The sequence below is a fragment of the Sphingomonas sp. Leaf242 genome (assembly GCF_001422045.1).
In the GTDB taxonomy this organism is placed as follows: domain Bacteria; phylum Pseudomonadota; class Alphaproteobacteria; order Sphingomonadales; family Sphingomonadaceae; genus Sphingomonas.
Genome location: NZ_LMLW01000007.1, coordinates 518,484 through 575,013 on the forward strand (window position 1 = coordinate 518,484; position 56,530 = coordinate 575,013).

A 56,530-nucleotide genomic window follows, 5' to 3' on the forward strand; every position below is an offset into this window, starting at 1 on the left:
CAACCGCTTGGTATCGCCGCGCTGCCCGCGCGTGTTCGAGCGGCACAGCGGCTGGCGGACGATCGCCGAATGGCGTGCACTCGGGATCTCGCCGCAGGGCCGCAGCCTGCCCGCCGACAGCGTGATGGCGACGCTGCTCGAGCCGGACGGGCAGGGGGCGACCGCGTATCTGCTCACCAGCAACTACCGCGTGATCCTCGATTACAACTGCTCGAATTTCTACGCGTTGTCGGTCGGGCTGCTCGCCGACGCGGTCGAACGCTAGGAATTTGCGCGCAACGGATACGTGACGCGGTCGCCGGGCGCGGCTATGACCTGCATCACATCCTGCCCACGGACCGCCCTTTTGCTCACGGAATACCCCATGAAGAAGCTGATCGTCGCACCGCTCGTTGCCCTTGCGCTCGCGCACCCGTCCATCGCCGCTGCGCCGCAGTTCCAGACCGCAGCGCCGATTGCGTATATGGAGGATCTGTCGTCGGGCGCCGTGCTGTTCGAGCGTGACGCCAATCGCCGCATGCCGCCGGCGTCGCTCGCCAAGATGATGACCGTCTATGTCGCGTTCGACATGGTCAAGAAGGGCGAACTGAAGCTCGACCAGATGATGCCCGTCCGCCCTGAGACGTGGGCAAAATGGCATGGTCCCTCCGCAGGTTCGACGATGTTCCTGTCGTCGGGTGAGAACGTCAGCGTCGCCAATCTGCTGTACGGCATCGTCACGCTGTCGGGCAACGACGCGTGCATCGTGCTCGCCGAGGGTATCTCCGGGTCGGAGCAGGCGTTCACCGAGCGGATGAACCGCAAGGCCGCCGAACTAGGGCTCAAGGACAGCCATTTCGGCACCGCCAACGGCTGGCCCGACAACGGCGTCACCTATGTCACCGCGCACGATCTCGCCAAGCTCGCTGCGGCCACGATCACCAACTATCCCGATCTCTACAAGCAATTCTATTCGAAGCGCGATTTCACCTGGGGCAAGACGATGGGCGGCAGCGCCATCACCCAGGCGAACCGCGACCCGATCCTCGGTCGCGTCGCTGGCGCCGACGGGCTGAAGACCGGCCACACCGAGGAGGCCGGTTACGGCTTCACCGGGTCCGCGATCCAGAACGGCCGCCGCCTGGTGATGGTCGTCGCCGGCCTGACCAGCGCCGGCCAGCGCGCGGAAGAGTCCGTCCGCTTCATGGAATGGGGCTTCCGTGCATGGCAGTCGAAGCCAATCGTCGCGAAGGGCAAGAAGATCGAGACCGCCGCGGTCCAGCTCGGCGACGCGTCGTCGGTCGGGCTCGTCGCCCCCAAGGCGCTGACCGTAACGCTGCCAGCCGGCACCTCGCCGACGATGACCGCCAAAGTGGTCTATGAGGGTCCGATCAAGGCGCCGATCAAGGCCGGCCAGCATATCGCCGATCTCGTCGTGACGACGTCCGACGGTCTCCAGCAGACGATGCCGCTGGTCGCCGAGAAGGACGTCGCGGTCGCTGGCTTCTTCGGTCGCGCATGGGCAGGGCTGACCGGCTTCTTTGGCTGATGACTCCGGCGCCGACGGCGTTGCCGGCATGACGCCGATCATCGGCAATACCGCCGCGCAGGCTGCCTTCATGGCGGCGATGCGCGGCGGTTCGCTGCATCACGCGTGGCTGATCGCCGGACCGCAGGGCGTCGGCAAGGCGAGTTTCGCACGCGCCGCAGCCATGCGGATGCTGGCGGACGCTGCCGAGCCCGATGGCGGCTCGACCGACCTTGCGGTTCCCGAGGGGAACAGGACGCGGTCGCTGATGGAGGCCGGGTCGCATCCCGACTTCCGCGTGCTGGCGCGCCTGCCGAAGGATCCCGAGAAGCCCGACCAGGATCTCGCCCGCAGCATCACGATCGCGCAGGTCCGCACGCTGCAACCGTTGTTTGCGACCACCCCGTCGATGAGCCCCCGCCGCGTGGTCGTGATCGATGCGATCGACGATCTCGAGCGGGGCGGGGCGAATGCGCTGCTCAAGAATCTTGAGGAACCGCCGGCGGGAACGATCTTCCTGCTGGTCAGCCATGCGCCGGGGCGGTTGCTGCCGACGATCCGCTCGCGCTGTCGTCTGCTGCGGTTCGAGGCGCTCTCGGACGGCGAGGTCGCGACCGCGATCCGGACGTTGCAGCCCGATGCGGACGAGAACGAGGTCGCGGCGCTGGTCCGTGCCAGCGACGGCGCGCCCGGACGCGCGCTGCGCTATGCAGGGCTCGACATCGCCGCGATCGACGATGCCATCGCCGCGATCGCGCAGGACGGCGACCGCGACAATGGACGCCGGCTGAAGCTGGCCAAGGCTCTGGGACTCAAGACCGCGCAACCCCGCTACGAGGCGTTCCTGGATCGCGCCCCCGCGTTCATCGCCGACGCCGCACGGACGCGGTCGGGGCCGGCGCTGCGATCCGCGCTCGACGCACACACCGCGGCGCGCGAACTGGCCGGCGCTGCGATCGGCCTGTCGCTCGATGCGCAGGCCACCGTGTTCGAGATGGCCGGGATCGTCGCGACATTGCGCCATTGATCCGCCCGCGCAGGCTTCACCTGATCGGGGTGATGCTCTAGGAGCGCGGCATGGCCGACCCTTTCTATATCACCACCGCGATCCACTATCCCAATGGCCGTCCGCATATCGGCCATGCGTACGAGATGATCGCCGCCGATGCGATCGCGCGCTTCCAGCGCCAGGCCGGGCGTGACGTCCTGTTCCAGACCGGCACCGACGAACACGGTCTGAAGATGGTCCAGGCCGCGCGTGACCGCGATATGCCCGTGCGCGAACTCGCCAACGAAATGTCGTCGTATTTCAACGAGATGGCCGACCGTCTTGGCATCTCGTATGATCGTTTCATCCGCACCGTCGACGAGGATCATTACGCCGCGAGCGCCGCGATCTGGCAGGCGATGGCGGACGCGGGCGATCTGTATCTTGACCGCTACGAGGGCTGGTATTCGGTCCGCGACGAGGCGTTCTACGACGAGTCAGAGCTGACCGGGGAGGGCGACGATCGCCGCTCACCGCAAGGTACGCCGGTCGAATGGACCGCGGAGGAAACCTGGTTCTTCCGCCTGTCGAAATATCAGCAACCCTTGCTCGATCTCTTCGCCGCCAACCCCGATTTCATCCGCCCCGAAAGCCGCCGCAACGAGGTGATGCGCTTCGTCGAGGGTGGCCTGAAGGATCTGTCCGTTTCGCGGACCAGCTTCGACTGGGGCGTGCCGGTGCCGGGCAGCCCCGGCCACGTCATGTACGTGTGGGTCGATGCGCTGACCAATTACCTGACCGGGATCGGCTATCCCGACATGACCGGCGACAAGGCGAAACACTGGCCGGCAGATATTCATCTGATCGGCAAGGACATCGTCCGCTTCCACGCGGTCTATTGGCCGGCGTTCCTGCTCTCGGCGGGCATCCCGCTGCCGAAGAGCGTGTTCGGCCACGGCTTCCTTCTCACGCGCGGCGAGAAGATGTCGAAGTCGGTCGGCAACGTCGTCGATCCGATGGCGCTCGCGGATGCGTTCGGCGTCGATGCGCTGCGCTATTTCTTCTTGCGCGACGTGAGCTTCGGCCAGGACGGCAGCTACTCGCCCGAGGCGATCGTGACCCGCGTCAACGCCGAGCTGGCGAACAGCTTCGGCAACCTTGCGCAGAGGACATTGTCGTTCATCGCCAAGAACTTGGGCGGTGAGTTTCCCACGCCTGGTACGGTCCAGGATGCCGACGGGATACTGATCGAGGAGGTCGTCGTCGCCTGTGCGGGGTTCAAGTCCGCTTTCACCGATCTCGCGCTGTCGCAGGGCATCGAGGCGTGGATGCGCGGTGTGTTCGCGTGCAACCAGTATATCGACGCGCAGGCACCCTGGGCGCTGCGCAAGACCGATCCCGAGCGGATGAACGCGGTGCTCCGTACGCTGGTCCGCGCGATCCGCATGCTCGCGATCGCGATCCTGCCGGTGGTTCCGGATTCCGCTGGGAAAGTGCTCGAGCAGATCGGCGCGACCGAGCGCGACCATGCCGCGATAGACGACGACGGCTGGTATGATCGTGTGGCTGCTTCCGATTTCCGGATCGCACCGCCGGCACCCGTGTTCCCGCGTCTCGAACTGCCTGCGGAGGCCTGATGCTCGCCGACAGCCATTGCCACCTGAACTACAAGGGCCTCGTCGAGGACCAGCAGGCGGTGCTCGCGCGGGCTAGGGCGCGCGGCGTCACGGCGATGCTCAACATCTCGACGCGCGAGAGCGAATGGGACGATATCGTCGCCACCGCCGAGCGCGAGCCTGACGTCTGGGCAACGATCGGCATCCACCCGAACGAGGCTGACGTGTATCCCGACGTGGACGCCGCCAAGCTGATCGAGCGCGCACGGCATCCACGTGTGGTAGGGCTCGGCGAAAGCGGCCTCGACTATTTCCGCGACACCTCGGACCGCGCCCGCCAGCAGGCGAGCTTCCGCGCGCACATCGCCGCGTCGCGCGAGACCGGTCTGCCGATCGTCGTCCATACGCGCGATGCCGAGGATGATACTGCCGCGATCATGGCCGAAGAGATGGGGAAGGGGGCCTATCCCGGCGTCATCCACTGCTTCACCGCGAGTGGAGCTTTCGCCGACAAGGCGCTGGATATGGGGCTTTATATCTCGATCTCGGGGATCGTGACGTTCAAGAACGCGCGGGACCTTCAGGAGACCGCCGCACGCCTGCCGATCGAACGACTGCTGATCGAGACCGACGCGCCGTTCCTCGCGCCGGTGCCGCATCGCGGAAAGACCGGCGAACCTGGGTTCGTTGCCGACACCGCTGCGTTTCTCGCCAACCTTCGCGGCGAAAATGTCGAGGAACTGTCGCGCCGTACGGCCGAGAACTTCCACACGCTGTTCGGCAAGACGCGGGTGTCAGGGGCGGCGGCATGAAGATCACGATCCTCGGCTCCGGCACATCCTCCGGCGTGCCGAGGATCGGCAACGACTGGGGCGAATGCGATCCGACCGAGCCGCGCAACCGGCGCACGCGTGCGTCCGCGATCGTCGAGCATGACGGTACGCGGATCCTGATCGATACAAGTCCGGACATGCGCGAGCAGTTGCTGGCAGCCGATGTAGACCGGGTCGATGCGGTGATCTGGACGCACGATCACGCCGATCATTGCCACGGCATCGACGATCTCCGCCAACTTTTCCACGCAGCCGGAGAGCCTGTTCGTGGCTACGCCCGGTCGTTCACGCTGGCAGCGCTCGACGCGCGCTTTACCTACGCCTTTCACGGTCGCCCCGGCTATCCGCCGACGATCGCCGCCGAAGTCCTGCCTGATCGGTTAACGATCGGTGGGATCGATATTTCGGTGACCGACCAGCCGCACGGTAGTATCCATGCCGCCGGCCTGCGGTTCGAGGCAGCCGGAGTCTCGATCGGATACGCGACCGATTTTAACCTGATGACCGACGACATGGCCAGCCTGTATCAGGATCTGGACATCTGGGTGGTCGACGCACTCCGCCGGCGACCGCATCCGACCCACATGGAACTTCCCGCCGTGCTTGCTTGGGTGGAGCGCCTGACGCCGAAGCGGACCGCGTTGATCCATATGGACAACACGATGGATTATGCGACGTTGCGTCATGAACTGCCGACCGGCGTCGAGCCTGGCTATGACGGGCTGATCCTGACCGCATGACCGACGACCGCGCAGCCCAGTTTGCGCTGTACGCAGTCATGCTGATCCTGCCGCTGTCGGCCTTGGTCGCGCGCCGATTGCCGTTGAAGCCGGTGCTGAAGATGGCGCTGGCCTGGGTCGCGATCTTCGCGGTTGGCCTGCTGATCGCGAGCCAGCGGGACCGGCTGTCTGGCTTGAAGTCCATGTTTTCCGACCAGCAGGTGAGCGGAACCGAAACCCGGATTCACATGGCGGACGACGGGCATTTCTGGGCGGATGTCGATATCGACGGTATCCGCCGCCGGATGCTGATCGATAGTGGTGCGACGACGACTGCCTTGTCGTCCGCTACGGCCAAGGCCGCCGGTCTGGATAGCGAGAAAAGCCCGTTTCCAGCGATCATCGAGACCGCCAACGGTACGGTATCGGCGCGCACCGCGACTGCAAAAAGCGTGACGATCGGCACTGTCACCGCAACAAACCTCGGCATCGTCACCTCGCCGGCGTTCGGCGAGACCGACGTGATCGGCATGAACTTCCTGTCGAGGCTGGGATCGTGGCGGGTCGAAAATGCCACGCTCGTTCTTACGCCGAACAAACAGTAAGTTTTACATAATGTATATTATCGATCTAGCATTATGCGTTAGATCGCGTGCTATCAATCGGAGTTCCTGATGATCGAACGGCTCGTTTCCATCATGGCGCGACTGCGTCATCCGGTCGAAGGTTGCGAATGGGATCGCGTTCAGACCTGGTCGACCATCGCGCCCTACACGATCGAGGAAGCCTATGAGGTCGCGGACGCGATCGCGCGCGATGACCCGGCGGACCTCAAGGACGAACTCGGCGACCTGCTGCTCCAGGTGGTGTTCCACAGCCGTATCGCCGAGGAGTCCGGCGCGTTCACCTTGGCCGATGTCGTCGCCGCTATCAGCGACAAGATGGAGCGTCGTCACCCTCACATATTCGGCGACGCAACCTCCTCGCCAGGTTGGGAAACGATCAAGGCCACCGAGCGCGCGGAGAAATCCGATCACAGCGCTCTCGCCGGCGTGGCGATCGGCCTGCCCGCCTTGGCTCGTGCGGAAAAATTGCAGAAGCGTGCCGCCCGTGTCGGATTCGACTGGCCGGATGCGGCTGGGCCTCTCGCCAAGGTTGTCGAGGAAATAGAAGAGGTTCGCGAGGCCGGCTTAGACACGGTAGAAGAGGAAATCGGCGATCTGCTGTTTGCCGTGACCAACTGGGCGCGGCATCTAGGTGTCGATCCAGAAGCCGCGCTCAGGGCCGGCAACGCCAAGTTCGAAGCACGTTTCCGGGCAATCGAGGTCGATGGCGGCGACGCGTTCGCCGCCATGACACTCGATCAGAAGGAAACGCTATGGCAGGTGGTCAAGCATCGCGGCGGCTGAATCGGTCGTAGTCGGTCTCGGACAGCCGGACATCGTACGTCGTATCGAGCTCGTCGCTGACGCTGCCCAGCACATCGCCGTGCGCATGGAGCCACGCCGCCCCCGCTCCGTCGCTAGCCTCGATCGTGATGCTGTAGCGTCGGTGGGCGCCGGTGAGCTTCGCCGCCACCTGCTCGATGAGATGCTGGACCCCTTCCCCGCTCAGCGCGGAGATCGCCACGACGTCGTCACGATGTGCTGCCTGCCCGGCGATCTCGTCATGCGTGTCGGCATCGAGAAGATCGAGCTTGTTCCACACTTCGAAGCGCGGCGTGTTTTCATCGACGCCGATCTCCGCGAGCACGGTCTCGACGTCGACCCGCTGGGCTTCGGAATCGGGGTGTGCGATGTCGCGGATATGGACGAGCAGGTCGGCCGACACCACCTCCTCCAGCGTCGCCTTGAACGCCGCGACAAGCTGCGTCGGCAGGTCGGAGACGAACCCGACCGTGTCCGAGAGGATAGCCTTGTCAATGCCGGGTAGTTGGATCTGCCGCAGCGTCGGATCCAGCGTCGCGAACAGCAGGTCCTCCGCCATCACGTCGGCGCCGGTCAGCCGATTGAACAGCGTCGACTTGCCAGCATTGGTGTACCCGACCAGAGCTATGACCGGCCAGGGCGCGCGCTGACGGCGTTCGCGATGCAGGCCACGCGTGCGACTGACCTGCTCCAGCTCGCGCTTGAGCCGGGCCATGCGGTCGCGGATCAGGCGACGATCGGCCTCGATCTGCGTTTCGCCCGGGCCACCGAGGAAGCCGAAACCGCCCCGCTGACGCTCGAGATGCGTCCAACTGCGGACCAGACGCCCTGCCTGATAGTCGAGATGCGCGAGTTCGACCTGTAACCGGCCTTCGGCGGTCGCCGCGCGCTCGCCGAAGATCTCGAGGATCAGTCCGGTCCGGTCGATGACCTTGGTTTCGAGCGCTTTTTCCAGGTTGCGCTGCTGAATCGGAGTAAGGCTCGCATCGAACACAACGAGCCCCGCCTCCTCCATGCGCACCTGCGTGGCAAGTAGTTCGACCTGCCCGCTACCGATCAGCGTCGCAGGTTTGGGCTGGCGCACACGATAGGCGATCCGCTCGACGACCTCGACGCCGATCGCCCCGGCAAGTCCCGCGGTTTCCTCCAGACGCGCATCGACGTCACGTGACGCGTTGCCCTGGTCGGGTAGTACGACGATCGCACGCGTACCGCGGGTGAACTCGTCCCGATCGCGTTCGAACCCGCTACTCAATCGTCACCGTCCGCGTCATCTTCGTCATCCGTGTCGGTCGGCTCTTCGGCGAGGTTCAGCGGGCGGGCCGGCTGGATCGTCGAGACCGCATGCTTATAGACGAGCTGCGCCATGCCCTCGCGCTGAAGCAGCATGCAGAACAGGTCGAAGCCCGCGATCTGGCCCTGCAGCATGACGCCGTTGATCAGGAACATCGTCACGCTGTCTTCGGATTTCCGCACGGCGTTGAGGAAGATATCCTGCAACAATGGGTGCTTCTTCTGGCTTTCTCCCACCGCGTCGACGATTGCCGACACGTCCATGGGGCCAGCTGGCATGATCGTCGAGATGGCATGCTTGTAGATCAGCTGCGACTGACCGTCGCGGCGGAGCAGAACGGAAAAATTATCGAACCACGTGACGATGCCCTGGAGCTTCACGCCCTTGACGAGGAACATGGTGACCGGCGTCTTGGAGCGCCGGAGTGCGTTCAGAAACAGATCCTGAAGCGAGCCTGGTTTTTCGGCCAATGGGATAACCCTTTGTTTTTGGCGGGACTTTGCCCGCGAGGCGCTGTTTCCCAGCGTCGGAGATGCACCCGGTTACCGGGCGCCTTGTGTGATCTATGATCGATGCGGCCATAGTTCCAGAGGGCGGCGAAATTACGGCGCTCTATTCGTCGCGTGTTTCGGTGATCCCGAGCAGTTTCAGTTTCCGATGCAAGGCCGATCGCTCCATGCCGATGAAGCTCGCCGTGCGCGAGATGTTGCCCGAAAACCGCCGGATCTGGACGCGCAGATATTCGCGCTCGAACGTCTCGCGCGCTTCCCGCAGCGGCGATCCCATGATCGCGGTCGATCCCGCCGACCCGATATCCCCCTGATCGCCGAGCACTTCCGCAGGCAGCAGATCGAGATCGATCCGGCCGATCCGATCGCCCGGCGCGAGGATGATTGTACGCTCAACGACGTTGCGAAGCTGGCGGACGTTGCCGGGCCAGTCGTACGACTGCAACGCGACCATCGCATCGGGCGCGATCTCCGGTGTAGGGACGCGGCGCTCCGACGCATAATGCGCGATAAAATGCTGGACGAGCGCCGGGATGTCCTCGCGGCGGTCGGACAGTGGCGGGATCGTGACGGGCACGACGTTCAGCCGGTAATAGAGGTCTTCGCGGAAGCGTCCCTCCGCGATCTCGAACACGAGGTCGCGCGCTGTGGCCGATACGACCCTGACGTCGACCTTCACCACCCGCGTGCCGCCGACCCGCGTGAAAGCCTGATCGGTGAGCGCACGCAGGATACGCGCCTGGGTCGCAATCGGCATGTCGGCGATCTCATCGAGGAACAGCGTCCCGCCATGCGCCTGTTCAAACAGCCCAGGGCGCACCAGATCGCCCGCCTCCTCGACGCCGAACAGCTCCTCGTCCATCCGCTCGGGCGTCATCCGCGCCGCGCTGACGATGATGAACGGCGCATCGGTGCGCAGACTCCAGCCATGCAGCAGCCGCGCCGCCACTTCCTTGCCAACGCCGGCCGCCCCCATGATCAGGACGCGGCTACCGGTCGATGCGACCCGCTTCAACGTCGCGCGAACCCCGTTGATCGAGCCCGAATTGCCGGTCAGATCGGTCTCGCGGCCGACCGTCGCACGCAACGACGCGACTTCACGGCGGAGGCGTTCGGTCTCGGTCGCGCGCGCGACCATGATGAGCAGGCGTTCCGCCTCGAACGGCTTTTCGATGAAGTCGGAGGCGCCGCGGCGGATGGCGGCGACAGCGGTGTCTAGATTGCCGTGGCCGGAGATCACCAGGACCGGGATCGACGGATCGCGGCGCTTGATCTCGTCGAGCAGTTCGAGCCCGTCGAGCCGCGATCCCTGCAGCCAGACGTCGAGCAGCACGAGCGACGGACGACGCGCGGCGATCGCCTCCAATGCGGAATCGCTGTCGCCAGCGTCGCGCGTCTCATAGCCTTCGTCCTCGAGGACCCCTGCCACGAGTTCGCGAATGTCACGTTCGTCGTCCACGACGAGAATATCGAGCGCCATCAAATCATATCCGGTTGCGGGTCATCGTGGCGAGCTGGCCCTCCCCTGCCAACTCGGGTGCCGATGCCCCTTGGTCGAGCGCGTCCAGCGCCTTGGCGTCGAAGGTCATGGTGACGATTGTACCGCCACCGGGCCGATCGGAAAAGCCGATCGTACCACAATGCTCCTCGATGATCTTCTTGACGATGGCAAGCCCGAGCCCCGTCCCCCGAGCCCGGGTCGTCACATAGGGTTCCATGATCCGGTCGCGATCCGGCGGCAGACCGATGCCGGTATCCGCCACCGCGATGCTGACGCTGCGGCCTGGATCCTGGCTGAGCGTCATCGTCACCGAGCCTCCGGGTTCGCCGCGCGCTTCAACGGCTTCCACCGCGTTCTTGACGATATTGGTGAGCGCCTGACCGATCTGACGGCGGTCGCAGACCAGCGCCAGGCCCGGGTCGTCGTTGACCAGGTGGAAGCCGATCGCGGGGTGCGCCACCTCATGCAGAAACAGCGCCTGCCGCGCGGCATCGACCAGCGATTCCTCGCGGAACACGGGCTTGGGCATACGCGCGAACGAGGAGAACTCGTCGACCATCCGGCGGAGATCGCCAACCTGGCGGATGATCGTGTCGGTCAGCCGCGAGAACGTGCCGTCCTGCATCTCGGCCTTGGCACCATAGCGGCGCTGGAGCCGTTCGGCGGCAAGCTGGATCGGTGTCAGCGGGTTCTTGATCTCGTGCGCGATCCGTCGCGCCACATCGGACCATGCCGCCCGACGCTGGTCTAGCAGCTGCTGCGTGATGTCGTCGAACGTCAGGATCGGGCCGGTGGTCGGTCGCGCGATCCGCACGGCAAGTGTCCGCATATCGCCTGCCGGCCCGACTTCGACGATCGCCTCGCGATCGCCGCTGTCTAGCATCGCATCGAGTTCGGGAGCGACATCGACCAGTCGACGACCGACCAGGCTATCCGTCCCGACGACCGTCGCCAGCAACCCCGTAGCGGAATCGTTCGCGATCGTGATCGTCCGATCTCGGCTCGTCGCGACGACGCCGGCGGAGACGCCCGCCATCACCGCCTCGATCAACGCGCGGCGGTTCTCCAGCTGACCGTTTGCGGTGACGAGTTCGGTATTCTGTTCTTCCAGCCGCCCCGTCATCTGGTTGAAGGCGTTGGCCAGCGTGCCGACCTCGTCGCGGCTGCGCGGGTCCGGCACGCGCGCGGTCAGGTCGCCCTCGGCGACCCGGCGCGCCGCATCGACCAGCTCGCCGACCGGCCGCACCAGACGATCCGCCACCGCCAGCGCAATCCAGACCGCAACGCCGACGATCAGCAGTGAAATCAGCAGCAGCGCGGCGTTGAACCGCAATTGCAAGCTGCGGGCCCGTGCGAGCAGCGATCGGTAACTCGTCAGCACCTCATTCGCGCGCGTGGTCTGCTCGGACAGCGATTTGGTATCCTCAACGCGGCCCGCGTAGAGGAACAGCTCGTCGGACCCCGGCAGCATCGTGATCGTCTGGATGCGATCGCCGGTGACCGCGACGACCGCGCTCTTGCCCGATCGCAGCTCGGCGATCGCCGAGGGGGTGACCCGACGCGTGAAATCGATCTCATACGGATTGACGATCGCCAGCGTTTGGATTCCGCGCTGCGGCGACAGCTTGAACAATGCAGCTTCAGACAGGCTGCGATAATAGACCTGCTGGAGGAACCAGCCGGAGAAGTCAGGGCTCTGGAGCGAGCGTTCGCGAAGATAGGCGGACATGTCGCTCGCCATCGTCACGGTCGCTTCCTGCCAGCGGTTGAGCTGGCGGGCGTAGGACGACTGGGCGAGGCCGGTCGCGTTCTCAAGCATCCCGCGTGCCTGATCGGAATACCAGAACTGTACGCCGTACTGGAACAGCAGCGACGCGAAGATCGTGACGAGCAGCATCGGCACCGCGGCGACGATCGAGAACAGCGCGACAAGCCGGACGTGGAGACGCCCGCCGCCGCCGACGGGCGACCGCGCGGCGCGGCGCATCGCGACACGGCGGCCGAGCAACATCAGGAGCGCGATACCGGGGACGAGATTCGCGACCAGCAGCAACGCGACGAGCGGCGGCGCGAGGAGACGCTGCGGCGCGTCCGTCCCGGTGATCGTGAAGTAGCTTGCGACGCCGATCGCGACCGCCACGGCCACCACCAGCCCCTCGATCGCGGGCGTCACGGCAAACCGGGTCGGAAGCCCGTCTTCATCCATAGGTAGCGCCGCGGAAGCGATCATCGATGCCCCGATACAACGTCAACCGTTGCCTTTAAACCACATAATGACTGGAAGATTGCCGTTTCGGTGCAATCAGGCGACCGATTCACCGCCGAGATCGATCCCCAGCGTGTCGAGCCGCTTGCGGAGCGTGTTGCGATTGATCCCCAGCGCGCGGGCCGCGCGCAGCTGATTCTGGCCGTGGCGCGCGAGCATCACCTCGATCAGCGGCCGTTCGACTTCGCCGATCACGCGGTCGTACAGGGTGCCATCATCGAGCGCAGCGGGATCCTGGCGCGCGATCCGCTCGATCATCGCGCGGACCGCCTGCGCGATGTCGATATCGGGCGCCTCGCTCGCATCGACCTGCGTGCCGAGCATCGTCCGGATCGCCTCGGCGTCGATCACTTCGTCGCGCGCAAGGACCGCGAGCCGGCGCATGAGGTTCTCGAGCTCGCGCACGTTGCCGGGCCAGGCATGCGCACCGAGCGCGGTGATCGCGTCGGTGGCAAGCTGACGACGCGGCAATCCCTGGATCGCGGCGTGATCGAGGAAGTGGCGCGCGAGCAAGGCGATATCCTGCCGGCGTTCGCGCAATGCAGGTAGCGCGATCGGCACGACGTTGAGGCGGTAGAACAAGTCCTCGCGGAACTGGCCGGTCGCGACCTGCGCGGACAGGTCGCGGTTGGTGGCGGCGACGATGCGGACGTCAACGCGGATCGTCCGGGCGCCACCGACGCTGGTGAACTCACCCGACTGGAGCACGCGGAGCAAACGGGTCTGCGCTTCCATCGGCATGTCGCCGATCTCGTCGAGGAACAGCGTGCCACCCGACGCCTGCTCGAACCGGCCCGCATTACGCGTCGCCGCGCCGGTGAAGGCGCCGCGTTCGTGCCCGAACAGTTCGGCCTCGATCAGTTCGCGCGGGATCGCCGCCATGTTGATCGCGACGAACGGGGCTGCGCTGCGTGGGCCCAGATCATGGATCGCGCGCGCGACGAGTTCCTTGCCGGTGCCCGATTCGCCCGAGATCAGCACGGTCAGGTCGTTCGAAACGACGCGCGCGATGATCCGGTACACGTCCTGCATCGCCGCGGAGCGACCGATCAGCGGGAGCGCGCGGTCCTCGTCGTGGAGCGCGTCCTCCGACACCATACCGCCGCGCGCGAGTGCACCCGTCACGGCGCTGGTCAGGACGTCGAGATCGAACGGCTTGGGGAGGTACTCGTACGCGCCGACCTCGGCCGCGCGGACCGCGGTGGTCAGCGTGTTCTGTGCGGAGAGGACGATGATCGGCAGCAGCGGGAAGCGCGCGGCGACGCTGCGGACGTGATCGATGCCGTCGCCATCGGGCAGGATGACGTCGGTGATGAGGACGTCGGGCAGAGACACGGCGAGTGCGCGTTCGAGTTGCGTCAGGCTGTCGGCGACGGTGACGTCATGGCCGGCGCGGCGCAGCGCCTGCGCGACGACGGTGCGGATCGCGGCGTCGTCGTCGACGACCAGGACGGTGCTCATGATGCCGCTCTCGGAAGTAACAGGCGGAGGACGGTCATTTCCGGCGTACCTTCCCGGGCGTATTGGACGATGCCGCCCATGTCTCGGGTGAGCTTGTCGACGAGCGCGAGACCAAGCCCCTGCCCTTCGCGACGGCCCGACACGAACGGATCGAACAGATGGTCGGCAATGTCGGCAGGCGCGCCTGGGCCGTTATCGAAGATGCAGATCTCGATCGGGAGCGGCACGCGGGGCTTGCCCGGCGCGGCGCTGACGGTGATGCCGTGGCGGTAGGCAGTGGTCATCACGAGCCGCGGTTCGCGTTCGTTTCTAACAGCTTCGCGCGCGTTCTTGAGTAGGTTTATGACAATCTGGAGCAGGGCGTCGCGGTTGATCTGCGCCGGCGGGAGCGAGGGATCGAAGCGTTCCTCGATCGTAATTCCGCGCGCGAACCCGGCGAGCGCAAGCCGGCGGGCGTGACCGAGCAGCGGATAGATGTTCTCGCTGGCGAGTGGCAGCGGCCGCGTGTCGCTGAAGTCCTGCATGCGGTCGATCAGCGCGGCGATGCGATCGACCTCGGTCACGATCAGCGTAGTGAGTTCGCCTGCGCCAAGTAGTTGGGCGGCACCGCGGATGCCGGACAGGGGGTTCTTGATCTCGTGGGCGAGCATCGCGGCCGCACCGACCGCCGCTCTGGCCCCGGCAGCACGATCTGCTGAATGCCCCAGTCGCCGAGACGTCGCCGCGGCGTGGAGCGTGATAGCTCGCCAGCCGGGATAGTCGGCAATCTGCGTTTCGGCGAAATCGACGCGGATCTTCACGCCGCGTGCGGTCGATATCTCGGTGTCGTAGACCGCCAGGCCGTGACCGTCGCGGTTTCGCGGATCGTCAGGCGGCGGGATGATCGCATCGAGCGGTTGGCCGATCATCAGCCGCTCGGAGAGGTTCAGCAATTGCTCGGCGAGCGCGTTGGCATGCGCGACGCGGTGGTCGGGATCGACGACGACGACCGCGACCGGGAGTGCGGCGAACAGCTCCGCAAAGCCTGGCCGCCCCCGGGATTGCGTATCAGGCAGCTGCAAGTTCGCGCCAGGGAGCGTAGAACTCGGCCAGCATCGCCTTGACCTGCTTGGGATCGGGAACCTGGTTCACCTTGTTGCGGAACTCGGCCGAACCCGGCAGCCCCTTGGTATACCAGCCGATGTGCTTCCGGGCCATGTTCACGCCGGTCTCGATCCCGTAATGTTCGAGCATCGCCTCGTAATGCCCTGCGATCGCGTCATATTGCTCGGTGATCGACGGATCTTCGATGCGACGGCCGGTGGCGAACCACTCCATCACCTGGCCGAGTACCCACGGGCGGCCGTAGCTGCCCCGACCGATCATCAGGCCATCGGCGCCGGACTGGTCCATCGCGGCTTCGGCGTCCTCGATTCCGCAGATGTCGCCGTTGACGATAACCGGGACGGTGACCGCGTCCTTGACCTTGCGGACGAAGCCCCAATCGGCGCTGCCCTTGTACATCTGGTTGCGTGTGCGGCCGTGGACGGTGATCAGCTTGATGCCGAGGTCTTCGGCGATGCGCGCGAGATCGGGCGCGTTGAGGCTGTCGTGGCACCAGCCCATCCGCATCTTCAGCGTCACGGGGACGTCAACCGCCTTGACCGTCGCCTCGATGATCGCGCTGGCGAGCTTGGTGTCGCGCATCAGCGCCGAGCCCGCGTCGCCGTTGACGACTTTGCGCACCGGGCAGCCCATGTTGATGTCGATGATCGCGGCGCCACGATCCTGGCTGAGCTTGGCGGCCTCGCCCATCTCGTACGGGGTGCAGCCGATCAGTTGCATCGACACCGGTTCTTCCAGCCGATCCCATGCCGCCTTCTGCAACGACTGGCGCGTCTCGCGGATCGCCGCCTGGCTGGCGACCATTTCGGTGACGTTGAGGCCCGAGCCATAGCGTCGCACCAATGTACGGAACGGCATGTCGGTGACGCCGGTCATCGGTGCGAGCACGACGGGGCTTTCGATCCGGACGGGACCGATCTGGATAGGGGCAAGGTTGCGCATGAATGTGCCTGAAAAAGAGGCATCCCCCTACCCTACCCCGCCAAATCAGGCAAGGCTGGCGAGCGCTCGGACGAAGCGCTAGGTGGCAGGCATGGCATCAGCACAGCGTATCGTCGCGATCATCGTCGCCGCCGGAACTGGCGCGCGCGCGGGTGGATCAGTTCCCAAGCAGTTCGCGTCGATCGCTGGTCAGCCGATGATCGCCTATTCCCACGACGCGTTCGTGACGCATCCGGCGATCGCCGAAACGATCGTCGTCGTCGCCGAGGGCCAGCAGGGCTTGGCGACCGCAGCATTGGGGGACGCGTCGATCGTGGTGGGCGGACTGACCCGGCGCGAGTCGGTTACCAACGGCCTCGCGGCGGTCGGTGATGCGACGCATGTGCTGATCCACGACGCCGCCCGCCCCTTCCCGTCGCACGCCGTCATCGATTCGCTTGTCGCTGCCTTGAAGACTCGGGACGCGGCCGTTCCGGTGCTGCCGGTGACCGATACGCTCGCGCGCGGCAACGTCCTGCTCGGCGACATCGTGCCGCGCGCGGACCTCAACCGGGTGCAGACTCCCCAGGCGTTTGCGGTGGAGGCCCTGCGCGCCGCGCATGCCGTCTGGCCCGCGGACGAAGAAGCGACCGACGACGCGCAGATGGTGCGACGACTTGGCGTCGGCGTCGCGTTGGTGCAGGGCTCGGCGATGCTCGAGAAAGTCACGCACCCAGAAGATTTCGCGGCCGCCGAAGCGCGTGTCGCGTACGAAACCCGTACCGCGATGGGCTTCGACGTCCACCGGCTTGAAACCGGCGAGGAGCTCTGGCTCGGTGGCGTCCTGATCCCGCACGACAAGGGCCTGTCGGGGCATAGCGACGCCGACGTCGCGCTCCACGCGCTGACCGACGCGTTGCTGGGCACGATCGCGGCGGGCGATATCGGCACGCATTTCCCGCCGAGCGACCCGCAGTGGAAGGGCGCAGACTCCGCGCAGTTCCTCCAGCACGCCGCCAAGCTGATTGCCGACAAGCGCGGCCGGATCGATTTCGTCGACCTGACGATCATGTGCGAGGCGCCGAAGATCGGGCCGCATCGTGCGGCTATGACCGCGCGGATCGCCGACCTGCTCGGGCTGACGCTCGACCGGGTCAGCGTCAAGGCGACGACGACCGAACGGCTCGGCTTCACCGGGCGCGGCGAAGGCATTGCCGCACAGGCGGTTGCGACCATTCGGCTGCCCGGATCGCCGCTTTGAAGATCGTCGCCGCGCTTGCCGCGATCGCGCTCCTTGCCAGCCCGGCCGTCGCGCAACAGCGCTGCATCACCGGACCCGAGGCCGAGTCGCTGACGCTCGTCGCGATGCCCGACATCCTGCGCGAGACCGGACGTGTCTGCGCGGCACAGCTTCCCGCCGCAAGCCTCATCCGGTCGCAGTCGAGTGCGCTGATCGACCGGTATCAGATCGAGTCCGACCGGGCCTGGCCGGCGGCCCGCGCGGCGATCGTCAAGCTCAGCGATCCGGCCGTGGACGCGATGCTTGATTCGGAGTTTGCGCGACCACTGCTGACGACGCTGCTGGTGCCGCAGATCGTCGGGCGGATTGCGACGCGCGATTGCGGGACGATCGACCGGATGGTCACGCTGCTCCAGCCCTTGCCACCGCGCAACACCGCGGGCATCGTCGTCGAGACGTTGCGGTACCTCAAATCCCAGAAGTCGCGCAGCGGTGATATCGCCGCGGTGGCGACGCTGCTCTGCCCGGTGGAGACTCGCTGATGGATACGATCCTTCCCGCCGAACTGGTCGACGCCGCGCGTAAAGTTGTCGAGCAGAACCGTGCGATCGGCCGCAGGGTCGCGGTTGCGGAAAGCTGCACCGGAGGACTAGTCGCTGCCGCATTGACCGAGATCCCCGGATCGTCCGACGTGTTCGAGGTAGGCTTCGTCACCTATTCCAACGCAGCCAAGCTCGGAGTGCTGAAGATCAGTTCGGACGTGCTCGAAACGTTCGGCGCGGTCTCGATCGCGGTCGCGTGGAGCATGGCGCAGGCCGCCCTCAAGCAGTCGGGCGCTGATATCGCCGTGGCCATCACCGGCGTTGCAGGCCCCGGTGGCGGTTCGCTCAAGAAGCCGGTCGGCACTGTCGTGTTCGGCCGTGCCGAAAAGGGCCGCGACCCGTCCGACGTCCACGCCGATCGCAAGGATTTCGGCGATCTCGGCCGTGGTGGTATCCGGCTTCAGGCGGCTTTGTGCGCGCTCGAACTCTTGCTTCCGGACGCTTCGGCCCCGTAAAGTTCGGCGGCGCGCGTCTCGAACGCCCCGATCATCTTCCGGAGTGCAGCGCCGAACACCTGTCCGGCGATCATCTCGAACATCCGGTTCTTGAACGCGAAGTCGACGGTGAAATCGACCGCGCAGCCCTGCGGCTCGGGACGGAAATGCCACTCGTTGCGCAGATACTTGAGCGGGCCATCGACGTAATCGACGGTGAGTTCGCTCGGCCGGACCTTCTGCACGCGCGACGTGAACGTCTCGCGCAGGCCCTTGAAGCCGACGATCATGTCGGCGAGCGTCTCCGTCTCGCTGTTCGAGCGCACGCGCATCGCGCTGACCCAGGGCAGGAATTCGGCATAGCGACCGACATCGGCGACCAGGTCGAACATCTGCTCAGGCGTGTAGGGCAAATGGCGCGTTTCCGAATGCTTCGGCATCAGATGCGCGCGACGCCCAGCTTGGCATCGCGGTTTTCGCGCAACCGCTCGAAGTCATCCCCAGCATGATAACTCGACCGCGTCAGCGGCGACGATGCGACCAGCAGGAACCCCTTCGCGCGCGCGATCGAGGCATAGGCATCGAACGCCTTGGGCGGCACGAACTCGGCAACCTTGGCATGGCGCGGCGTCGGCTGCAGATACTGGCCCATCGTCAGGAAATCGATGTCGGCGCAGCGCATGTCGTCCATCACCTGATGGATCTCGAGACGCTCCTCGCCGAGCCCGAGCATAACGCCCGACTTGGTGAAGATCGACGGATCGTGGCGCTTGACGCTCTCCAGCAATCGCAGCGACGCGTAGTAGCGCGCACCTGGGCGGATCGTCGGATACAGCCGCGGCACCGTCTCGAGATTGTGATTGTAGACGTCGGGACGCGCCTCGACGATCGACTCGATCGCAGCCTGCGCCTTGTTGCGGAAGTCGGGCGTGAGGATCTCGATCGTCGTCGTCGGGTTCGACGCGCGGATCGCCTGGATGACCTTTACGAATTGCGACGCGCCGCCATCGGGGAGGTCGTCGCGATCGACCGAGGTGATGACGATGTGGTTGAGGCCCATCTGCGCGGCCGCATCGGCCACGTTCTGCGGCTCCATCCGATCGACCGCGCGTGGCATGCCGGTCTTGACGTTGCAGAACGCGCACGCCCGCGTGCAGGTGTCGCCGAGGATCATGACCGTCGCGTGCTTCTTCGACCAGCATTCGCCGATGTTCGGGCAAGCCGCCTCTTCGCACACCGTCGTGAGGCTTTTGGAGCGCATCAACTCTCGCGTCTTTGCGAAGCCAGCGGAGGTCGGCGCCTTGACGCGGATCCAGTCGGGCTTGCGCGCACGGACCGGCGCAGCCATCGGGGTCATGTCGTTCATGCACGCCAGATAGCCCCGCCCTGCCGTTGAGACAATGGCGGCGGACGCCGTCGGCGGGTTGGAACCATCGGACGAACCGGATAAAATCATGGAACCAGTTTCAACATGACAAGTTTTTCATGTTGCATCGCAAACTGATATGGAAGGCTAACCGTGCCAACTCACTTTCCGGAAATGATCGAAGGCTATCACCGCTTCAAGGACGGCCCCTGGGAAGCGCAGCGCGAGCGCTGGAAGGAACTGCAGGAAGGCCAGAGCCCGAAGGTGATGATCATCGCGTGTTCCGACAGCCGCGTCGAACCCGCGCAGATCTTCGACACGCTCCCCGGCGAGGTGTTCGTCGTCCGCAACGTCGCCAATCTGGTCCCGCCCTACGAGACCGGTGGCGGCCATCACGGCGTGTCGGCGGCCATCGAGTTCGCCGTTACGCAGCTGAAGGTCGAAGAGATCGTCGTGATGGGCCATGAGAAGTGCGGCGGCTGCAAGGCCGCGCTGACGCAGGCCTTTGCCGACGCGGACCATGGCGCTGGCGGCTTCGTGTCTGACTGGGTGAGCTTGCTCGACGGCGCGCGCGAGAAGGTCATCGCCAAGTATGGCGACAGCGACCAGGCGGGCCGTGAGATGGAACTCGAGTCCGTTCGAACCTCGATCGCCAATCTGCGCACCTTCCCGTTCGTCAGAAGGGCCGAGGCCGCCGGCAGGCTGGCGCTCCGCGGTGCCTATTTCGGCATCGACAAGGGCCAGATGCTGCTGCTCAACGCGGACGACGAGTTCATCCAGGCCGATGCACCAGAGGCCAAATCCGCGAAAGCCTGACGCGTCAGCGAAGGCCTAACGCCTTCTCCGCCACGCGCTTGACCTTCGGGTCGAGCGGTGGCGGCACCATCGAAACCCCCGCTTCGAGGCGGTCCGCGATCAGCGTCAGCGCGGCGATTCGGGCCGCCTTCTTGTCGTTGCCGTCGATCACCGTCCAGGGCGCGGTCGCGGTGTCGGTGCGCGCGAACATCTCGGCCATCGCCTCCAGATAGTCTTCACGGCGCGACCGGTTGTGGAAATCGTCGAGCCCGGTCTTCCAGTGCTTCCACGGATCGTCGAGCCGCGCCTTCAATCGCCGGTCCTGCTCCTTCTGCGTGGTGTGGATGAACAGCTTGATGAGGGTAGTACCGCTCTCGACCTGCTGTGCCTCGAACGCGTTGATCTCGTCATAGCCGTGGCGCCATTCGGTCTCGCTGGCGAACCCCTCAACACGCTCGACCAGCACGCGGCCGTACCAGCTGCGATCGAACACCGCGATGTTGCCGTTGGCGGGCAGACGGTTCCAGAAGCGCCAGAGGAAATGGTGCGCCTTCTCGTCCGCGGTTGGCGCCGAGATCGGCCAGACCTTGTAGTTGCGCGGATCCCATTCGGCCGACAGTCGCTGGATGATGCCGCCCTTCCCCGCCGCGTCCCAGCCCTCGAACATCACGATCGCGCGCGTACCGCCGACGATGTGCGCGACCTGAATATGCTCGAGCCGCTTTTGCAGCGCGGCGAGGTCGTGCTTGTACTTGCCGTCGTATTCGTCGCCAGCTTCGTAATCGGCCAGGTGTATCGTCATGCATCACGCTCCGTCGTAAGGGTCGGGATCTGAACGTTCCAGGCGCCGCGACGACGCAGGACGAACCAATAATAGGCGATCGACAACAGGATTTGCGCGCCCGTCATGATCAGACCGGGGCGCCCCTCCTCGAGATCGAGCCAGCTCGTCCAGCATACATAGCCGAGCGCGAGTAGCGTTACGGCCGGAGCGAGTGGGTAGAGCGGCATCTGGTAGGGAGCGTGGCCCGTCTTGCCGGTTCGCCTGCCGACCATCGCCGCGACGCAGATGCCCGCGTAGATCGCGACGAGGCCAGTACCGCTGAGCACCAGCAGCAACTGGAGCGGCAGAAAGCACGCGACGATCCCGAACCCGCCGACCAGCACTGTGCCGACCCAGGGGGAGCCGAACTTCGGGTGGACCTGCGTCATCCACCGATCGAGCGGGCGCCCCCAGCTCCCGTCGCGCGCGGTGCCGTAGAAGAAGCGCGCGCAGGCGAGGATGCAGGCGATCACCGCGTTGACGATCGCGACGACGACGCCGATCGAGATCCAGTTCGCGGTCGTGGTGCCGCTGCGTAGGGCGACGAGCAGGCCGAACGGGTCGCCGGCGGTGAGAGTGGCGTGGAGATCCGGCGCGCCGGCCAGGACCGCGACGATCGGGATGCCCTCGAACAGCAGCGTCAGCGCGAGCGAGGCCATGATCGCGCGCGCGATCAGTCGGGGTGCGTCGAGCATCTCCTCGCCGAAATACACCGCCGCGCCATAGCCATTGAGCGCGAAGATCGCGATCGAGGTAGCGAGGCCGATCGAAGCGGCGGACGCGGGAACGAGATTGGCTCCTTGCGGCATTACCGGGTGGAGGAGCAGGTCGCCGATCGGGCGGACGGTATCGGCGAACCCGAGCCAGACGACCGCGAGGATGGCGAGCATCTCGACCAGCAGGAAGAGCCCGGTAAGCCAGGCATTCACCTTGATCTGGAGGATCGCGACGAGCGTCGACCCTGCGACCACGGCGATCGCGACGGGGATCTGCGGCAGGCCGGGGACCAACGTGCCGAGCACCGCGCTGACGCCCAGGCCTGCGACCGGGGGGAAGAGCAGGTTGTTGAAAACGTTGACGCCGAGCATGACGAACCCCGCCATCGGTCCGAGCGTATGCGCGACCGCGACATACTCGCCACCTGCGACCGGCCAGGCGGAGGATAGCTCGGCGTAGACAAATGCGGTGGCGACGCAGACGAGTCCGGCGAGCAGCGTTGCCCACACCGCGCCGGTGCCGGCGACCTGGAGCATGCCGGGGACGATGACGAACACCGACGATGCCGGGGTCGCGACGGAGAGGGTGAGGAACAGGACGCCCGTGACGCCGAGGCTGCGGACGAGGCTTGGCGCAGCCGCCGGTGTCATCTGATCGTCGCGCATGCCAACCCCTTATCGTGCAGGGGTATTTGCACGGTTGAGGGGGTTGAGGAAGCGTAGGTCGTCTTTCCCTCGCCCCTTCGGGGAGAGGGAGGGGCACGCCCGCGCTTGCGGGTGGGAGGGTGAGGGGAAGTTGGCGCGCACCAACCGCCCCTAACCCTCCCGTTGCCAAGCGGTTCCTCCTTCCCTCTCCCCGTAGGGGCGAGGGACAGAGAGACGTTACCCAGCGCTCGGCGCGACCACCTTTGTCGCGTCCTTCGGGCCATCGACCGTCAGGCGGATGTTGAGTTCCTTCAGCTGCTTGGCGCTGACCGGGCTCGGCGCGCCCATCATCAGGTCCTCGGCCTTCTGGTTCATCGGGAACAGCACGACCTCACGAATGTTCGGCTCGCCGGCTAGCAGCATCACCATCCGGTCGATCCCCGGTGCCGAGCCACCATGCGGCGGCGCGCCGACCTTGAACGCGTTGATCATGCCCGCGAAGTTCGTGTCGACGTCGGCCTGCGTGTAGCCGGCGATCTCGAACGCCTTGTACATGATCTCGGGCCGGTGGTTCCGGATCGCGCCCGACGACAGCTCGACGCCGTTGCAGACGATATCGTACTGATAGGCGAGGATATCGAGCGGATCCTTGTTTTCCAGCGCGTCCATCTCGCCCTGCGGCATCGAGAACGGGTTGTGGCTGAAATCGACCTTCTTCGCGTCCTCGTCATATTCGAACATCGGGAAGTCGACGATCCAGCAGAACTCGAACCGGTTCTCGTCGATCAGGCCGAGGTCGGCACCGATCCGCGCCCGGGCGGCGCCCGCGAGCTTCGAGGCGGGCAGCTCCTTGCCAGCCGCGAAGAAGATGCCGTCGTTCGGGCCGAGGCCCATCTCGGCGATCAGCTTCCGCGTCGCCTCTTCGCCGTGGTTCTTGGCGATCGGGCCACCAAGTTCGCCATTTTTCTGCGTGATGTAGCCGAGCCCGGCATGCCCCTCGGCGCGTGCCCAGTCGTTCATGTCGGTAAAGAACTTGCGGCTCTTGTCGGCGGTGTTCGGCGCGGGGATCGCGCGGACCACGTCACCGCCGGCGACGATGCCCGCGAACAGGCCGAAGCCCGAATCGACGAAGTGGTGGCCGACGTCGTGGATCAGGATCGGGTTGCGCAGGTCGGGCTTGTCGCTGCCGTACTTGAGCATCGATTCGCGGTACGGGATGCGCTTGAACGGCAATGCCGAGACCTGGCGACCCTTGCCCTGCCAGTCCGCGAACTCCTCGAACACGCCGTGCAACACAGGCTCGATCGCATTGAACACGTCGTCCTGCGTGACGAAGCTCATCTCGAAGTCGAGTTGGTAGAACTCGCCCGGCGAGCGATCGGCGCGTGCGTCCTCGTCGCGGAAGCAGGGCGCGATCTGGAAATAGCGGTCGAAGCCGGCCACCATCAGCAGCTGTTTGAACATCTGCGGTGCCTGCGGGAGCGCGTAGAACTTGCCCGGATGGACGCGGCTCGGCACCAGATAATCGCGCGCGCCCTCGGGCGACGACGCGGTCAGGATCGGCGTCTGGAATTCGGTGAACCCTTGCGAATTCATCCGGTTGCGCAGCGACGTGATCACCTGGCTGCGGAGCATGATGTTCGCGTGCAGCCGCTCGCGACGCAGGTCGAGATAACGATAGCGCAGGCGGATATCCTCGGGATATTCGGCCTCGCCCGCGACCGGCATCGGCAGCTCGCCGGCCATCGACTGGACGGTCGCGGCGGTCGCGCGGATCTCGATCCCGCCGGTCGGCAGGTTCGGGTTCACGGCTTCCGGCGCCCGGGCCGTGACCTTGCCGGTGATCGTCACCACGCTTTCGCTCTTCAGACCTTCGATGACCTTGAAGACCGGGCCGCTGACGTCGGTGACGATCTGCGTGATGCCGTAGTGATCGCGCAGATCGATGAAGACGAGGTCGCCGTGATCGCGCTTCTTGTGGACCCAGCCGGAGACGCGGACCTCTTCGCCGACCTGTTCGGGGCGGAGGGCGGCGCAGTTGTGGGTGCGATAGGCGTGCATGATGGGTCTTCTCGGACGATAAACAGGTGGTCCGCGCTTCCCTTCCCTTCCGGGCTTTGTCAACCCGAACGAGGCTCGCTATGGACGGGCGATGCATATCCACCCGCTTATCTCCGACAGTGCCACGCTCGCCAATCTGTGCGCGCGCATGGCCGACGCCGACTATGTGTGCGTCGACACCGAATTCATGCGCGAGAGCACCTATTACCCGGAGCTCTGCCTGATCCAGATCGCCGACGACAAGGAAGCCGCCGCGATCGATCCGATGGCGCCTGGGATCGACCTGAAGCCGCTGCTCGACCTGCTCGTCGAGAATCACGACGTGCTGAAGGTCGTCCATGCCGGCGGGCAGGATATCGAGATCGTCTACAACCTGACAGGCAAGACACCCTTCCCGCTGTTCGACACGCAGGTCGCGGCGATGGCGCTCGGGCAGGGCGAGCAGATCGGCTATTCGAACCTGGTCGACAGTTGGCTCGGCATTGCGGTCGACAAGGGTGCTAGGTTTACCGACTGGGCGCGCAGGCCGCTCGACGCGCGGCAAATCGAATATGCGATCGGCGACGTCACGCATCTGTCGAAGATCTTTCCGAAGATGCTGGAGCGGTTGCGCAAGACCGGGCGCGGCGTTTGGCTCGACCAAGAGATGGAGCGACTCGGCGATACCGCCAATTACGCGAACGATCCCGATCTGGCGTGGAAGCGCGTTCGGATCTCGGGGCGCAAGCCTGATGTGCTGGGGCGGTTGAAGGCACTGGCCCGGTGGCGTGAGTTGGAGGCGCAGGCGAAGGACCTGCCGCGCGGGCGGATCGTCAAGGACGAGACTCTCGGCGACATGGCGGGGCATCCGCCGCGGAAGCAAGCGGACTTGGCGCGGGTGCGCGGGCTGTCGGCGACCTGGGCCGGTAACGACATCGGTGGCCGCTTGATGGCGGCGATTGAGGGGGCACAGCCGCTCGGTGACGACGAATTGCCGCCGCGGGACGATCGCAAACCCGGGCTTGGCAAGGAGGGTTCGCTGGTCGCGGATCTCCTCAAGCTGTTGCTCAAGATCCGCTCGCGAGACATTGATGTCGCGTCGAAACTGCTCGCGCGGACCGATGAACTCGAGGCGCTGGCGGCGGGCGTTCGCACTGGGCTGCCGATGCTCGAAGGCTGGCGGTTCGATCAGTTCGGGCGCGATGCACTGGATCTGGTCGAGGGGCGACTGGCGTTTGCAGTGATCGGCGGGAAGCTGAAGATGACCCGTACGGAGGATGCCGCATGAGGATCGTTCTGGTTGCAGTCTTGCTCGGGTCGGCGGCGTGTACGCCGGTCGAGATGCGCGGCGAGACGCCTGCCGCTTTGCCGGTTGCTGCGGCTTGCAATGCCGAGTCGTTGGGCGATCTTGTGGGCAAGCGGGCTAGCGATGCTCGGGCTGACGTCATGCAGAAGCGGTCGGGTGCACGCACGCTCCGCTGGATCGCGCCGAATACCGCGGTGACGATGGATTTCCGCGCCGATCGCCTGAACGTCTATGTGGACGCCAAAGGCCGGATCGAACGCTTTACTTGCGCCTAAACCCGCTCGCTTAAATCCTCCCCCTGCGGGGGAGGTGGCTGGCACTTGCCAGACGGAGGGGTGTGTCCCTTCGATAGCGTGATACCCCTCCGTCAGTCCTGCGGACTGCCACCTCCCCTTGCAGGGGAGGATTTAGGCAAGAGCCAGTTGGGGTTTGCGTCCCAAGGCGGAGGCTAGCGCTGCGTGGCGACGTTCCACGGCCTCACCGTAGAGACCGCGATCGTCCGAACGCAGCGTCAACGTGAGCGATACGCCATCGTCCGCGAGTTGCGAGCGCTTCAGCGGTCCGGCTAGACCGCCGCTCATCCTCTGGCCGAGCCGCATCGCCATGCCCCAGGCCGTAGCGCTCTTCAGCGCGGCAGGCGTTGCCAGCCGCCCTACAGGATCTGCCGCCGCCAGATCGCCACCAAGGCTGGTGTAAAGAGCTTGCGCCAGCATCCCCCGGCCGGGCGCGTCAATCGCGACCCAATTGCCGTGCAGCGCGACCTCGACGCCGCGTTCGGCACGGAACTCGGGGTTCGCGCGCCAGCCGACGTCGGCGAGCAAGCATGCCGTGTGGCGGATTCGCGCCATTGCGGGCGGCTCGGTGGCGAACAGCGGTGCGATCCAGCGGTCGAGCAGATCGCCGTGCTCGGGGAAGCGGCCGAGCAGGCGCCCCTCTTCGCGTGCTGCTACGATCAGCGGATCGAGCGTGCGGTCTGCGGGCTTCAGGTCTTCGTAGAGCAGACCTTCGCGCAGGCCATAGGCGGATACGATCGTCGTCCGGCTGCCGAGCTGGCGCATCAGCACGCCGAGCAACGCTGCGGCGTCGGCGAGCGTTGCCGTGCGGCCCGACGACAGCCCCGGAATCGCCTTCAGGCGCGGCTTCGACAGTTGCGGGATCGTCCGGCTGAGCCGGGTGATCGTCGCCGCGGTCATCGAATATTGGTGGATGATCGGCAGCGGATAGTCCGACAGCTCCATGTCGAGCCGTGCCAGCGCGCGCCACGATCCACCGACCAGATACAGCGGCAGCCCCTGCCCCTTCGCGGTCCAGCCGGCCTCGCGAACCAGACGTGCCACGTAGCGGGCGAGCACCTTGCCGCGCTTGGCGCGGATCGGGCCGATCCGCAGGACGCCTAGCGGAAACGAGACACGGTCCTCGATCTTGCCGCGACGAACGCGGACGAGTTCGAGACTGCCGCCACCGAGATCGCCAACAATGCCGTCTGCTTCGGGGATAGCGGACAAGACACCGTAGCCGGCCGCGCTGGCTTCCTGCTCGCCGGACAGCGTCTCGACGGTCAGGCCGAGTTGTTCAGCCGCGGCAATGAGTTCGCCGCCGTTCTTCGCATCGCGTACCGCCGCAGTCGCGACCGTGCGGAGCGTCGAGCATTCCATTTCCTTCGCCACCGCCGCGAACCGCGCGAGCGCAACGCGTGCGGTCTTCAGCGCGGACTTCTCGATCGCGCCAGTCGCGGCGAGGCCACGACCGAGCCCCGCCAACACCTTCTCATTGAACCGGATCGCGGGGAGCCGTGGCGGCCCCTGATACACCACCAGACGGATCGAGTTCGAGCCGATATCGATGATCCCGGTGCGCGGGTGATCGTCGGTCTCGGCCTTGGGCGGGGAATTGCCGAACAGGATATTGGTAACGCTCATCGTTTTCGACGGAGCGACAGCGTCGGTACGGCATTGCTGGTCGCGAGCGAGGCGCCGCGGCCGGAGAGCGAAGGATTCGTCATGAAATACCGATGCAGGTTGAATGGGCGGTCGCCGGGATCGACGCGGCTATATTCGCCGTCGGGGCCTAGCTCCCAACTCTGCTCGTTGTCGATCAGGTTCGCGACCATGACCTGATCGAGGATCTGGTCGTGAACGGTCGGGTTGAGGATCGGCAGCATGTATTCGACGCGGCGGTCGAAATTCCGCGGCATCCAGTCAGCCGACGAGATGAATAGCTTCGCACCGTCGTTGGGGAGCGCCTTGCCGTTGCCGAACGCCCAGATCCGGCTGTGCTCCAGAAAGCGCCCGATCACCGACTTCACGCGGATCGTCTCGGACAGACCGGGAACACCCGGGCGCAGGCAGCAGATGCCGCGGATGATGAGGTCGATCTCGACCCCTGCCCCGCTCGCTTCGTACAGCTTCTCGATCACCGCAGGGTCGACCAGCGAGTTCATCTTCGCCCAGACGCCGGCGGGCTTGCCCGCGCGTGCGTTGGCGATCTCGACGTCGATCAGGTTCATCAAATTCTGGCGGAGGTCGCGTGGGCTCAAGCTGACACGCGCCATGTCGGTCGGTTCGACATAGCCGGTGATGTAGTTGAACATCTGCGCCGCATCGCGCCCGACCGCGGCGTCGGCGGTGAAAAAGCTGAGGTCGGTGTAGATCTTGGCCGTGACCGGGTGATAATTGCCCGTGCCGAAATGGCAGTAGGTGCGGAACGCCTGGCCTTCGCGGCGGACGACCAGCGAAACCTTGGCGTGCGTCTTCCAGTCGATGAACCCGTAGACGACCTGCACGCCCGCGCGCTCCAGCGCGGAGGCCCAGACCATGTTCTGCTCTTCGTCGAACCGCGCCTTCAGCTCGACGACCGCTGTGACGGACTTGCCCGCCTCGGCCGCGGTGATCAGCGCGTTGATGACCGCAGGCTGTTTGCCGGCGCGGTAAAGCGTTTGCTTGATCGCCACCACATCCGGGTCGTTCGCCGCCTGTTTCAGGAAGGCGAGCACCACTTCGAACGTCTCGTAAGGGTGGTGGACGACGATGTCCTTGGCCTTGATCGCCGCAAAGCAGTCGCCGCCGAATTCGCGGATGCGTTCGGGGAAGCGCGGCGTGAAGGGCGGGAATTTCAGGTCGGGACGATCCTCATCGACCAGCCCGTCGAGGTCGACGATGCCGAGTAGGTTGCCGCTCTCGGTGATGATCGCGTCGGCACCGCCGAGCTCATCCTTGAGCACAGCCGCCAGCACGTCCGGGATGCCGGTTTCGAGTTCGAGGCGGATCACGCGGCCGCGGCGACGGCGCTTGATCGCGTTGGCGAAGTAGCGGACGAGGTCCTCGGCCTCCTCCTCGATCTCCATGTCGCTGTCTCGCAGGACGCGGAAGCTGGCGGCGGCGAGGACTTCGTAGCCGGGGAAGAGGACGGGTGCGAACCGCTTCAGGATCGATTCGATCGAGATATAGCGCGCAGGCTCGCCAGGGAGGCGAACGAAACGCGTCATGGTGTGCGGCAGCATCACCAGTTCGCGGACCGGCTCGTTATCCGAACGGCGGACGAGGTCGAAGATCACCGACAGCCCGCGATTCGGGATGAACGGGAACGGATGCGCGGGGTCGAGCGCCTGCGGGGTCAGGATCGGGAAGATCTGATCGCGGAAATGCGTTTCGAGCCACTCGTCGGCCTCACCTTCGACCGCCTCGCGCCGCAGGACGAACAGCCCTGCTTCGTCGAGCAGCACGCGCAGGTCGCCCCACACCGCCTGCTGGCTGGCCATCAGTTCGTCGGCCTCGCGGACGATCGCCGTCAGCTGCTGGCCGGCGGTGAGGCCGTCCGCCGATCGCCGATCGACATCCTGCGTCTGCTGTCCCTTCAGACCGGCGACGCGGACCATGAAGAACTCGTCTAGGTTGGAGCCCGAGATCGACAGGAAGCGAAGCCGCTCGAGCAGTGGGTGCGCGGGGTTGCACGCCTCCTCCAGCACGCGGCGGTTGAACGCCAGCCAGGACAGCTCGCGGTTGAAAAACCGGTCGTTCGGCTCTGCGCCGATGGGATCGTCGTCGTCTTCCGATTGGCGGACGATATGGGCTGGACGGTTCATCGGGCCTCTTGGGGGCTTATGGTGGCGTGAAGAGCGGGAGGTCGAGAGCGAGTTGCGGCCGGAGGATCAACCCGGCCTCGGTGAGTGTGGTTCGTGCAAGAGGAATGGACAAGCGCTTGCGACGTTCCATCGCCTCCTGATCGAGCGCATCCACGGTTCGCGTTACGGTAATATGACTGCGCTCGATTCTGGTCGCGAGCCAGTCGATCAGATCGGGCCGCGCATCGAGGCTGCGGCGCTCGAACAGATGCGCCAGCAGCAGCCGCATGAGTTCGTCATCGGGCGCACCGATCGCGGCGATCGGGCTGGCGGCGAGACGGGAGCGGAGATCGGGGAGCTTGACCTTCCATTCGGGCGGCGCGGCGTCGGCGACGATCAGCAGCGGCCTGTGCTCCTCCTGCGCGCGGTTCCAGGCGTGGAACAGCTGCGCCTCGGGCACGCGCTCGGCATCGTCGATGATCGTCCCGCCGCTCTTCGCCGCGAAGATCCGCGCGAGCAGGCTGCGGCCCGATTTGCGCGGGCCGGTGAGGATGGCGGTCATCACGGGCCAGGTGGCAGTGTGCTCCAGCGTGTGGACGGCGCGCGAGTTGGAGGGGGTAACCAGGAAGGCATCGTCGCGAGGGTCCGCCGGCCACCCGAGTGGCAGCGCAATTTGAGTCATCTTGGTCGCGCTCACCCTGTCGTCGCATTATCCGCCGGCAAATCCGGCGGAAGAAGTTGGGCGACCCGGCGGATGCGGATCGTCTGGCCGGAGCCGAATACCTGATAGCCGCGGGCTTCTAGCGCGGTCTTCAGCGCCGCGGGGTCGCCGTCGTACGCGACGCGCATCAGTGAGACGCCGCCGAGCGCAAGGCTGGTGGTAGCCGCCGAGCGGACGCCGGGGATCGCGCGGAGTGCGGCTTCCGTAGACGAGACGGCCGTGGCTGCGGGCGTGTCGAACTGGACGATTACGGAGATGCCTTCGCCGCCGGTCAGCGCCGCGGTATTGGCGTCGGCGGTCTCGTCTGTGGGCAGGTCGTCTATCGTTGCGGCTTCGGGCGGCGGCGGTGGCGAGAGGCTGTAGTCGACGCGGAGCGAACCGTTGCGGCGGGCCTGCTGGTACAGGTCGTCGATCCGCTTCACGCCGGTATCGAGTAGCTGCGCGATGCCGTCGGGCGTACCGACTCGCAACGTGAAACTGCGGATCAGCTCGTTGTCGGGGCCGTGGCGCGCTTCGAACACGCCGATCACCGGGCCGCCGGGCCATTGGCGGTAGAGCTTCACGACCGGGGTCAGCACGTCGCTCGCGCCATATTGGTCGAGGATCGTCCGCCACCAGCCGCGGCCGGGACGCTGCGTCTGGCCGACGTTGAGCAGCAGCGCGTCGGGGCCGGAGCCTGACGGGCGGACATAGTCGATACTGCTGTTGCCGGTGCGATAGCGTGCCCAGGCCTGCTGCCACTGCGTGCTCTGCTCAAACGCCTGGCCGACGCCGCCCGAATATTGGACGGGGATGACGAGCATTGGCTGCGAACGATCGGCATATGTCGAGATGCCGAGGATCGATCCGGCGCGGCCGCGATCGAACAGCACGCCGAGCTTGGCGATGTAGCGCTGCGGGCCGATCTGTTCGTTCTCGACGACGATGCCGGAGACGAGCGAATCGAGCGTGCCGTCGGAGACGAGACCGCCTCCACCGCCAAGTCGGTTCGACAATTGCACCCAGGCTTTTCGCTGGGCGAGCCGCCAGCCGCTGTAGCGCGCGGCGTCGGCGGTCTTGCCGGCTACGTCGACCGTGACGCCGCTCACCTCGTACGCGCTGCCGCTGTCGACTGGAGCCGCGCCTCGGCTGCCGCCTTCGATTTGCGCGAGCACTGTGCCGCCGCTCAATAGCAGAGCAGCGCCGGCGAGGGCGGCAGGAAGGGCTTTGATACGCGTCACGCGGGCCTTTTGGCGAAGCAGACGTGGAAATCCAAGCGCGATGTGGCTAGCAGCACCGATCATGACCGATACGCCAGACTCCGCCGCTCCCGCTTCGGGCCCTTACACCTACGCTCAGGCGGGCGTTTCGATCGCCGCGGGCAATGCGCTGGTGCGGGCGATCGCGCCGCTCGCGCGCTCGACGCGGCGGCCGGGCGCGGATGCCGATCTTGGTGGCTTTGGCGGGATGTTCGACCTCAAGGCGGCAGGGTTCGTCGATCCGTTGCTGGTCGCGGCGAACGACGGCGTGGGTACCAAGCTGAAGCTGGCGATCGAGTGGGATCGGCATGAGGGTGTCGGCGTCGACCTCGTCGCGATGTGCGTCAACGACCTGATCGTCCAAGGCGCCGAGCCGCTGTTTTTCCTCGATTATTATGCGAGCGGGAAGCTCGATGCGGCGGTCGCCGAGCGCGTCGTCGCCTCGATTGCGGAAGGCTGCAAGACCGCCGGCTGCGCACTGATCGGGGGCGAGACCGCCGAGATGCCGGGCATGTATGCGGACGGCGATTATGATCTGGCGGGCTTCTGCGTCGGCGCGGTCGAGCGGACCAACGTGCTGACCGGGCGCGAGATTGCTTCGGGTGACGTGATGCTTGGACTGGCGTCGTCGGGCGTGCATTCGAATGGGTTCTCGCTGGTTCGGCGCCTTTCCGCCGATCGTGGCTGGAAGCTCGATCGGCCTGCGTTGTTCGATCAGGACAAGTTGCTGATCGATCATCTGATGGCGCCGACTCGCATCTATGTCGCGAGCCTGCTGCCGTTGCTGCGCGAGCGGAAGATCAAGGGGCTGGCGCATATCACCGGTGGCGGCTTGCTGGAGAACATCCCGCGCGTGCTGCCCGAGGGCGTGCATGCGGTGGTCGATGCGGATGCCTGGGAGCAGTCGCGGTTGATGGCGTTCCTGCAGGCTCAGGGCGCGATCGAGCCAGAGGAGATGGCGCGGACGTTCAACTGCGGGATCGGCATGGTCGTGATAGTGAGTGCCGACGAGGCCGAGGCGGTGACCGCGGCGCTTGAGGCGGCGGACGAGACGGTGTTCACGATCGGGCGGATCGAGACCGGGGCGCAAGGCTGCACGGTTCGTGGGTCGGCGGGGACGTGGAGCGCGCGCGAGGACTGGACCGCGACGCATGGCTGACAAGACGCGCGTCGGCGTGCTGATCTCGGGGCGCGGATCGAACATGATGGCGCTGGTCGGCGCATCGCGCGCGGCGGGGTGTCCGTACGAGATCGCTGTGGTTGCTTCTGACAAGCCGGACGCGGCCGGGCTCGAATGGGCTCGGTCGGAGGGGGTGGCAACGTTCGCGCTCTCGCCGAAAGGTCTGGGGAAGCCGGCCTATGAGGCGGCGATCGACGCGGCGTTGCGCGAGGCTGGTGTCGAGGTCGTTGCGCTCGCCGGGTATATGCGGTTGCTGTCGGACGGGTTCGTCGCCGCGTGGCGGGACCGGATCGTCAACATCCATCCGTCGCTGCTGCCCAAGTACAAGGGCCTCGACACGCATGCGCGGGCGATCGCGGCGGGCGATGCGGTTGGCGGTTGCTCGGTGCATGTCGTGACCGAGGAACTCGATGGCGGCGTGGTGCTGGGTCAGGCCGAGGTGCCGATCCATGCCGGCGACGATGCGGATGCGCTTGCGCGTCGCGTTCTGGCGGCCGAACATGCTTTGTACCCGAAGACCTTGGCGGAGTTCGTGACGCGATGACCGATCTGTCCCCCCTCGGCCGCGTTCGCGCGGCGGCTTTGGCGCTGCCGGAGACCGAGGAAAAGGTTTCGCATGGCCAGCCGACCTTCTTCGTGGCCGACAAGCAGTTCGCGCAGTTCCGGGCGGATCATCACGGCGATGGATTGACCATGGTGTGCGTGAAGACCAGCGGCACCGATGAACAGACGACGCTGATCGAGGCGAACCCGGCCGTGTATTCGCGGCCGGCGTATCTTGGCGCGACCGGCTGGGTCGGGATGAATGTCGCCGACGATCCGGACTGGGCGCTGGTGGAGGACCGGATCGCGCGGAGTTGGGAACTGGCGGCCCCTGCCCGCTTGCTGGAGGCTGGCGGGCGATGAGCACCGAGACACCGACCGAACGGCGCGAGGCTGCGGCGACGCGGCGGCGTTGGGTGACGCTGGCCGAGGTCGTAGCCGTTGCGGGCGTACTCATCGCGGCGCTGACGCTGTGGACCAACTGGTCGGATCACCGTGCGAACGAGGCTGACAAGATCGCTGCGCAGTCGAGTGCGGCGCGCGAGCGGACGAAGATCGATCTGTCGGCGATCGTGCAGGATGGCGGCAACACGCTGTTGCTTAAGGATGCGCGGCATGACCTCCAGGACGTGACGATCACGTTCCCGCGTGCGCTCGGCGTCTCGCCGCAGCGGCCGCCGGCTGAACCGATCATCGACGGGTCATGGGTTTCGGATGCGATGTTGAAGCTGACCGATGGTGGGTCGGACGATCGTGCGGGGCGGCTGCCGGTGCTGGTCAGCGTGCAGTATTTCGACGGGGATACGACGCGGACCGCTAGCGGGATTTACGATGTGATCTGGAAGACACATGGTCGCAGGTGGCGTAGTCGGGCATTCCAGCTGGAGGGCTTGCAGGTTCGCCAGCGTGGTGGAGATCAGGCGAAGCTTGATGCGATTTGGGTGAAAGAGAAGCCGACAGCTTAGACACCACCCCGGCGGAGGCCAGGGTCCAATTGGGGAACGTTGCTAAGGGAGGGCCGCGTTCCGTTACTGCGACATATCCAATTGGGCTCCGGCCTTCGCCGGGGTGGTAGTGATGCTGTGCAGTGCGGAGCTTTCGCCGGGGAAACTCACACCGTTCGTGCGTAGACCGGGTCGTCGTGGAGGGTGGTGCCGACCGTGAACTGGCGGGTGCCAATCACCTTGAAGCCTTGGCGTTCGTAGAAGGCTCGGGCGCGGGTGTTTTGGTCCCATACGCCCAGCAGGACTCGGATTCGGCCTGCCGCCGTGGCGTCTTCGAGGGCGCGGGCCATCAGGGCGGCGCCCAGGCCTGAGCCTTGGGCCTGCTTCATCAGGTATATGCGGCGGAGTTCGATGTCCGCGGGGCCGGGCTCGATCGGAAAGTCCGGCGCGGTCAGCACCGTGTAGCCGATCGGCGCATGGCCGGGCTCGTGCTCGGCGAGCGTGACGATCGTCGCGGGATCGGACAGCCACGTCTCGAACGTGGCGATGCTGTTCTTCGTCGTGCAGTGGGCGACGATGTCCGCCCCCGTCAGCACGGTCGCATAGGTATCGAGGAACGTGGCGGATGCGACGAGCGATAGCGCGGGCGCATCGCCCGGCTCAGCCCGTCGCAGCCGCCAGGTCATCAGCCGACGATTTCTTCGGGCTTGAAGAAGTACGCGATCTCGATCTTGGCGTTCTCGTCCGAATCCGAACCGTGAACCGAGTTGGCTTCGATCGACTCGGCGAGTTCCTTGCGGATCGTGCCGGCATCGGCATTGGCGGGGTTGGTGGCGCCCATGATGTCGCGGTTGCGCTGCATCGCGTTCTCGCCTTCGAGAACCTGGACGACGACCGGGCCCGAGATCATGAACGAGACGAGCTCACCGAAGAACGGACGCTCCTTGTGGACCGCGTAGAAGCCTTCGGCCTGCTCGCGGGTCATCTGGATGCGCTTCGAGGCGACGACGCGCAGGCCGGCTTCCTCAAGCATCTTGGTGACCGCACCGGTCAGGTTGCGGCGGGTTGCGTCGGGCTTGATGATCGAAAAGGTACGGTTCGCGGCCATGATGGTCACGGGCTCCTGTGTTGACGGTAATCGGATGCGCGGCGCTTAGGCGGGGCGCGGCGCTAAAGCAACCTATGCGGCCTGTTCCCAGCGGCCGGAGTCGTTCTGCTTCCAGTAGCGGCGTTCGACGTCGTCTCGGTCTGCCAGTGCCTTCCACGCCAAGCGCGCTTCCTGGATCGCTTCGTCGTCGAAGAGGTGGAAGGCTCGGTCAAAGGTTAGGATAAGGTCACGCCAACGTCCGTCTACCACCGCGACGTTGCGAGCGGCGTTGGCGGGGGCCGATTCCTGGATATCTTGAGTGATTAGAATGGGTTGGGCGGTGTCGTCGGTGCTGCCGGCCTGGGCGTGGGGGAGGAAGCTCTCAGGGGCGTAGGACCATAGCAGGCGGTCGAGCGCGACGCGCTGTTCCTCGGATTCGGCGACGATCAGGAGGCGGCCGCCGGTTTGGACGACGCGCTCAGCGATGCGCGGGAGGACGCGGTCGAGGGGGCTGGTTAGGTGGTAGAAATCGACCTGCATAGTTTCCATCCCCCTGGCCAACCCATTCCGTCATCCTGACGAAAGTCAGGATCCAGAGCAACGGAGCGCATCGTTTGGTATCCTGGGTCCTGACTTTCGTCAGGATGACGAAGAACAAGATGACGGGAGGGGGTCGGCGTTCCCCCTCCCCGTCGTTCAGCTCTCGAAATTGTCGGCGACGAACTGGTCGAGCAGGCGTACGCCGTAGCCGGTTGCGCCCTTGTCGTGGTTGGTGCCGGGCTTGTCGGACCAGACCATGCCGGCGATGTCGAGATGCGCCCACTTCACACCCTCGTCGACGAAGCGCTTGATGAACTGGGCGGCGGTGATCGAACCGGCACCGCGGGGGCCGACGTTCTTCATGTCGGCGATCGGCGAGTCGATCAGCTTGTCGTAGGCGGGCGACAGCGGGAAGCGCCACAGCGTGTCGCCGGTGGTCTTGCCGGCCGCGATCAGCTGATCGGCAAGCGCATCGTCGTTGGCGAAGATGCCGCCATTCTCGGTGCCGAGCGCGACGATCATCGCCCCCGTGAGCGTGGCGAGATCGACGATCGTGGTCGGCTTGTGCGCCTGCTGCACCCAGGTCACGCAATCGCACAGCACGAGGCGACCCTCGGCGTCGGTGTTGAGCACTTCGATCGTCTGGCCGGACATCGAGGTGATGACGTCGCTCGGACGCAGCGCAGCTCCATCGGGCATGTTCTCGACCAGGCCCATCACACCGACGACGTTCGCCTTGGCCTTGCGGCTGGCGAGTGCCTTCATCGCGCCAGCGACCGCGCCAGCGCCGCCCATGTCCCACTTCATGTCTTCCATGCCCGCGCCGGGCTTGATCGAGATGCCGCCCGAATCGAACGTCACGCCCTTGCCGACGAACGCGAGCGTCGGCGCATCGGCCCCTGCCCCGTTCCACTTGAGCGCAAGGATGCGTGCTTCACGGCGCGAGCCCTGGCTGACGCCGAGCAGCGAGCCCATGCCGAGCTCGGTCATCTGCGCTTCGTCAAGCACCGTGATCTCGAGCCCGAGACCCTCGACGTCCTTCGTCACCTTCTCGACGAAGCTCTCGGGATAGACCACGTTCGGCGGCGACGTCACGAGCCAGCGCGTCAGGTCGAGCCCGCCGGTGACTGCGGCCGCCTCGTTCCAGGCAGCATCGGTGCCGTCCGGTGCGCCCGCGATGGTGATCTCGGTCAGCGTCGGCTTCGACTTCTCCGCCAGCTTGGTGCGGTACGCGTCGTAGCGCCATGCGCGCTGAGCAGCGGCAGCGGCGAAGTGTGCGGCGGCCTTGGCGGTCGGCGTGGTACCAGCCGATAGGTCGGCGACTACCGACGTTGCGCCCGAGGTCAGCAGACGTGCGGTGATCGCACCGCCAGCCTTCTCCCAATCAGCGGTCTCGCCCGCACCGACTCCGACGAGCAGGACCTGGCGAACCGCGCCGTCGACCGGCACGAACAGCTCGATCACCGAGCCTGCTTCACCCACAAAGCGTGCCGCAGTCGCTGCGCTGGTCGCCACTGCCTCGCCATCGCCGCCGATCGCGCTCCAATTGATCTTCGCCAAGCCGTCCTTGGCGACGGGGACGGCTAGGATCGGGGCGTTGGCCGGAACGGTCGGGGCGAAGACGATCTGCATGAAGAAACCTCGGGAAGCTTTGAACGGTAGGATGGGCTTGGCCCTAAGTTGATGCCGCGGGCTTGGCAAAGCAAGGTGGCGGCCTGTCATCTCACGGCGATTGCAGCGAAGCGCCGGTGGTGCGATAGGCGGGCGATAGGGCGGCAAACGGCTGCCGAATGCCAAAGGGGTTGGTTCGAATCGTGTTGCGTATCGACCTTTTGACGGGTTGTGCCGTTTCGCTCGCCTTGGCGTGCGGACTGGCGAGCTCGCCCGTGCATGCCCAGGATTTCCAGAGCCGTCCGGTCCCGCCCCCCGTGCAGGACGCACCGGTCGCCAACGCGCCCGCTGCGACTCCTGCCGAAGACCAGGTGCAGTTCAGCGCCAACGGACTCGAATACGACACCAACACGCAGATCGTCACGGCGACCGGCGAGGTCCGGATGTTCCGTCAGGGCAACCGTCTGCGCGCCGACAAGGTCGTGTGGAACCGGCAGACCGGCAAGGTCGTCGCGTCCGGCAACATCGCGGTCACCAACCCGCAAGGCGACATCGCCTATGGTGACGAGATCAACCTGACCGATTCGCTGAAGGACGGCGTGGTCGACAACATGCTCGTCGTGCTCGAACAGGGCGGTCGGCTCGCAGCCAAGCAGGGTACGCGCGACGCCGACGGTACGGTCAACTTGAAGACCGCCGCCTATACGCCGTGCGCGGTCGGCAGCTCGGCGGGGTGTCCGAAGGAACCGACGTGGAAGATCACCGCGGTTCGCGTCACCTATCGCCCCGAGCGCAAGCGCATCTATTACGCCGGCGCGCGCCTGCATCTGTTCGGTCTGCCAAGCCTGCCGCTGCCCAAATTCTCGAACCCGGTCGGTGGCGACAGTGACAGCGGGCTGCTTTCGCCGAACGGCGGCTACAGCCGCGTCAACGGCCTCGAAGTCAGCGTACCCTATTATTTCAAGCTCGCCCCCAACCAGGGGCTGATCGTCACGCCGCACATCTACAGCAGCGTGCTGCCGATGGCGCAGGTCGATTATTCCGCGCTCAGCACCAAGGGGGCGTTCAGCGTCCGCGCCTATGCAACCGAGAGCCGGCGCAGCGACGACCTCAACACCGCCAACCCGACCGATACCGAGATGGCGTTCCGTGGCTATGTCGACGGCATGGCGCGCTATCAGCTCTCACCGAACTGGACCGCGAGCGGATCGCTTCGCCTGACCACCGATCGCACGTTCCTGCGCCGCTACGATATCTCGCGCGACGACCGGCTGCGCACCACCGCCAGCCTCGAACGGATCGACGACACCAGCTATTTCGCGGTCAGCGGCTGGTATGCGCAAACCCTGCGCGTCAAGGACAGCCAGGGCCAGCAACCGATCGCGCTGCCCGAGATCGATTACCGCAAGCGCTTCGACGACGGCCTGATCGGCGGCAAGTTCCAGCTTCAGCTCAACACGCTCGCGCTGACCAGGACCGATGGGCAGGACACGCAGCGCGCGTTCGCCAGCCTGCAATGGGATCTGCGGCGGCTGACCAACTGGGGGCAGGAAGTCACGTTCACGGCGTTCGCGCGCGGCGACCTGTATAATACGAACGATACGCTGGCGACGACCAACCTCAGCTACCGCGGGCTCGAAGGGTTCAGCCAGCGCGCGATCGGCGCGGTCGCGGTCGATGTGAAATGGCCGTTCATCGGGACGTTCCTCGGCGGTACGCAGCGCTTCACGCCGCGCATTCAGCTGGTCGCGGCGCCGAAGTTCGCGAACATCACGCTGCCGAACGAGGATTCGCGCGCAGTCGATCTCGACGACACCAATCTGTTCTCGCTCAACCGGTTCGCCGGCTATGACCGCTTCGAGGATTCGTCGCGCGCGACCTATGGCGGCGAATGGGCGTTCGATCTGCCGGGGATCAGCTTCACGACCAATGTCGGCCAGAGCTATCGGTTGAGCACGCGTCCGACGATCCTGCCCGATGGCACCGGGCTCAGTGATCGCTTCTCCGATATCGTTGGTCGTACCGAGCTGCGGTTCCGGGACTTCGTCTCGATCGTCCATCGCTATCGGCTCGACAAGGACGGGTTCGCGATCCGCCGCAATGAGATCGACGCGACGATCGGATCGCGCGCGACCTATGTGCTGGTCGGCTACCTGAAGCTGAACCGCAACATCGACGCCTCGATCGAGGATCTGCGCGATCGCGAGGAAATCCGTGCAGCCGGCCGCGTCCAGTTCGCGCGCTTCTGGTCGGCGTTCGGGTCGGCGGTGGTCGATCTCACGAACAAGTCGGAGGACCCGCTGTCGGCCAGCGACGGCTTCACGCCGATCCGCCACCGCGTCGGCTTCCAGTACGAGGACGACTGCCTCCGCCTTGGCGCGACCTGGCGGCGGACCTACAATAACACGGGCGACGCGCGGAAGGGCAACAGCTACCTGTTGACGCTGGCCTTCACCAATCTCGGCCGCTAAGCCCGCATTCAGCTACGATGAGGCAAGCCTTGCCGGATGCGCCGCCATGACGTGGCGACGCGGTCCGCTAGGCCGATGATGGGATATCGACACTTGAAGCATGATGTTCGACTGGCGGCGCGTGGCGGCCGTATGATCGGGACCGTCGTCCTGGCGGCACTCGCCGCGAGCACGATCGCGCAGACTGCGCCGCGCCGGGCGGCGCCCAAGCCGGCTGCGTCGCGGGCTGCTCCATCGAAGGCTGCTGCTGCTCAGCCTGCTCCGTCCCAGCAGGCTCCATCTCAGCCGAATGCGGATCAGGCCAACTCGGGCCAGACGGTCCAGGACCAGAGCGTGCCGGACAATACCGGCCTTGATATCCCGACCAACCTCCAGATTTTCGGCAAGCTCGACCCCAACGTCCGCAAGCCGACCGCGGTCGTCAACGACACGGTGATCACCGGCACCGATGTCGACCAGCGGGTCGCGCTGGTGGCGATGGCGAACGAGGCGAAGCTGTCGCCCGAGGATCGCGATCGGCTCAAGCTGCAGGTGCTCCGCCAGCTGATCGACGAGACGCTCGAGATCCAGGAGGCGAAGACCGCCGACGTCGTCATCACGCCCGCCGAGATGACGCAGAGCTTCGCCGGCGTATCGAAGCGCTTCAACCGCACCCCCGAGGCGATGCGCGCCTATCTGCGCGAATCCGGATCGTCCGAACGGTCGCTCAAGCGGCAGATCGAGGGCGAACTCGCCTGGCAGCGCTATCTGCGCAAGCGCGTCGAGCCGTTCGTCAACGTCGGCGACGAGGAGGTGAAGTCGATCATCGACCGTCTCCAGGCCGCGAAGGGCACCGACGAGTTCAACCTGAAGGAAATCTATCTCGCGGCGACGCCGGCGAACAGCCAGCAGGTCTATGCGAACGCCAAGCAGATCCTGCAGGAGATCCAGAAGGGCGCGCAGCCGTTCGAGTATTTCGCGCGGCAGTTCTCGGAAGCGTCGACGCGTGCGGTCGGCGGCGATCTCGGCTGGATCCGTGCGGCGACTCTGCCGGGTCCGCTGTCCGAAGCCGCGACCTCGATGCAGGTCGGTCAGGTCGCCGGACCGATCGAGGTGCCAGGCGGCTATTCGATCCTGTATCTCACCGACAAGCGCCAGGTGCTGACCGCCGACCCGCGCGATGCCAAGCTCAGCCTGAAGCAGCTGACGTTGCGGTTCCCGCCGAACACGACGCAGGCGCAGGCGAGCACGCGTGCGCAGGCCTTTGCCAAGGCGACGCAGGACCTACGCGGTTGCGGCACCGTCGAGAAGGTCGCGGCCGGTATCGGCGCCGACGTGGTCGACAACGATACGGTCCGGATCCGCGACCTGCCGCCGCAGTTGCAGGAGATCATGCTGAAGCTCCAGGTCGGCCAGTCGACGCCGCCGTTCGGGTCTGCAGAACAGGGTGTGCGTGCGCTGGTATTGTGCGGCCGCGACGAAGCCGCCGGTGGATCGGTGCCGAATTCGGAGCAGATCCAGGGCCAGCTCGAACAGCAGCGCGTCAACCTGCGCGCGCAGCAGAAGCTGCGCGATCTGCGGCGCGATGCGATCGTCGACTATCGTTGAGCGCGACATGACCGCCACGCCGCCAATCGCGATCTCGATGGGCGATCCTGCCGGTATCGGGCCGGAGATCATCGCCAAGGCGTGGGACGCGCGGGTCACGCATCACCTGCCGCCGTTCGTCGCGGTCGGCGATGCGCGCGCGATCGAGCGGGTCTGGGCGGGGCCGATCGCGCGCGTTGCCGATCTGGCCGAGGCGGTCGCGGCGTTTCCCTCCACCCTGCCGGTGTTGTCGATCGGCGATGGCGGCGCGATCGTCCCGGGACAGCCCGATGCGGGCGGTGCGCGCTCTGCGTTGCATGCGCTGGAACTGGCGGTCGGACTGGTTCGGAACGGCGCAGCGCGCGCGCTGGTGACCGGGCCGGTGTCGAAGGCGCAGCTCTATGCGATCGGCTTCACGCATCCGGGACAGACCGAATTCGTCGCCGAGCGCTCCGGTGTCGCCGCCGATAACGCGGTGATGATGCTGGCCGGGCCGTCGCTGAAGGTGGTGCCGATCACCACGCATATCCCGCTGAACGCGGTCTCGGGGGCGCTGTCGATCGAGTTGATCGTTGCGAAGTCGCGCGTGACCGCCCGCGGTCTGCTCAGGAATTTCGGGATCGAGAACCCGCGGCTCGCCTTTGCCGGGCTCAATCCGCATGCCGGCGAACAGGGCGCACTTGGCCGCGAGGAGATCGAGATCATCGCCCCGGCGATCGCGATCCTGCGCGACGAAGGTATCGATGCGACCGGGCCGTTCGCGGCGGACACGATGTTCCATCCAAGGGCGCGGGCGACCTATGACGTCGTCATGTGCTGCTATCACGATCAGGCGCTGGTGCCGTTGAAGACGATCCATTTCGACGAGGGCGTGAACATGACGCTGGGCCTGCCGATCGTGCGGACCTCGCCCGATCACGGCACCGCGTTCGCGATCGCCGGCAAGAATATAGCCGAGCCGGGTGCGATGATCGCGGCAATCGCGATGGCGGGTGAAGCGGCGGACCGGCGCGCTCAGACCGCTGCCCAGTCGTGAGCGAGGCTGCATTGACGGAGCTTCCCCCGCTGCGCGAGGTGATCGCGCGATATGGGCTGAACGCGAGCAAGGCGCTTGGGCAGAACTTTCTGTTCGACGGGCAGTTGCTCAAGCGGATCGCAGCGGTGCCGGGCGATCTTCAGGATGACGAGGTGCTCGAAGTGGGGCCCGGCCCGGGCGGCCTGACGCGCGCATTGCTCGCGGCGGGTGCGCGGGTGACTGCGATCGAGCGCGACCGGCGGTGCATTCCTGCGCTGACGGAGCTTGGCGAGGCGTATCCGGGGCGGCTGCGGGTCATCGAGGGCGACGCGATGGAGGTCGACGCGCCGGCGCTGTTCGAGGGCAAGCCGCATATCGTGTCGAACCTGCCGTACAACATCGGCACGGCGTTGCTGGTCGGGTGGCTGTCGACGTCCTGGCTGCCGTGGTGGCAATCGTGCACGCTAATGTTCCAGAAGGAAGTCGCCGAGCGGATCGTCGCGAAGACCAACGACGATCATTACGGACGGCTTGCGGTGCTGGCGCAGTGGCGCTCGACCGCGCGGATCGCGATGCCGGTGCACCGATCGGCGTTCACGCCGCCGCCGAAGGTGATGTCGGCGGTGGTGCATCTCACGCCGGTCAAAGCGCCCGAGGGCGTGAACTTCGCGGTGCTGGAGCGACTGACGGGCGCGGCGTTCGGGCAGCGGCGCAAGATGTTGCGACAAAGTTTGAAGGGCGTGCCGGGGGCGCTTGATGGACTGGAGCGGATCGGAGTGGAGGCTACGCGGCGGGCGGAGACGCTGTCCGTTGCGGATTTCGTGGCGTTGGCGAAAGCCGTCGGCTCACCGGTACGCACCTAAGCGGACTGCATTCGACGTAGGACCATGGTGCACCACCCCGGCGTAGGCCGGGGCCCAATTGGAGAGGTGGCAGTAACCTCGCGCCGTCCGCACTTAGCACCGTTCCCCAATTGGACCCCGGCCTTCGCCGGGGTGGTGAAATGGCGATGTATCCGCTGGTATCTCAGTCCTTGGCGGCTACCGGTGTCTTCTCGATCTGCGCGGTCGCAATCGGCGGCCCCTTGGCGATCACTGCCGCGAGTTGCGTCGCTTCGGGGCAGACACCCTTGCAAAGCGTGCGGATCTTCACGAGATTGTCCTTCGCGCGGACAACGGCGCCCTTGGCGACCAGAGCCTCGCCCTGCCCCTTCAACGCCGCGACGTCGTTCGGCTCCAGCAACAAGGCCTCGCGGTACAGGCGGATCGCCTTGCCTGGCAGGTCACGCGTTTCCGCGACGCGTGCCAGCAGGAGGAACGCGGCTCGGTTGCGCGGATCGACCGCGACCGACGTTTCGAGCACATCCGTCGCGCCGTCGAGGTTGCCCGCCGTCATCAACGAACGGCCCTGCGCCAACAATTGCATCGAGCGCGCGTCGATCTGGGCGTCGGGACGCTGCCCGCTGAGCGAAGTCGACACGCATACGACGGTCAGCGCAGCGGCAAGGGCAACGGACGAAAAACGCATCATCGTCTCCAGGCGGGATACAGGTTTGGCCGTGAGTTGAGCCATAGGTCGGCTGGCTAGCACGCAGCCCGGAGGCGCGCGACAAAAAAGCCGTCGGTGCCGTCGCGGCCGGGTTCGAGGCGGACGCCGTGGCCGTGCTTCGCGCCGGCGGGGAGCGACAGGGGCTCGGTCGTCCAGCCGGGGTGCGCGTTCAGGAACCAGCTGACCTGGTCGGTGCCCTCGGCGTCGAGCAGCGAGCAGACGATATAGACGAGCGCACCGCCGGGCTTGACCAGCGTGGCGGCGACGGAGAGCACCTGCTGCTGCGTCGATTGCAGCCGTGAGACGCGGTCGGGGGTGAGCCGCCAGCGGGCCTCGGGATTGCGCCGCCAGGTGCCGGTGCCCGAACACGGCGCGTCGACCAGCACGCCGTCGGCGCGACCGGCCCATTCGCTGAGCACTTCGATCTCACGCGTCGGGTTGAGCAGGCGGCTTTCGACGATCGTCGCGCCGGCGCGGGTTGCGCGCGGGGCGAGGCGCGAGAGGCGGTTGCGGTCGGTGTCGCAGGCGAGGATCACGCCTTCGTTCTTCATCGTTGCGGCCAACGCGAGCGTCTTGCCGCCGGCGCCGGCGCAGAGATCGACGATCCGTTCGCCGGGCTTTGCCTGCATCGCGAGGCCGACAAGCTGACTGCCTTCGTCCTGCACTTCGAGCGCGCCTTCGTTGAAGAGCGGGAGCGCTTCGACGTTGGTGCCGGTGGGGAGGCGGATGCCGTCGGGGGCATGCGGAGTGGCTTCGGTGTCGGGAAGTGCTGCTAGGACGGTCGCGCGGTCGGCGATCAGCGTGTTGACGCGGAGATCGAGCGTGGCGCGGCCGGCTAGGTCTGTAAGGGCGGCGCCGTCGAGGCCTGAAGCGCGGAGGGCCTTGCTCAGCCACTGCGGCGCGACGCCGGCGCGAGCGCGCGGTTCATCCTTGGTTATCGGCGCGGGCGCGTGGGTGGAGCCGTCGAAGGTTGCCGCGACTTCCGGATCGGCGTCGGCGACGAGGAGCATCGCGGTGCGACCGTTTTCGGGGCGGTCTCCGGCCTTGCGGATCGCGGCGTAGACGAGTTCGCGGACGGCGCGGCGGTCCTTCGAGCCGGCGTAGCGGCGGGTGGCGAAATAGCGGGCGATCAGCGTGTCTGCGGCGGCGCCGGACTCGCGGGCGGCGGCGATGATCTGGTCAAGGAGCTCGATCGCGGCTTGGGTGCGTGCGGGAGGAGTCACTTGTTGGCTCCCGACTTCGCGTGGGTTCGGGGGGAGGCTTGGTAGGGAGTGTTCGTCATCATCCCCTCCCCTAGCCCCTCCCGAGGGCGGGAGGGGAATAATTTCAGGGCTCTGGTTCGGATCGTAGTGGCCGCTATCCTTCCCCCCGTCATCCCGGCGAACGCCGGGACCCATGGACACGGTGGATCCGGCGATAGCGTTCAACCATCACCCGATCCGCAACCATGGGTCCCGGCGTTCGCCGGGATGACGGAGGGGGCGGCGGGACGACGGATGGCGGCGGCGGTCTGTGAGTTAGCCTGCGGTCTGTCGAGGATCGCCACGGCACATATCGTCCGTCATCCCCGCGCGGGCGGGCATCCATATTCTCGAACGGTTGCGATCTTAGCGCAACGTTAGCCAGTATGGATTCCCGCCTGCGCGGGAATGACGGGGAGCGTGGGAGCGAGCCGCGACCCGCTCCCATCCCTCAAAGAGAGGGGGTGGGGGTGGGTTGGCTCGTTTTAGCCACTGGCAGACGAGCTTGGGGAAACCGACCCACCCCCGGCCCCTCCCCTTCAGGGAGCGGAGAAGTTCCCGCCCTTACCGCGTTGGATAGTTCGGCGCTTCCCGCGTAATCGTCACGTCGTGGACATGGCTCTCCATCAAGCCTGCACCCGTGATCTGCACGAACTCCGCACGAGCCTGGAGATCCGGAATCGTCGCCGAGCCGGTATAGCCCATTGCCGCCTTGATGCCGCCGACCAGCTGATGAACGACATCCCTCGCCGGGCCCTTGTACGCGACCTGACCCTCGATACCTTCGGGGACGAGCTTCAACTGGTCCTTGATGTCGCCCTGAAAATAGCGGTCCGCCGACCCGCGCCCCATCGCGCCGACCGAGCCCATGCCCCGGTACGATTTGTACGCACGGCCCTGGTACAGGAACGTCTCGCCGGGTGCCTCGTCGGTGCCGGCGAGCAGCGAGCCGATCATCACGGTCGAGGCGCCGGCGGCGAGCGCCTTGGCCATGTCGCCCGAGGTGCGGATGCCGCCGTCGGCGATCACCGGCACGCCGGCCTTGTGGCCCGCCTCGGCGCAATCCATGACCGCGGTCAGCTGGGGCACGCCGACGCCCGCCACCACCCGCGTGGTGCAGATCGAGCCTGGGCCGATGCCGACCTTGATCCCGTCTGCGCCCGCGCCGATCAGCGCGCGCGTCGCTTCGCCGGTCGCGACGTTGCCCGCCACCACTTGCACCGAGTTGGAGAGCTTCTTCACGCGCTCGACCGCGCGCCCGACGTCGCGGTTATGGCCGTGCGCGGTGTCGATCACGATCAGGTCGCAGCCCGCGTCGACCAGCTGTTCGGTCCGGTCGAAGCCCTTGTCGCCGACCGTCGTCGCCGCCGCCACACGCAGCCGCCCCGCCTCGTCCTTGGTAGCATCCGGGAACATCACCGCCTTCTCGATGTCCTTGACGGTGATCAGGCCGACGCAGCGATACTGCGCGTCGACCACCAGCAGCTTCTCGATGCGGCGGGCGTGGAGCAGGCGGCGCGCCTCTTCCTTGCCGACTTCGGTCGAGACGGTGGCGAGGTTCTCGTGTGTCATCAGCTCGCTGACGGGCTGTTTCGGATCGCCCGCGAAACGCACGTCGCGATTGGTGAGGATACCGACGAGCTTGCCGTCCGCCTCGACAACCGGGATGCCGCTGATGCGGTGGCCCGACATGAGGGCCTGCGCTTCGGCGAGGGTGGCGGTCGGCTTGATCGTGATCGGGTTGACCACCATGCCCGACTCGAACCGCTTGACCTGACGGACTGCGATGACCTGCTCCTCGACGGTCAGGTTGCGGTGGAGCACGCCGATCCCGCCGAGCTGTGCCATGACGATGGCCATGTCGGCTTCGGTGACGGTGTCCATCGCGGACGAGAGGATCGGGATGTTGAGCGCGATGCCGCGCGTCAGCTGCGTCCGGGTATCGGCCTGGCTTGGCAGCACGTCCGATTCCCCCGGATACAGGAGGACGTCGTCGAAAGTGAGGCCGAGGCGGATATCCATGAGAGCTGCCGTTCCTTGGTGTGAGGTGGCGCGCCATGTAACCAAAGGCGCGGCGTACGGCTAGGCCCCACCTTCGCGGACGTGCTATAGCGGTGCGATACACGGATGGGGGATTGTTCGATGGGCCTGATCGTTGCCGCGCTCCTGCTGGCGCTGGTGCTGCTGTACCTCTTCACCAGCATCAAGATCGTCCATCAAGGCTATCAATACACGATCGAGCATTTCGGGCGCTTCACCACGGTCGCGCGGCCGGGCTTCAATTTCTATCCGGCGTTTTTCTACCGTGTCGGGCGGAAGGTGAACATGATGGAGCAGGTGATCGACATCCCCGGCCAGGAGATCATCACCAAGGACAATGCGATGATCTCGACCGACGGGGTCGTGTTCTTCCAGGTGCTGGACTCGGCCAAGGCGGCGTACGAGGTGTCGGACCTGTACCAGGCGCTGTTGCAGCTCACGACGACCAATTTGCGGACGGTGATGGGGTCGATGGACCTCGACGAGACGCTGTCGAAGCGTGATGAGATCAACGCGCGGCTGTTGAACGTGGTGGATCACGCGACGACGCCGTGGGGCGTGAAGATCACGCGCGTTGAGATCAAGGACATTCGCCCGCCGGCGGATATCGTCAACGCGATGGGGCGGCAGATGAAGGCCGAGCGCGAGAAGCGGGCCAACATTCTGGATGCGGAGGGTTCGCGGGCTTCGGAAATCCTGCGCGCCGAGGGGCAGAAGCAGGCGCGAATCCTCGAGTCCGAGGGGCGCAAGGAGTCGGCGTTCCGTGATGCCGAGGCGCGTGAGCGGGCGGCGGTTGCGGAGGCTTCGGCGACGCGTGCGGTGTCGCAGGCGATCGAGGAGGGTGGCGCGCAGGCGATCAACTACTTCATCGCGCAGAAATACGTCGAGGCGATTGGCAAGTTCGCCACCTCGCCAAATGCGAAGACGATCCTGTTTCCGGTCGAGGCTACGCAGCTGATGGGGACGCTTGGGGGGATTGGCGAGCTGGCTAAGGATGCGCTGCGCGATGCCGTTGCGTCGCCGGCGGCCAAGCCTGCGGCTCGTGGGCCGTTCGAGCTGTCCAAGTCGACTGAGGTTCCGAAAAGCTGATGGACGTGATCGGGGCGGCTGGTGCTTGGTTGATCGCGGCGCTCGTGCTGGGGATTGCCGAACTGGCGGTGCCGGGGGTGTTCCTGGTGTTCCTCGCGATTGCAGCAGCGGTGACGGGCGTGGCGGTGTTCGTGTTGCCGGATTTGCCGGTGGCGGCGCAACTGGCTGCCTTTGGCGTTTGGAGCGCGGTGACGGTGCTGATCGGGAAGCGCTGGTACCGGGATTACCCGGTCGAGGGTGGGGATCCGATGTTGAACGATCGCTCTGCGCGGCTGGTGGGTCAGGTTGTCGTTGTCGAGACTGCGCTGTTTGGCGGGCGTGGCCGGGTTCTGGTGGGCGACGGGAGCTGGCCGGCGCGGGGTGCGGATGCCGCGGTTGGAACGCGCCTTCGGGTAACGGCGGTTGTCGATGGCGAAGTCGTAGTGGAGGCGCTCTAAACCCTCTCCCTTCAGGGGAGAGGGAAGCCGCGTAGCGGCGCGGGTGAGGGCACGCCAAGCAGGACCGTGCCCTCACCTTCCCACCCGACTTCGTCGTGTGGGCCCCTTCCTCTCCCCGAGGGGAGAGGAGTTTTACGCCGCCTCTTTCACTCTGGGCGCCGCTTGCCGGACACCCTCATCGACATGCTCGGCGAACTGGGCGAAGTTCTCGACGAACAGGTCGACCAGCTTCGCCGCCGTGGCGTCGTACGCATCCTTGTCCGCCCAGGTCGTGCGGGGATCGAGGATCGCGGTGTCGACACCCGGTACGCTCACCGGCACCTGGAATCCGAAGTTCGGATCCGTCCGGAACTCGGCATCGTTCAGGCTTCCGTCGAGCGCCGCATTCAGCAGAGCTCGCGTCGCCTTGATCGGCATGCGGTTGCCGACGCCGTATTTGCCGCCGGTCCAGCCGGTGTTGACCAGCCAGCAATCGACACCGCCCTTGGCGATCCGCTCCTTCAACAAATTGCCGTACACCGAAGGATGCCGCGGCATGAACGGTGCGCCGAAGCACGTCGAGAAGGTCGCGTCGGGCTCGGTCACGCCGATCTCGGTCCCGGCGACACGTGCGGTATAGCCCGAGAGGAAATGGTACATCGCCTGGTCGGGCGTGAGCTTCGCGATCGGTGGCAGGACGCCGTAAGCGTCGGCGGTCAACATCACGATGTTGCGCGGCACCGGCCCCATGTTCTCGGCGGACGCATTCGGGATGAAGTCGATCGGATACGCACCGCGGCTGTTCTCGGCGAGCGTGTGATCGTCGAGGTCGAGCAGCCGCGTCGCCGGGTCCATCACGACGTTCTCCAGCACCGTCCCGAACCGCTTCGTCGTCGCGAAGATTTCCGGCTCGGCGTCGGCCGACAAGCGGATCATCTTGGCGTAGCACCCACCCTCGAAGTTGAAGACCGCAGTGTCCGACCAGCCATGCTCGTCGTCGCCGATCAGCGTGCGGCTGGCATCGGCCGACAGCGTCGTCTTGCCGGTGCCTGACAGGCCGAAGAACACCGCGGTATCGCCGTTCGCGCCCATGTTCGCCGAGCAGTGCATCGGCATCACCCCGGTCGGCGGCAGCAGGTAGTTGAGCAGCCCGAACACCGACTTCTTCATCTCGCCCGCGTATTTCGTGCCACCGATCAGGATCAGCTTGTCGGTGAAGTTGACCGCGATCACCGTCTCGCTGCGGCAGCCATGACGCGCGGGATCGGCGCGGAAGCTCGGCAGGTCGACGATCGTGTAGTCGGCGACGAAGTCCTTCAGCGCAGCCTGCTCGGGCCGCACCAACATCGTCCGGATGAAGAGGTTATGCCACGCGAGTTCGGTGACGACGCGGACGTTGACGCGGTGGTCGGCCTGCGATCCGCCGTACAGGTCCTGCACGAACAGCTCGTCCTTGGCGGCGAGCGCGGCGAAGAAATCCTCCTTCAGCGCGGCGAAATGCGCGGGCTCCATCGCCTTGTTGCTCTTGCCCCACCAGACCGTGGCGTCGGTCTCGGCATCGCGGACGATGAACTTGTCCTGCGCCGAGCGCCCGGTATGCGCGCCGGTCTCGACGACCAGCGGACCGTCCGCGGACAACGTCCCCTCGCCGCGCGCCAGCGCCGCTTCGACAAGTTGGGCTGTGACCAGGTTCCAGTGCAGGGTGGCGCGGGTGTCTATCTCCTGCGCGGCTAGGCCGCCGGCCGGAATACGTTCGTTGGACAAGGCATCTCTCCAGATGGTTTCGCATACGTATGTATGTCGTTGCGGCGGGATGTAGGTCGCGCCTACCCACCGGTCAAATGGGCTGCCCTGACGCGGTCCCGATACGGCCCCAGTTGAGTGCGGTCGCGGATTGGCCTACGACGATACGCCAACGACCGAGGCAAGCGACCCTAGAATGACGGCAACGATCGCGCTGGTCGACGACGACCGCAACATCCTGACCTCCGTGTCGATCGCGTTGCAGACCGAGGGCTTCGTTACGCGGGTCTATTCGGACGGCGAGACGGCGCTCAAGGCGCTGACCGACAACCCGCCCGATCTCGCGGTATTCGACATCAAGATGCCGCGGATGGACGGGCTCGAACTGCTCCGCCGGTTCCGCGAGAAGAGCCAGGTCCCGGTGATCTTCCTCACCAGCAAGGACGACGAGCTCGACGAAGCCCTCGGCCTTGCGATGGGCGCCGACGACTACATCGCCAAGCCGTTCTCGCAGCGGCTGTTGATCGCCCGTATCCGCGCGATCCTGCGCCGGACCGAGCTGACTCAGTCGCCGGGTACCGAGACCGAGGCGGAAGCCGCCGGACCGCTCGCGCGCGGTCGGCTGAGCATGGATCCGGCGCGGCATCGCACGCTGTGGGGCGGTGAGCCGGTGACGCTGACGGTCACCGAGTTCATGATCCTCGAAACCCTTGCGCAGCGTCCGGGCATCGTCAAGACGCGCAACCAGTTGATGGACGCGGCGTATCAGGACGACATCTATGTCGACGATCGCACCATCGACAGCCACATCAAGCGACTGCGCCGAAAATTCCGGCAGGTCGATCCCGCCTTCGATGCGATCGAGACATTATATGGTGCCGGGTATCGATTTTCTGAGGAATGAGCTCGGCGTCGACGGGCGCGATCTCACGCTGCGCTGGTCGGGACAGATCTCGCTCACGCGACGAATCCTGGCGGTCAACATCTTCGCGTTGCTGCTGCTGGCGGGCGGGTTCTTCTACCTCGATTCCTACCGCAGCCGGATCGTCGACAGCCGCGTCGCGCAGACCGCGCGCGAGGCGCGGCTGATCGGCGAGGCGATCTCGTCGGTCGATCCGACGCAGCGCAATCCGCTGGTGCTGAGGCTGGCCGCGGACACTGGATCGCGGATCCGCCTGTTCGACGCTGGTGGCACCACGATCGTCGACAGCCGAGCGCTCGGGCTGCGGAATTTCGTGCTGCAGGACCCCGACAAGGAAGATCGCGACCAGGTCATCGCGCGGTTCCTCGACGCGGCGATCGACGTCGTCGTGATGGCACCGCGACCGCCACTCTACCGCGAACGGAACGACGGACAGCGCTGGCCCGACGTCGCCGCCGCCGAGGCACGCCGCAAGGTTGCGACCACCGTCTGGCGCGCGCCCGACCGCACGCCGGTCATCACCGCGGCCGCGCCGCTTCGCACGGGCGGGGTCGTGATGACCACGGTCAATGCGCGCGACATCACGAAGACGGTGCGGATCGAGCGGTTCCGGCTCAGCATGGTGCTGTTGGTGGTATCGATCGTCTCGATCCTGCTCTCGCTGTTCCTCGCGCGGACGATCGTTCGTCCACTCCGCCGCCTTGCGCGCGCGGCGGTACGCGTCAGGCTCGGCCGTGCACGCGAAGTCGTCGTCCCCCGCCTCCCGTCGCGCCGCGACGAACTCGGCATGCTCGCGCGCGCGCTGTCCGACATGAGCCTGGCGCTAAGGGCGCGGATCGACGCGACCGAGGCGTTCGCCGCCGACGTCACGCACGAGATGAAGAACCCGCTCGCCTCGCTCCGGTCCGCGGTCGAGGGATTGTCGCGCGTGAAGGACCCCGCGCTCCAGGCACAGTTGCTCGCAATCGTCCGCGACGACGTCCACCGACTCGACCGATTGCTCTCCGACATCTCCGAAGCGTCGCGGCTCGATGCGCAGCTCAGTCGCGCCAAGTTCGAGCCGGTCGATATCGCGGCGATGATCGACGGGCTCGTCGCGCAGCGCGACGCGCGCGGCATCGAGCGCGGCATGCGTCTGGTGTTCGACCGCAATCCAGACGCCCCCACCACGGTGCTGGGCGAAGGCGCACGGCTCGAACGCGTGTTCGAGAACCTGATCGACAACGCGCTCTCGTTCTCGCCCGATGAGGGTCTGGTCGCGATCTCGGCAATCCCCGAGCGCGACGACCTTGTCATCCGCGTCGAGGACGAAGGGCCCGGCGTTCCCGAGGAGGCGCGCGACGCCGTATTCAAACGCTTCCACTCGGTCCGGCCCGACAGCGAGACGTTCGGCCAGCATTCCGGGCTGGGCCTGGCGATCGCACGGACGATCGTCGACGCGCATCAGGGATCGATCGGCGTCGAAGCGCGCGAAGACCGGCTTTGTGGTGCGCGGTTCGTCGTACGGCTACCGCTGGCCGATCCGTCGTTGTAAGGACCGCACGTGGCGATCCCCTCCTCCGACCGGCTCCACGCCACCTCGGTCGCGATCGACGGCGTGGCGGTGCTGATCGAGGGCGCGTCGGGATCGGGCAAGTCCGACCTTGCGTTGCGCCTGATCGACCGCGGCGCGACGCTCGTCAGCGACGATCAGACGCTGGTGGTACGCGCCGGCAAACTGCTGCTCGCGCGGGCGCCGGCCACGATCGCCGGTCGGATCGAAGTCCGCGGCATCGGGATCGTCGCCATGCCGCATGTCGACGACGTTCCGGTGGGCCTGCTCGTCCGAGTCGATGGCGCGGTCGAGCGGATGCCCGAACGCCGCGCCCGGAAGATCGCCGGGATCGACGTCCGCCAGTTCGCGGTCGACCCGTTCCACGCCTCCGCCCCGATCAAGGTCGAACTCGCCCTACGCAACCCGGAGCCTCTGACATGACCGTTTCGCTATGAGCCGCGCGAGCAAGGATATACTGCTGGTCACCGGCATGTCGGGCGCGGGCAAGACCACCGTCCTCAAGACGCTGGAGGACATCGGCTGGGAGGTCGTCGACAACCTCCCGCTGCTGCTGCTCGACCGGTTGCTCGATGCGCCGTTGCCCAAGGGGTCTACCGACGACTCGCAGCCGCTGGCGATCGGCATCGGCGCGCGGACGCGCGATTTCGATCCCGAGCGGATCATCGGCCGGATCCGCGATCTGCGAGAGCGCCACGGGATGGAGGTCGGGATGCTGTTTCTCGACTGCGCCGGATCAGAACTCGAGCGGCGGTATTCGGAGACTCGTCGGCGTCATCCGCTGGGACTAGACCGGCTTGCGCGGGAGGGGATCGGCCAGGAGCGTGAACTGCTTGCGCCGTTGCGCGACTGGGCGAACCGGTTGATCGACACCACGGACATGTCCGCGAACGAACTCGCGCAGCAGATCCGGTCGAGCTTTGCCGGCGATCATCTCGGCGAACCGACGCTGGCGGTCCAGTCGTTCGGGTTCGCCCGCGGGCTGCCGAGCAACGCCGATCTCGTGTTCGACATGCGTTTTCTGCGCAATCCGCACTGGGACCCGATTTTGCGGCCCGGCACCGGGCTCGACGCCGACGTCTCTGCCTATATCGTCGCCGACCCCGCCTATGAGGACGCGGTCAGCCGGATCGAGGACCTGCTGATCCTGCTGCTCCCCCGCTACCGTGCGGAGGGGAAGTCGTACGTCACGGTCGCGATCGGGTGTACCGGAGGGAGACACCGCTCGGTCCACGTCGCCGAACGCGTGGCGCGGCGGTTGCGCGAGGAAGGTTTTTCGCCCACTGTGCGTCACCGCGACCTGGGGGCCGCACCGCAGGATGCGCTTGAGGGATCGTCGGTCGTCACATGAGTATGAATAGCCCGCTATGATCGGCCTTGTTCTCGTTACGCACGGTCGTCTGGCCGAAGAATTCGTTCGCGCGATGATCCATGTCGTCGGTCCGCAGGAGCGTGTCGCGACGATCGCGATCGGCCCCGACGACGACATGGAAAGCCGCCGCGCCGATATCGCCGCGGCGATCCATGAGGTCGATACCGGGCGTGGCGTGATAGTGCTGACCGACCTGTTTGGGGGCACGCCTTCCAATCTCGCCATATCGCTGATGGAGCGCGGCCGGATCGAAGTAATTGCTGGCATGAACCTGCCGATGCTGATCCGGCTCGGCTCGGCGCGCAAATCGATGACCGTCGTCGCGGCGGTTGCCGCGGCGCGCGAGGCCGGACGCAAATACATCTCTGTGGCATCCGAGGTTCTCGGCGAGGCTGCCGCGTGAGCGAGGTCTCGCGTACCGTCCAGATCACCAACCGCCGCGGGCTCCACGCCCGGGCGAGCGCGAAGTTCGTCACGCTTGCCTCGTCGCACTCGGTCGAGGTGCGCGTGACCAAGGACGGCTCCGATCATGTCACCGGTACCTCGATCATGGGGTTGATGATGCTCGGCGCAGCGATGGGCGACGCTATCACGATCAGCGCGACCGGCGATGGCGCGGAACATACCGTCGCCGCGCTTGCCGAACTGGTCGAGGCGAAGTTCGGCGAGGATTGACGTCTTTCTCCCCTCCTGCTTGCGGGAGGGGTCGGGGGAGGGCATGAGCGACGGCGTGTTTACAAACCCCTCCCCCAACCCCTCCCGCAAGCGGAAGGGGAGCTAGATGCCCCGCGAGATAACCGCCTTTTCGAACCCGCTGATCAAGTACGTCCGCGACCTGCGCGACAAGCGGCATCGGCGTGCGGCCAGGCAATTCCTCGCCGAGGGCCTGCGCATCCTGACCGAGGCGCGCGAGACCGGCCGTCTGCCGCGCACTTTGTTCTACGCCGCGGCCAGCGCGAACCACCCGTTGGTGCACGCGCTATCGATGGACGTCGAGGATGCGGGCGGCGATTCGATCCAGACCACGCCCGACATTCTCTCGAAGCTGTCGGGCAAGGACAACCCGCAGGCGGTAGTCGGCGTGTTCGACGAGTTCGACGCGACGCTCGACGACCTCGACCGCACCACGTCCGGCATCTGGCTGGTCGCAGAACGGCTGCGCGATCCGGGCAATCTCGGCACGATCCTGCGCACCGGCGATGCGGTCGGCGCAGGCGGGCTGATCCTGATCGGCGAGTCGGTCGACCCGTTTTCGGTCGAGGCGGTCCGCGCGAGCATGGGTGCGCTGTTCACGATCCCGGTGGTCAAGACCGAATGGGAACCGTTCCATGCCTGGCTGCGCACCGGTCCGGGTCAACTTGTGGGCCTCAGCCTCGATACCGACACCGAGTATCGGTCCGCGACCTATAACGGCCCAACCTTCCTGCTCACCGGCAACGAAGCGCAGGGCATGCCGCCCGAGATGGCCGAAGCCTGCGACGTGCTCGTCAAAATTCCGATGCTCGGCAAGGCGGACAG

The 56,530-nt window shown here is 66.1% G+C and carries 55 protein-coding genes (2 of these 55 only partly in view); 31 read left to right on the plus strand and 24 right to left on the minus strand.

Going from position 1 to position 56,530, the window contains the following annotated elements; genetic code table 11:
• The 8 genes from ASF09_RS06715 to mazG form a co-directional block, all read left to right on the plus strand.
• Positions 1-265, plus strand: the end of a protein-coding gene (locus ASF09_RS06715) for a lytic murein transglycosylase (protein WP_235529688.1). 752 nt of this gene lie to the left of the window's left edge; 265 of the gene's 1,017 nt are visible here — the last part of the coding sequence; its start codon lies beyond the left edge, outside the window; its stop codon occupies positions 263-265.
• A gap of 99 nt (positions 266-364) precedes the next feature.
• Entirely contained in the window at positions 365-1,528 is a 1,164-nt protein-coding gene (locus ASF09_RS06720) for a D-alanyl-D-alanine carboxypeptidase family protein (RefSeq protein WP_060525472.1), read from the plus strand.
• Positions 1,529-1,556: 28 nt separating this feature from the next.
• On the plus strand, positions 1,557-2,534 hold the full coding sequence (locus ASF09_RS06725; RefSeq protein WP_060525473.1) for an AAA family ATPase: 978 nt from the start codon (positions 1,557-1,559) through the stop codon (positions 2,532-2,534).
• Between the two features lie 50 nt (positions 2,535-2,584).
• Positions 2,585-4,132 carry a methionine--tRNA ligase gene (gene metG / locus ASF09_RS06730; RefSeq protein WP_060525474.1) on the plus strand — a complete coding sequence of 516 codons (1,548 nt, stop codon included), beginning with the start codon at positions 2,585-2,587 and terminating at the stop codon, positions 4,130-4,132.
• A complete protein-coding gene (locus ASF09_RS06735) occupies positions 4,132-4,923 on the plus strand; it encodes a TatD family hydrolase (RefSeq protein ID WP_060525475.1) in 792 nt (263 codons plus the stop codon). Before metG ends, ASF09_RS06735 begins: the two co-directional genes overlap by 1 nt.
• Complete coding sequence (locus ASF09_RS06740; RefSeq protein WP_060525476.1) at positions 4,920-5,684, plus strand: MBL fold metallo-hydrolase; 765 nt, start codon at positions 4,920-4,922, stop codon at positions 5,682-5,684. The genes ASF09_RS06735 and ASF09_RS06740 overlap by 4 nt, the downstream gene beginning before the upstream one ends.
• Positions 5,681-6,268 (plus strand): retropepsin-like aspartic protease family protein, encoded by a 588-nt coding sequence (locus tag ASF09_RS06745; RefSeq protein ID WP_060525477.1) that lies wholly within the window; start codon positions 5,681-5,683, stop codon positions 6,266-6,268. Before ASF09_RS06740 ends, ASF09_RS06745 begins: the two co-directional genes overlap by 4 nt.
• Before the next feature lie 69 nt (positions 6,269-6,337).
• Entirely contained in the window at positions 6,338-7,072 is a 735-nt protein-coding gene (mazG, locus tag ASF09_RS06750; protein ID WP_060525478.1) for a nucleoside triphosphate pyrophosphohydrolase, read from the plus strand.
• On the opposite strand, the gene hflX is transcribed toward mazG, so the two are convergent.
• The 7 genes from hflX to dusB all read right to left on the minus strand — a co-directional run bounded on the left by hflX (position 7,053) and on the right by dusB (position 16,167).
• Positions 7,053-8,345, minus strand: coding sequence for a GTPase HflX (gene hflX, locus ASF09_RS06755; RefSeq protein ID WP_060525479.1), 1,293 nt, complete (start codon positions 8,343-8,345; stop codon positions 7,053-7,055). The two genes, mazG and hflX, sit on opposite strands and share 20 nt — an antisense overlap.
• Positions 8,342-8,908, minus strand: coding sequence for an RNA chaperone Hfq (gene hfq, locus ASF09_RS06760; protein WP_082444118.1), 567 nt, complete (start codon positions 8,906-8,908; stop codon positions 8,342-8,344). The genes hflX and hfq overlap by 4 nt, the downstream gene beginning before the upstream one ends.
• Positions 8,909-8,996: 88 nt before the next feature.
• Entirely contained in the window at positions 8,997-10,373 is a 1,377-nt protein-coding gene (ntrX, locus tag ASF09_RS06765) for a nitrogen assimilation response regulator NtrX (RefSeq protein ID WP_056048911.1), read from the minus strand.
• Between the two features lie 4 nt (positions 10,374-10,377).
• Entirely contained in the window at positions 10,378-12,624 is a 2,247-nt protein-coding gene (locus ASF09_RS06770) for a sensor histidine kinase (protein WP_082444119.1), read from the minus strand.
• A gap of 72 nt (positions 12,625-12,696) precedes the next feature.
• Entirely contained in the window at positions 12,697-14,121 is a 1,425-nt protein-coding gene (ntrC, locus tag ASF09_RS06775; protein ID WP_060525480.1) for a nitrogen regulation protein NR(I), read from the minus strand.
• Entirely contained in the window at positions 14,118-15,182 is a 1,065-nt protein-coding gene (locus ASF09_RS06780) for a two-component system sensor histidine kinase NtrB (RefSeq protein ID WP_060525481.1), read from the minus strand. The genes ntrC and ASF09_RS06780 overlap by 4 nt, the downstream gene beginning before the upstream one ends.
• Positions 15,169-16,167 (minus strand): tRNA dihydrouridine synthase DusB, encoded by a 999-nt coding sequence (gene dusB / locus ASF09_RS06785; RefSeq protein ID WP_056048903.1) that lies wholly within the window; start codon positions 16,165-16,167, stop codon positions 15,169-15,171. The genes ASF09_RS06780 and dusB overlap by 14 nt, the downstream gene beginning before the upstream one ends.
• Positions 16,168-16,258: 91 nt before the next feature.
• Here dusB and ASF09_RS06790 point away from each other — a divergent pair, with 91 nt between their 5' ends.
• Genes ASF09_RS06790 through ASF09_RS06800 form a run of 3 tightly spaced genes read left to right on the plus strand, consistent with a single transcriptional unit; the run spans position 16,259 to position 18,443 of the window.
• Positions 16,259-17,407 carry a bifunctional 2-C-methyl-D-erythritol 4-phosphate cytidylyltransferase/2-C-methyl-D-erythritol 2,4-cyclodiphosphate synthase gene (locus ASF09_RS06790; protein ID WP_060525482.1) on the plus strand — a complete coding sequence of 383 codons (1,149 nt, stop codon included), beginning with the start codon at positions 16,259-16,261 and terminating at the stop codon, positions 17,405-17,407.
• Entirely contained in the window at positions 17,404-17,928 is a 525-nt protein-coding gene (locus ASF09_RS06795) for a hypothetical protein (protein WP_200912535.1), read from the plus strand. The genes ASF09_RS06790 and ASF09_RS06795 overlap by 4 nt, the downstream gene beginning before the upstream one ends.
• The gene (locus tag ASF09_RS06800; RefSeq protein WP_056048893.1) at positions 17,928-18,443 is read left to right on the plus strand and encodes a CinA family protein; all 516 of its coding nucleotides are present in this window, start codon (positions 17,928-17,930) and stop codon (positions 18,441-18,443) included. The genes ASF09_RS06795 and ASF09_RS06800 overlap by 1 nt, the downstream gene beginning before the upstream one ends.
• Here ASF09_RS06800 and ASF09_RS06805 read toward each other — a convergent pair.
• Positions 18,389-18,862, minus strand: a complete 474-nt coding sequence (locus ASF09_RS06805) for a type II toxin-antitoxin system RatA family toxin (protein ID WP_060525483.1) — start codon at positions 18,860-18,862, stop codon at positions 18,389-18,391. The genes ASF09_RS06800 and ASF09_RS06805 overlap by 55 nt on opposite strands.
• A complete protein-coding gene (gene lipA / locus ASF09_RS06810; protein WP_060525484.1) occupies positions 18,862-19,788 on the minus strand; it encodes a lipoyl synthase in 927 nt (308 codons plus the stop codon). Before lipA ends, ASF09_RS06805 begins: the two co-directional genes overlap by 1 nt.
• Positions 19,789-19,962: 174 nt before the next feature.
• On the opposite strand from lipA, the gene ASF09_RS06815 reads away from it, so the two are divergent.
• Positions 19,963-20,604 carry a carbonic anhydrase gene (locus ASF09_RS06815; protein WP_060525485.1) on the plus strand — a complete coding sequence of 214 codons (642 nt, stop codon included), beginning with the start codon at positions 19,963-19,965 and terminating at the stop codon, positions 20,602-20,604.
• 4 nt (positions 20,605-20,608) lie between these two features.
• On the opposite strand, the gene ASF09_RS06820 is transcribed toward ASF09_RS06815, so the two are convergent.
• The 3 genes from ASF09_RS06820 to aspS all read right to left on the minus strand — a co-directional run bounded on the left by ASF09_RS06820 (position 20,609) and on the right by aspS (position 24,828).
• Positions 20,609-21,385 (minus strand): polyphosphate kinase 2 family protein, encoded by a 777-nt coding sequence (locus tag ASF09_RS06820; protein ID WP_060525486.1) that lies wholly within the window; start codon positions 21,383-21,385, stop codon positions 20,609-20,611.
• Complete coding sequence (locus ASF09_RS06825; protein ID WP_082444120.1) at positions 21,382-22,788, minus strand: APC family permease; 1,407 nt, start codon at positions 22,786-22,788, stop codon at positions 21,382-21,384. Before ASF09_RS06825 ends, ASF09_RS06820 begins: the two co-directional genes overlap by 4 nt.
• A gap of 216 nt (positions 22,789-23,004) precedes the next feature.
• A complete protein-coding gene (gene aspS / locus ASF09_RS06830; RefSeq protein ID WP_200912536.1) occupies positions 23,005-24,828 on the minus strand; it encodes an aspartate--tRNA ligase in 1,824 nt (607 codons plus the stop codon).
• 91 nt (positions 24,829-24,919) lie between these two features.
• Between aspS and rnd the strand changes: the two genes are divergently transcribed.
• Positions 24,920-26,095 carry a ribonuclease D gene (rnd, locus tag ASF09_RS06835; protein ID WP_060525487.1) on the plus strand — a complete coding sequence of 392 codons (1,176 nt, stop codon included), beginning with the start codon at positions 24,920-24,922 and terminating at the stop codon, positions 26,093-26,095.
• Positions 26,092-26,388, plus strand: coding sequence for an I78 family peptidase inhibitor (locus ASF09_RS06840; RefSeq protein WP_060525488.1), 297 nt, complete (start codon positions 26,092-26,094; stop codon positions 26,386-26,388). The genes rnd and ASF09_RS06840 overlap by 4 nt, the downstream gene beginning before the upstream one ends.
• 132 nt (positions 26,389-26,520) lie before the next feature.
• Here the strand turns inward: ASF09_RS06840 and ASF09_RS06845 are convergent, their stop codons facing one another.
• From ASF09_RS06845 to ASF09_RS06860, 4 genes are read right to left on the minus strand one after another with little or no spacing between them, the layout of a single operon-like run.
• Positions 26,521-28,032: a Ppx/GppA family phosphatase gene (locus ASF09_RS06845; protein ID WP_060525489.1), complete on the minus strand. Its 1,512-nt coding sequence runs from the start codon at positions 28,030-28,032 to the stop codon at positions 26,521-26,523.
• On the minus strand, positions 28,029-30,194 hold the full coding sequence (locus ASF09_RS06850; RefSeq protein ID WP_056481892.1) for an RNA degradosome polyphosphate kinase: 2,166 nt from the start codon (positions 30,192-30,194) through the stop codon (positions 28,029-28,031). The genes ASF09_RS06845 and ASF09_RS06850 overlap by 4 nt, the downstream gene beginning before the upstream one ends.
• Positions 30,195-30,210: 16 nt before the next feature.
• Positions 30,211-30,855: an HdaA/DnaA family protein gene (locus tag ASF09_RS06855; RefSeq protein ID WP_056050416.1), complete on the minus strand. Its 645-nt coding sequence runs from the start codon at positions 30,853-30,855 to the stop codon at positions 30,211-30,213.
• A gap of 11 nt (positions 30,856-30,866) precedes the next feature.
• Positions 30,867-32,177, minus strand: a complete 1,311-nt coding sequence (locus tag ASF09_RS06860) for a heavy-metal-associated domain-containing protein (protein ID WP_060525490.1) — start codon at positions 32,175-32,177, stop codon at positions 30,867-30,869.
• Here ASF09_RS06860 and purM point away from each other — a divergent pair.
• Genes purM through ASF09_RS06880 form a run of 4 tightly spaced genes read left to right on the plus strand, consistent with a single transcriptional unit; the run spans position 32,176 to position 34,820 of the window.
• Positions 32,176-33,291, plus strand: coding sequence for a phosphoribosylformylglycinamidine cyclo-ligase (purM, locus tag ASF09_RS06865; RefSeq protein ID WP_060525491.1), 1,116 nt, complete (start codon positions 32,176-32,178; stop codon positions 33,289-33,291). The two genes, ASF09_RS06860 and purM, sit on opposite strands and share 2 nt — an antisense overlap.
• On the plus strand, positions 33,284-33,856 hold the full coding sequence (gene purN, locus ASF09_RS06870) for a phosphoribosylglycinamide formyltransferase (RefSeq protein WP_060525492.1): 573 nt from the start codon (positions 33,284-33,286) through the stop codon (positions 33,854-33,856). Before purM ends, purN begins: the two co-directional genes overlap by 8 nt.
• Positions 33,853-34,218, plus strand: a complete 366-nt coding sequence (locus ASF09_RS06875; RefSeq protein ID WP_060525493.1) for an MmcQ/YjbR family DNA-binding protein — start codon at positions 33,853-33,855, stop codon at positions 34,216-34,218. The genes purN and ASF09_RS06875 overlap by 4 nt, the downstream gene beginning before the upstream one ends.
• Positions 34,215-34,820, plus strand: a complete 606-nt coding sequence (locus ASF09_RS06880) for a hypothetical protein (RefSeq protein ID WP_060525494.1) — start codon at positions 34,215-34,217, stop codon at positions 34,818-34,820. Before ASF09_RS06875 ends, ASF09_RS06880 begins: the two co-directional genes overlap by 4 nt.
• A gap of 146 nt (positions 34,821-34,966) precedes the next feature.
• Here the strand turns inward: ASF09_RS06880 and ASF09_RS06885 are convergent, their stop codons facing one another.
• From ASF09_RS06885 to ASF09_RS06900, 4 genes are all read right to left on the minus strand, one after another.
• The gene (locus ASF09_RS06885; protein ID WP_060525495.1) at positions 34,967-35,485 is read right to left on the minus strand and encodes a GNAT family N-acetyltransferase; all 519 of its coding nucleotides are present in this window, start codon (positions 35,483-35,485) and stop codon (positions 34,967-34,969) included.
• On the minus strand, positions 35,485-35,907 hold the full coding sequence (ndk, locus tag ASF09_RS06890) for a nucleoside-diphosphate kinase (RefSeq protein ID WP_060525496.1): 423 nt from the start codon (positions 35,905-35,907) through the stop codon (positions 35,485-35,487). Before ndk ends, ASF09_RS06885 begins: the two co-directional genes overlap by 1 nt.
• Before the next feature lie 72 nt (positions 35,908-35,979).
• Positions 35,980-36,426, minus strand: coding sequence for a DNA polymerase III subunit chi (locus tag ASF09_RS06895; RefSeq protein WP_060525723.1), 447 nt, complete (start codon positions 36,424-36,426; stop codon positions 35,980-35,982).
• A gap of 156 nt (positions 36,427-36,582) precedes the next feature.
• Positions 36,583-38,058: a leucyl aminopeptidase gene (locus ASF09_RS06900; protein ID WP_060525497.1), complete on the minus strand. Its 1,476-nt coding sequence runs from the start codon at positions 38,056-38,058 to the stop codon at positions 36,583-36,585.
• A gap of 182 nt (positions 38,059-38,240) precedes the next feature.
• Between ASF09_RS06900 and ASF09_RS06905 the strand changes: the two genes are divergently transcribed.
• The 4 genes from ASF09_RS06905 (at position 38,241) to rsmA (ending at position 43,952) form a co-directional block, all read left to right on the plus strand.
• On the plus strand, positions 38,241-40,508 hold the full coding sequence (locus ASF09_RS06905; RefSeq protein WP_060525724.1) for an LPS-assembly protein LptD: 2,268 nt from the start codon (positions 38,241-38,243) through the stop codon (positions 40,506-40,508).
• 93 nt (positions 40,509-40,601) lie between these two features.
• Positions 40,602-42,095 (plus strand): peptidylprolyl isomerase, encoded by a 1,494-nt coding sequence (locus tag ASF09_RS06910; RefSeq protein ID WP_235529691.1) that lies wholly within the window; start codon positions 40,602-40,604, stop codon positions 42,093-42,095.
• Positions 42,073-43,110, plus strand: a complete 1,038-nt coding sequence (gene pdxA, locus ASF09_RS06915; protein ID WP_235529696.1) for a 4-hydroxythreonine-4-phosphate dehydrogenase PdxA — start codon at positions 42,073-42,075, stop codon at positions 43,108-43,110. The genes ASF09_RS06910 and pdxA overlap by 23 nt, the downstream gene beginning before the upstream one ends.
• Before the next feature lie 11 nt (positions 43,111-43,121).
• A complete protein-coding gene (gene rsmA / locus ASF09_RS06920; protein ID WP_060525727.1) occupies positions 43,122-43,952 on the plus strand; it encodes a 16S rRNA (adenine(1518)-N(6)/adenine(1519)-N(6))-dimethyltransferase RsmA in 831 nt (276 codons plus the stop codon).
• Positions 43,953-44,115: 163 nt separating this feature from the next.
• Here the strand turns inward: rsmA and ASF09_RS06925 are convergent, their stop codons facing one another.
• From ASF09_RS06925 to guaB, 3 genes are all read right to left on the minus strand, one after another.
• A complete protein-coding gene (locus tag ASF09_RS06925) occupies positions 44,116-44,616 on the minus strand; it encodes a tetratricopeptide repeat protein (RefSeq protein ID WP_200912547.1) in 501 nt (166 codons plus the stop codon).
• A gap of 56 nt (positions 44,617-44,672) precedes the next feature.
• Positions 44,673-45,860, minus strand: coding sequence for an RsmB/NOP family class I SAM-dependent RNA methyltransferase (locus ASF09_RS06930; protein WP_060525499.1), 1,188 nt, complete (start codon positions 45,858-45,860; stop codon positions 44,673-44,675).
• Positions 45,861-46,442: 582 nt separating this feature from the next.
• Complete coding sequence (gene guaB / locus ASF09_RS06935; protein WP_060525500.1) at positions 46,443-47,900, minus strand: IMP dehydrogenase; 1,458 nt, start codon at positions 47,898-47,900, stop codon at positions 46,443-46,445.
• Between the two features lie 120 nt (positions 47,901-48,020).
• Between guaB and ASF09_RS06940 the strand changes: the two genes are divergently transcribed.
• Both ASF09_RS06940 and ASF09_RS06945 read left to right on the plus strand, forming a co-directional pair.
• Positions 48,021-49,007: an SPFH domain-containing protein gene (locus ASF09_RS06940; RefSeq protein WP_060525501.1), complete on the plus strand. Its 987-nt coding sequence runs from the start codon at positions 48,021-48,023 to the stop codon at positions 49,005-49,007.
• The gene (locus ASF09_RS06945; RefSeq protein ID WP_060525502.1) at positions 49,007-49,444 is read left to right on the plus strand and encodes an NfeD family protein; all 438 of its coding nucleotides are present in this window, start codon (positions 49,007-49,009) and stop codon (positions 49,442-49,444) included. The genes ASF09_RS06940 and ASF09_RS06945 overlap by 1 nt, the downstream gene beginning before the upstream one ends.
• Positions 49,445-49,576: 132 nt before the next feature.
• Here the strand turns inward: ASF09_RS06945 and ASF09_RS06950 are convergent, their stop codons facing one another.
• Positions 49,577-51,187, minus strand: a complete 1,611-nt coding sequence (locus tag ASF09_RS06950) for a phosphoenolpyruvate carboxykinase (RefSeq protein WP_060525503.1) — start codon at positions 51,185-51,187, stop codon at positions 49,577-49,579.
• 175 nt (positions 51,188-51,362) lie between these two features.
• Between ASF09_RS06950 and ASF09_RS06955 the strand changes: the two genes are divergently transcribed.
• The 7 genes from ASF09_RS06955 to ASF09_RS06985 all read left to right on the plus strand — a co-directional run.
• The gene (locus ASF09_RS06955) at positions 51,363-52,070 is read left to right on the plus strand and encodes a response regulator transcription factor (RefSeq protein WP_060525504.1); all 708 of its coding nucleotides are present in this window, start codon (positions 51,363-51,365) and stop codon (positions 52,068-52,070) included.
• On the plus strand, positions 52,039-53,622 hold the full coding sequence (locus tag ASF09_RS06960) for a sensor histidine kinase (RefSeq protein ID WP_060525505.1): 1,584 nt from the start codon (positions 52,039-52,041) through the stop codon (positions 53,620-53,622). The genes ASF09_RS06955 and ASF09_RS06960 overlap by 32 nt, the downstream gene beginning before the upstream one ends.
• Before the next feature lie 9 nt (positions 53,623-53,631).
• Positions 53,632-54,063: an HPr kinase/phosphorylase gene (locus ASF09_RS06965; protein WP_060525506.1), complete on the plus strand. Its 432-nt coding sequence runs from the start codon at positions 53,632-53,634 to the stop codon at positions 54,061-54,063.
• A 10-nt stretch (positions 54,064-54,073) separates the two neighbouring features.
• Positions 54,074-54,991, plus strand: a complete 918-nt coding sequence (gene rapZ / locus ASF09_RS06970; RefSeq protein WP_060525507.1) for an RNase adapter RapZ — start codon at positions 54,074-54,076, stop codon at positions 54,989-54,991.
• 16 nt (positions 54,992-55,007) lie between these two features.
• The gene (locus tag ASF09_RS06975) at positions 55,008-55,415 is read left to right on the plus strand and encodes a PTS sugar transporter subunit IIA (RefSeq protein WP_056048813.1); all 408 of its coding nucleotides are present in this window, start codon (positions 55,008-55,010) and stop codon (positions 55,413-55,415) included.
• On the plus strand, positions 55,412-55,687 hold the full coding sequence (locus tag ASF09_RS06980; RefSeq protein WP_060525508.1) for an HPr family phosphocarrier protein: 276 nt from the start codon (positions 55,412-55,414) through the stop codon (positions 55,685-55,687). Before ASF09_RS06975 ends, ASF09_RS06980 begins: the two co-directional genes overlap by 4 nt.
• 106 nt (positions 55,688-55,793) lie before the next feature.
• A protein-coding gene (locus tag ASF09_RS06985; protein ID WP_060525509.1) for a TrmH family RNA methyltransferase crosses the window boundary here: on the plus strand, positions 55,794-56,530 show its 5' portion. It continues 79 nt past the right edge of the window; 737 of the gene's 816 nt are visible here — the first part of the coding sequence; it begins with the start codon at positions 55,794-55,796; its stop codon lies off the right edge, out of view.

Coding starts and splice junctions, on each gene's coding strand:
- ASF09_RS06720 (WP_060525472.1), top strand. CDS start 365: ATGAAGAAGCTGATCGTCGCACCGCTCGTTGCCCTTGCGCTCGCGCAC.
- ASF09_RS06725 (WP_060525473.1), top strand. CDS start 1,557: ATGACGCCGATCATCGGCAATACCGCCGCGCAGGCTGCCTTCATGGCG.
- metG (WP_060525474.1), top strand. CDS start 2,585: ATGGCCGACCCTTTCTATATCACCACCGCGATCCACTATCCCAATGGC.
- ASF09_RS06735 (WP_060525475.1), top strand. CDS start 4,132: ATGCTCGCCGACAGCCATTGCCACCTGAACTACAAGGGCCTCGTCGAG.
- ASF09_RS06740 (WP_060525476.1), top strand. CDS start 4,920: ATGAAGATCACGATCCTCGGCTCCGGCACATCCTCCGGCGTGCCGAGG.
- ASF09_RS06745 (WP_060525477.1), top strand. CDS start 5,681: ATGACCGACGACCGCGCAGCCCAGTTTGCGCTGTACGCAGTCATGCTG.
- mazG (WP_060525478.1), top strand. CDS start 6,338: ATGATCGAACGGCTCGTTTCCATCATGGCGCGACTGCGTCATCCGGTC.
- ntrX (WP_056048911.1), bottom strand. CDS start 10,373: ATGGCGCTCGATATTCTCGTCGTGGACGACGAACGTGACATTCGCGAA.
- ASF09_RS06770 (WP_082444119.1), bottom strand. CDS start 12,624: ATGATCGCTTCCGCGGCGCTACCTATGGATGAAGACGGGCTTCCGACC.
- ntrC (WP_060525480.1), bottom strand. CDS start 14,121: ATGAGCACCGTCCTGGTCGTCGACGACGACGCCGCGATCCGCACCGTC.
- dusB (WP_056048903.1), bottom strand. CDS start 16,167: ATGCGCAACCTTGCCCCTATCCAGATCGGTCCCGTCCGGATCGAAAGC.
- ASF09_RS06790 (WP_060525482.1), top strand. CDS start 16,259: ATGGCATCAGCACAGCGTATCGTCGCGATCATCGTCGCCGCCGGAACT.
- ASF09_RS06800 (WP_056048893.1), top strand. CDS start 17,928: ATGGATACGATCCTTCCCGCCGAACTGGTCGACGCCGCGCGTAAAGTT.
- ASF09_RS06805 (WP_060525483.1), bottom strand. CDS start 18,862: ATGCCGAAGCATTCGGAAACGCGCCATTTGCCCTACACGCCTGAGCAG.
- lipA (WP_060525484.1), bottom strand. CDS start 19,788: ATGAACGACATGACCCCGATGGCTGCGCCGGTCCGTGCGCGCAAGCCC.
- ASF09_RS06815 (WP_060525485.1), top strand. CDS start 19,963: ATGATCGAAGGCTATCACCGCTTCAAGGACGGCCCCTGGGAAGCGCAG.
- ASF09_RS06820 (WP_060525486.1), bottom strand. CDS start 21,385: ATGACGATACACCTGGCCGATTACGAAGCTGGCGACGAATACGACGGC.
- ASF09_RS06825 (WP_082444120.1), bottom strand. CDS start 22,788: ATGCGCGACGATCAGATGACACCGGCGGCTGCGCCAAGCCTCGTCCGC.
- aspS (WP_200912536.1), bottom strand. CDS start 24,828: ATGCACGCCTATCGCACCCACAACTGCGCCGCCCTCCGCCCCGAACAG.
- rnd (WP_060525487.1), top strand. CDS start 24,920: ATGCATATCCACCCGCTTATCTCCGACAGTGCCACGCTCGCCAATCTG.
- ASF09_RS06840 (WP_060525488.1), top strand. CDS start 26,092: ATGAGGATCGTTCTGGTTGCAGTCTTGCTCGGGTCGGCGGCGTGTACG.
- ASF09_RS06845 (WP_060525489.1), bottom strand. CDS start 28,032: ATGAGCGTTACCAATATCCTGTTCGGCAATTCCCCGCCCAAGGCCGAG.
- ASF09_RS06850 (WP_056481892.1), bottom strand. CDS start 30,194: ATGAACCGTCCAGCCCATATCGTCCGCCAATCGGAAGACGACGACGAT.
- ASF09_RS06855 (WP_056050416.1), bottom strand. CDS start 30,855: ATGACTCAAATTGCGCTGCCACTCGGGTGGCCGGCGGACCCTCGCGAC.
- purM (WP_060525491.1), top strand. CDS start 32,176: ATGACCGATACGCCAGACTCCGCCGCTCCCGCTTCGGGCCCTTACACC.
- ASF09_RS06860 (WP_060525490.1), bottom strand. CDS start 32,177: ATGATCGGTGCTGCTAGCCACATCGCGCTTGGATTTCCACGTCTGCTT.
- purN (WP_060525492.1), top strand. CDS start 33,284: ATGGCTGACAAGACGCGCGTCGGCGTGCTGATCTCGGGGCGCGGATCG.
- ASF09_RS06875 (WP_060525493.1), top strand. CDS start 33,853: ATGACCGATCTGTCCCCCCTCGGCCGCGTTCGCGCGGCGGCTTTGGCG.
- ASF09_RS06880 (WP_060525494.1), top strand. CDS start 34,215: ATGAGCACCGAGACACCGACCGAACGGCGCGAGGCTGCGGCGACGCGG.
- ASF09_RS06885 (WP_060525495.1), bottom strand. CDS start 35,485: ATGACCTGGCGGCTGCGACGGGCTGAGCCGGGCGATGCGCCCGCGCTA.
- ndk (WP_060525496.1), bottom strand. CDS start 35,907: ATGGCCGCGAACCGTACCTTTTCGATCATCAAGCCCGACGCAACCCGC.
- ASF09_RS06895 (WP_060525723.1), bottom strand. CDS start 36,426: ATGCAGGTCGATTTCTACCACCTAACCAGCCCCCTCGACCGCGTCCTC.
- ASF09_RS06900 (WP_060525497.1), bottom strand. CDS start 38,058: ATGCAGATCGTCTTCGCCCCGACCGTTCCGGCCAACGCCCCGATCCTA.
- pdxA (WP_235529696.1), top strand. CDS start 42,073: ATGCGATCGTCGACTATCGTTGAGCGCGACATGACCGCCACGCCGCCA.
- ASF09_RS06925 (WP_200912547.1), bottom strand. CDS start 44,616: ATGCGTTTTTCGTCCGTTGCCCTTGCCGCTGCGCTGACCGTCGTATGC.
- guaB (WP_060525500.1), bottom strand. CDS start 47,900: ATGGATATCCGCCTCGGCCTCACTTTCGACGACGTCCTCCTGTATCCG.
- ASF09_RS06940 (WP_060525501.1), top strand. CDS start 48,021: ATGGGCCTGATCGTTGCCGCGCTCCTGCTGGCGCTGGTGCTGCTGTAC.
- ASF09_RS06945 (WP_060525502.1), top strand. CDS start 49,007: ATGGACGTGATCGGGGCGGCTGGTGCTTGGTTGATCGCGGCGCTCGTG.
- ASF09_RS06955 (WP_060525504.1), top strand. CDS start 51,363: ATGACGGCAACGATCGCGCTGGTCGACGACGACCGCAACATCCTGACC.
- ASF09_RS06960 (WP_060525505.1), top strand. CDS start 52,039: ATGGTGCCGGGTATCGATTTTCTGAGGAATGAGCTCGGCGTCGACGGG.
- rapZ (WP_060525507.1), top strand. CDS start 54,074: ATGAGCCGCGCGAGCAAGGATATACTGCTGGTCACCGGCATGTCGGGC.
- ASF09_RS06975 (WP_056048813.1), top strand. CDS start 55,008: ATGATCGGCCTTGTTCTCGTTACGCACGGTCGTCTGGCCGAAGAATTC.